The organism is Desulfonatronum zhilinae, from assembly GCF_900182865.1.
GTDB classification, from domain to species: domain Bacteria; phylum Desulfobacterota; class Desulfovibrionia; order Desulfovibrionales; family Desulfonatronaceae; genus Desulfonatronum; species Desulfonatronum lacustre.
In genome coordinates, this window is sequence record NZ_FXUJ01000021.1 from 1 (window position 1) to 57,671 (window position 57,671).

Here is a 57,671-nt window from a genome sequence, read left to right on the forward strand (position 1 = left end):
ATTTCCCCGGTCTGATCGTCCATCACCTCCTTGGCAAAGTCGCGCAGTTCCTGGCGTTCGGTCACGGCCAGGATCTGCTTGGCGCTGTCCACGGCCTCCTGATGGTGAGGGATCATTTCCACGAGAAATTCCAACTCGCTGCCCACTTGATGTTCATGTTCATGCTCCGCCGCATCCGCCGGGCCGTTCGAAGCGGCCATGAACAGCATGCTCAACACCGTAATGGGCATCCAGAACTTCATGAGACTCAGTGCTTTCATCCTCGTTTCTCCTTGTCGTGGTTGAATCTCCATGATGCCAAAACTTGCGGCCTATGCCGAATCGTTCAGGGGCATGACATCCAGAAGACGATCTCCGGATGGTATGTCCGCATTAGTCCGCTGACTATGCTTTAAAGAATGCGAGAAGATCTGCGTTGATCTGGTCCTTGTTGGTGGAGCACATGCCGTGTGGCGCTCCAGGATAGATCTTCAGCGTTGCGCCCTTGATGATCTTGGCCGAGAGCAGGGCAGATGCATCGATCGGTACGATCTGGTCCTCGTCGCCATGCATGATCAGTGTCGGTACGTCGAACTTGTTCAGATCATCCGTGAAGTCCGTCTCGGAAAATGCCTTGATGCAATCGACCACAGCTTTGAAACCGGCCTGCATCCCCTGGAGCCAGAATGCGTCCCGCAGACCTTGCGAGACCTTGGCACCCTCCTTGTCGGCGCCATAGAACGGCGTGGTCAGGTCCTTGAAAAACTGCGAGCGGTCGGCGAGTACGCCGGCACGGATCTTGTCGAACGCCTCCATCGGCAGACCGCCGGGGTTTGCGGCCGTCTTCAGCATCAGCGGGGTCACTGCGCCGATCAGCACAGCCTTGGCGACACGTTTCGTGCCATGGCGGCCGATGTAGCGGGCAACTTCGCCGCCGCCCGTGGAGTGGCCGACATGAATACTATTTGTCAGGTCGAGCGCGGCAACGAGTGTTGCCAAGTCGTCGGCATACGTATCCATGTCGTTGCCATCCCAGGACTGGCCTGATCGGCCATGACCGCGGCGGTCATGGGCAATGCAGCGATAGCCGTTGGAAGCCAGGAACAGCATCTGGTCTTCCCAGGCATCCGCGTTCAGCGGCCAGCCATGACTGAAGACGATGGCCTGCCCTGTCCCCCAGTCCTTGTAATAGATCTGCGTACCGTCTTTCGTCAGAATCGTGCCCATTATTTTGCCTCTTTTTCCTGCTCAGGGGTTGTCGATTTGTCGATTTGTCGATTGCCTGGTTTCAGCGCGATCAAAGCTGCGATTTGATTGGCAGGAGAATCTTTTCGGCGATTTTTTGGCGCAGCGGACGGCGCTCCCAACGCGCAAGGGAAAACGGCTCAGCCTCCAGCAGATCGGCCTCGAACACCGCCGTCATCCGGGTAGCGAAGTCGCTGTTGTAGATATTCAGACTCGCTTCGTCGTTGAGCCGGATCGAACGAATGTCGAAATTGGTTGAACCCACCGAAACAAACTCGGCATCAATGACCAGCAGCTTGGTGTGCAGCATGGTCGGTTGATAGACGTAGATTTCGGCGCCTGCTTGCAGCAGCTCGCCCCAATCGGCCTTGGAAGCGATCTTGACCGTCAGCGCATCCATATGCGGCCCAGGCAGCAGGATGCGAACGCGAACGCCGCGACCGCGGGCAGCAACCAAGGCCTTGATCAACAGCCGGTCGGGCACAAAGTAGGACGCCGCCAAGTCGATAGTCGCCTCGGCCGCCGCGATGGCAAGCAGATACATCAGGTGCATGCTCTCGCTCCCGCTGGCCGGGGAGGCAATAAACACGTGTGCGTCCATCTCGCCCTTCTCCTGCAGGGCAGGAAAGTAGCTCGGGCCATTCAGCACCTGACCAGTGGTCTTGATCCAGTTGTCGTTGAAGGCCGCTTGCAACTGCGCCACTGCGGGGCCTTCGATCAGGAAGTGACTCTCCCGCCAGTGGTTGGGATCGCCACCGTCGCCAGTCCACTGATCCGCGATGCCGACCCCTCCGGTGAACCCGATACGTCCATCGACCACCAGCAGCTTGCGATGGGTGCGGTTGTTCATCCGGCCCAGGTTGTACCAGTTCAGCGGCCGATATCGATGCAACTGCACCCCAGCAGCCTGCATGGAATCCAGCAGCGACTGCTCCATCTTGGTGCTGCCAACCCAGTCGAGAATGACGCTCACCGGCACGCCGGCGCTGGCCCGCTCGGAAAGCGCCTGCGAGAAGGCATCACCAATTTCTCCTGACCAGTAAATGAAGGTCTCGAACGTGATCGAGGTCTGGGCCGAGCGAATGGCCAGCAGCATCGCCGGAAAAATCTCGTTGCCGTTTTGCAGCGCGGTCACCTGATTGCCGCGCACAATCGCCGGGCCCAGCAGGACGGACATCTCGCGCCGAAACTGCGGATCGGAGACAGCGTAGCGATGCTCGACTTTGCGCTCCAGCACCTTCTCGGGTGTCTTGAAGTTCTGCAACACGACCAGCACCAGGCTGGTGGCCAGCACAGTGACTCCGACAACCCAAAGCATTTTATTTCGGTTCCCAGTCATTGCATTGCCTTCCCGGACAAACGACGGAGTTCGCGACAAACACTATTTGTCGTCACCGGGTGGTGAATTGCTGTACCACCACAAGAAAAAGGATGAGAACGCCTGCAAAGCAGACGACAAACACGCCGCGCGGCACGCTCAGCAGGTCGGGGAGCCGCAGTTTGCCGAAGTCGCCCCAGGTCTCAACCGTTCGTTTTGTCCACCCAGAAAGTTCGGCAAACATCCATGAGCCCGCAATAAGTCCGGCCATCCCGAAAAGCGCGTCCCAGCTTCCCTGTCCCAGCGCGGCAGCGGCAGTTCCTGGACAATATCCCACCAGCGCAAATCCCGCGCCGAAAAGGAGCCCTCCGATGATGTTCGCGCCGATGCGTGTCGGCTTGACGTGCAGGTTCACTTTGTCGAAGTGGTGCAACGTGGACACGCCGATCATGCCGACGATAATTGCGGTGAGCATTATCTTCACGACGGTCCAGTCCTGAAGAAGCAATTGGCCGATGAGCACGTTGTATTTCCCAACGCCTCCTTTCTGCAGGAGGAAGCCAAACACCAGACCAAACACCGCACCGGCAATCAACCTGGAAGTCGCGGCTTCACGTGACGTGCGGCTTGTCGTGGACGATTTCATAGTGCCAACCATGGTTCCTCACAGATTGTAGAGCGGCAGGGCCACGGCGACGCCGCCAAGGAAAATGCAAATCACGGCAATCCAGGATGCCACGTTGAGCTGAAGGGTTCCGCTGATGCCGTGGCCGCTGGTGCAACCTCCGGCCAGCCGTGCCCCAAATGCCATCAGCATGCCGCCGGGAAAGGCGACGGCCGCGCGCACCGCGACATTGTCGCCGAAGCGTGCCTCCCAGATGGGCGGCAGCCATTCATTGGCGAACTCGCCGCCCGTCAGGGCGGCAATCGCGCCACCCACGATGGTTGCGACCACGAAGACGAATCCCCAACCCACTTTCGGCGGCTTGTCCTTGAAATAGGTGAGCGAGGCCGTGCGGCGGGGCGCGATGCGTTTGCCGAGAAAGCCCGCGAGCTGCGCGTAGAATGAGGAGGCCCCGATGGGCTTGTCGGAAAAGTAAAATGTCAGCCAGGAAAGCACTCCAATGCCCGCGCCGACAAGATAGGGGGACCAGGCCGGTCCCGGATAATCAAGCGCATCCACGCCTGCCCCCGCATCGGTCGCGGCACATAGGAGAACAAGACTGCCGATCAATAACGCGGCAGGCCTGGAAATCATTGGGACGGGAGAAGGCATGTTCGTGCGCAAGGTTGCTCCATTGTTGTCAGGGTCGAAATCGAATCGAAATCGCAATTGAAATCGCTATGGCAATAGTTTTATGATTTATTTGTTTTTCGACTCGATTGCGATTGCGATTCCGATTTCGACCCTGGGTATTGCATTGGCTATTTATCTTAAATTGAAAGAAAATTCGTATTACTTTTTCTCGCTCTCTCTTTCGACCGGAAATCCCGCATTCTTCCATGCCTGCCAGCTTCCGGGAATGTTGCAGACGTTGCCGAACCCGTGCTGCTGCAAGATGCTCGTGGCGATGCTCGCACGGTAGCCGCTGTCGCAATAGACGGCCGTCGGCTTGTCCTTGTCCAACGCGCCGAGGTGTTCGCGCAATTCACCCAGAAATACATGGCGGGCATTTGGGATATGGCCGTCTTTCCATTCCGCGGGCGCCCTGACGTCGAGAATCTGGAGTTCTTTCCCCGCGGCTTGGACTTCATGCACGGTCTTTTGCCCGACCGATTCCAGCGGCAGGCCGGCGTTGTTCCATGCCTTCATGCCGCCGACGAGGTAGCCGGCGAACTTGGTATAGCCCGTCCGGACAAAATATCGGACGATTGCTTCGAGCGTATCGTCGGACTCCAAAACGAGAAGGATGGGCTGGCCGGGATCCAGCAACCAGCCGGCCCAGATGGAGAGTATGGGCAAACCACCGATGCTGAGCGCTCCCTTGATGTGCCCTCCACCAAAGGCCAGCATCATGCGGGTGTCGATGAGAACGTTGTTGTGGTCCTGGGCGGCTTCCTGAAAAAATTTGGGAGGAAGCCCGCGCACTGGGGGCAGATTGCCGAGCACCATGGGCCCCTTGGTGTTCAGTGTCTTCATCAACGGGTAATAGGTTGGGATGGGCGACGCGCCGGCGAGCGCGTGCTTGATGAAGCTTTCGGCATTGTCGAATTGGAGGAACGCATTGAAGCGCCGTTCATAGCCAATCGTGCTGCGGAGCCGGTCGCCGATGTCCTCGCCGCATGGCGACCCTTGAGCGTGCGTCGGGTAGATAATGACGCCATCATCGAGCTTCAGGTAAAAATCATGCAGCGTATGGAACAATTGTTCGGCCAGCTCTTTTTCCCGACTCCTGCCGAGGAGATCGGGACGCCCGGCGGAACTGACAAAGAGCGAGTCCCCGGTGAGCACCCCCCAGGGGGCTTCCGGATGATCCTTTTCCGAGAGAAGATACGCCATGTGCTCCGGCGAGTGGCCGGGGGTGTGCCGAGCGGTAATCAGGGCGGAACCAAGCTCGAAGACATCTCCATCCGCGACTCCCTCATGTTCGAATCCGTAGCGCGCGCCTCCTTCGTGACTGAGGTATATTTTCGCTGACTCGGCACGCGTACAAAGCTCACGCGCACCACTGACGAAATCGACATGGATGTGCGTTTCAAAAATATGTGTGATCGAGACTTGTTTCTCGCGGGCCAGTTGCAGGTAGCAGTCAACATCCGGACGAGGATCGAACACCGCGGCTGTTCCCTCGGCATCATCACCGAGCAGATATGAAACCTGGGCAATGCCGTCGGTTTGAATGCTTTCAAAGATGAGTGCCATAAGGGGGTCCTGTTTTTCATGTTGATCCACTGAGTCAGGGTCACACTTTCCGCAGTTGCTGGCGGACGGGCGTGAACCGCTTCCCGCCCGTCCGATGCAGCAACCTGGTTCTTCGCGTCCCCAGCATCAGCCGATGTTTTGCAGGGCAAATTCCCAGTTGAGCAGTTTGTCCAGCACGGCTTTGACATAATCGGCGCGGCGGTTCTGATAATCCAGGTAGTAGGCGTGTTCCCACACGTCGATGGTCAACAGCGGCTTCATCCCGTTGGTCAGGGGCACATCCGCGTTGCCGGTCTTGACCACCTTGAGCGTGGTGCCGTCCAACACGAGCCACACCCAGCCGCTGCCGAACTGGGCCGTTGCAGCGTCTGCCAACTCCTTCTTGCATGCATCCAGGGTCCCGAATGCAGCCTCGATCTTTTGCTTCAACTCCGCGGGAGGCTCACCGCCGCCCTTCGGCTTCAGACTGCTCCAGTAAAACGTGTGGTTCCAAGTTTGCGCTGCATTGTTAAAGATTGCCGTCGTCGTCTTGTTTGGCTTGCCGGATGTCGCGACGATGATTTCTTCAAGCGACATGTCCGCGAATTGCGTTCCTGATACAAGTTCGTTCAGTTTGTCGACATATCCCTTGTGATGTTTTCCGTAGTGAAAACTGATGGTATTTGCGGAGATTACCGGATCCAGAGCATTATCCTGATACGGCAAGGACTGCAGGACATGCGACGACGCTGTTTCATTCTTCACATTGGTCATAATTTGGCCCCATTATATATGCTTTCATTTCGCGTTAATGTTATCATTGCCAAAATACTCTGCATTTGGAAAAGTCGATCGGATCAGGTGCATCCACGCAATACGAAAAAAACCAACAAGATTGGGATTGGAATTCCCAAGGCCCATAGCAGAATCCATCCTATCTTGCCTCGTTCATTTTTTTGCAAATTATATTTACTCACAGGACTCCTCCTTCTCTTTCAGTACCCATAACTTTTGAGTATGTTTCCCCAAACAAAACATAACTACTCGGCACATTTTAATGACAAAATATGGAGTGTTCCGGCTTGTCTCGATTATTCGGCATCGCCTGTCTGACTGAGCCAGGATTCGTCCATGGAACCATTGCCGGGTGCCTGAAGTGCCCACTGTTGTTGATTTGGGCAATGCTTCGACGTTACGAAGCCGACGATGGAGTTGTGAGGCCGAAAGATCGAGACAAGCCGGAACACAGTTGAGTAGTTACCAATTTTACCGGAAAAACCTTAAAGCCATGTCTGAAAGGGCATGAACCACGGGTTCAGCGTACTGGCTGCCGCCACGTGAATGTCGCGTACTGGCGCCCAACAGAAATCCCAATCCGACCCCTATCCCCAATGCAATAAGCACTGTCTTCCCTGGATTATCGCTGCCATAGCTCTTGGCCTGCTCATACGTTTCGCTGACCTTCTGACTCGTTTTATCGTAAACATCACCTGCTACCTTCTCCGCGGTCCCCAGAGCCTCGGCGCCGCGGTCCATGAGAGTCTGATCGGCAGCGCTATAGCTGCCTGGATTTCCAAATTCCTGCTTTTTTGGGGTCTCGTACGTCTTCTTTTCGGTATCCATATCACCCTCCTAACTGTTAAAGTGTTAACTGTTCGTTTTGATTACGTCACGATCCGCTCGTGGACTTGCGGTTGAGTCCCGTCCTTTGTGAGCATCAGGACCTGCATCGCTTGCCTCTTCCGTCATGGTTGCATCATTCAGCCATCCGGCTGCGGCCCTCGCGACAATACCTATCAGCGTCAATTTGATAAGACCGGGCCTGGCGGCTTCCGGCCTCAGGCCACCAAACGACTCACACGCTTCCTCGACAAGGGGACCCATGATTTGCTCCAGGGGCGAAGCTCGTTTCGTGAAGACGCTCGAGGCCAGATAGCCGATGCCGGCGGCTACTCCCAAAGACAGGTATGGGGCGTCATTTACATATTCGCGCCAATCCATTTTCTCTTTGATCCGCTCGCCGATCTGTTCGACGGTCTGGGAGATGTTCTCCTTTTCTCTCGCAATATTCCGGCGTATTTCTTCGGAACTCCGTTCGCCATTCAGTATTCCTGTGCTGCCGTGATATTCTTTTTCATCCATACCTTGCCCTCCTTTGCGGTTCGGCGCCACCTTTCTATGTTTTCAGGATCGCTTTCTTCAATTGCTTGTAGCCGATCAAGGCAATGATGCCTCCCAAGAGCGCGAGGGCTGCTCCGGTAACAAGCACTGCCATCACCGGGGCCATATACGAAGTGAGTACGATGATCAGCGCGGCACAAAAAGACAAAAGTGCGGCAAAAATGATGAATGCTCCAGCGACGACGGTGAAGACTCCACCGCATACGGCCGACACCTGTTCACGTACTCCCTGGACCACCAGTTCGATTTCGTCGTGAACCACCGCGGCCAAATTGCCGGCAAGCTGTTCCAAAAGCTCCGTGAACGATTCACGATGCGTGGCAGGGTTCTTGTTTTCCTCTCTTGTGCTCATAGAGTACCCCCACCTTTCTTACCTGCGCCGCAAAACAGCTCCAATAATCAAACCAACGGCTCCAGCTACTAGAAGACTCCGTCCAGGGTGCTGCTTGATACATTCTCTGACTCTGGCTTCCGCATGTTCATAGTCGAATTCCCGAACGTATCCGGCTGACTTTTCCAAAAACTTTGATGCCTGCTTTCCATACTGTGCAGTGCCGGATTGTGCGTCCTGCCCCGTGCTCTTTTCATCCAACATTTCAGCAATGGTTTCCAACTGATCAGCAATACTATTTTTGACGTTTTCAAAGCCGTGCGACCTGCCTGAATTATGTGACATTCCCCTGGTTTCTCCGGCATTGCCAGCTTTACTCTGATCATACTCAAATACACTCATGGTTCACCTCGTATTAAATGTTGCTCTTTTACGGATGACATGGTTCGATCGTCCGTTTTCAGAGGCAAAACTGATGTTGCTCAAAACGCTAGTGAGAGCACGACAACCGCCACAGCCAAACAATTGATTATCTTGCGATGCATTCTCCTTTTTTTGGTTATCCTATCAACACCACTGAATTTGGCTCTGAAACCGGAGGATACCTTTTTGGGCATCCCTGTCTGTAGGGGAATCGCATATTTTGTATGAGGAGAAATCACGGAAGCCGGGAATAATTCCCGAGCGGAGGTTGCGATGGAAGTGGCAAGAGGAGCGTGTGAAACGCTTAGCAGTCCGTTGAAAAACTCCCAATTGCTGCGTCGCTGCAAAAAGTTCAAACTCTCACGTATGAATAAATACGCTTCGACCTTGAACTTTTTTTGCTCCTCTCACTTGGGGTTTTTGAACGGACTGCCGGATAAGGACTTTTTCAACACTCAGTTAATACTGGGGATATCTAGGTAGGTTTTACCGCCAGACCTTCCGGTCCGATGAACTGGATCTGTCTGCGTGGGTAGACGTTGATCAGGCGGCCGGCGAATTTTTCTTTCTTCAGTTCGTCCATGACCCGCACGGTCAGCTCGCTCTTCCATTTGCGGCGTTCACGGGCATTGACCAGATAGCGGATGGTCAGGTCCGTCCAGGATTCATTCATGGAAACGAAGACCTGCGGCTCTTCGGCCACGCCGACCTCCAGGCCGGCTCTTTCCAGGATCTCGGCATAGCGGTGGGCGGGCCTGGACATGTGGGGTCCCAGCAGTTCCCGGGCAACATCGGTCAAAACGCGCATTCCGAGGCCGAGGTCCGATTCGTTGGCCAGGGGCACGGTCAGCTCGTCCCAGACGTAGGGAAAATCGCGGGTCAGGTTGACCACGGTCCCGGCCAGCACCTCGTTGTTGGGAAAGGTAATCAGTCGTCCGGTGGGCTGTTCGGCCTGGACGAATCCTCCTCGGCCCGGAGACCCGATCTCCCAGACCGTGGTCGCAAGATAATCGATCTGGTAGACGTCGCCGAACACCTCCCCGACCGCCACCCGGTCCCCAACGCGGTAATAGCCCTTGAACGAGTTGAGCAGCCAGCCGCTGAAGCTTTCGATGGGCGTCTGCAGCGCCCAGGAAAGAGCCAGACCGATCAGGCCGAGAGAACCGACCAGGGCCCGGATGTCTCCGGCCAGAACACTCAGGGATATCCCCGTAGCGAGTATCCAGATGACGATGCCGAAGAGCGCGACAACGGCATTGGCCTTTTCCCAACGCTTGAGGGTCCTGCGCAGGAGGGGGCGGACGAGCCGGACCAGAATCCAGGCCACGGCGACAACACCCAGGACCACCAGAAACTTGGGCAGATTACCGTAAAGTCCATACCAGAGCGTTTCCAGGGTCCGAGCCGCCTCTTCGGCCGCGGCTTGACCAATGGGTTCAATGGGCTCCGGTTTTTGGTCCACCCGCTCCGAAAGCAAATCTTGATTTGGTTCGGCAGGGATCGTGGAGATGGCTTCCGATGCCGGAGATTGTTCTCCGACATCAACGGCGAGACCGGCTTCCCACGGAGCGATCAACAGAAGGAGAAGACTGGTGATGGCCACCGCAAGCAGCGTGGCCTGCCGGAAAAGCCGCAATCTGCCTCTGGCGCCTGCCATCGGGTCGCCCGGTCGGCGACGACGCATTCGGCCCCGCCTCTGGCGGCGCGGCCGACGGCTGCGGATCACGTTTTCCCGGTTCGAAGTTGCTGGTCTCAGCTGCATCCTTATTGCCCGATTATCAATGTAACAGTCCGTTGAAAAACTCCCAATTGCTGCGTCGCTGCAATAAGTTCAAACTCTCACGTATCAATAAATACGCTTTGACCTTTCATTTTTCTTGCTCCTTGCACTTGGGGTATTTGAACGAACTGCCGACAAAGGACTTTTTCAACACTCAGGTAACCACTGATTGGTTCAAGGTTCGACGTGGGATGTGAAATGCAGGCATTCTTGGCTAATGCCTTTTTCGCTTTGGGCCAGCGGCTCGATGAGTGTGACGAAGACATTCTCCCGGACCCCGATTTCCATGGCTTCACTGACGTCAGAAACAAGGATGTCTATGGATTTTGAATACCTGTGGTTCATCAGGTCGCTGACCATTCTGATGCCGAACCCTTCAACATAGACTCTCTTGCCCAGCCACCCTCGCAGGTCTCGGGATACGGCCACGGTCCATCCGGTTTTGGGGCGCTGCATGATCGCCGTGTTCTCGATATCGTCGTTGCACTCTTCCTTTCTGGCCGTGTAGGCGGATAACCGCAGATAGTGGGTGTTCGCTTTATGATAGGCTTCCAGAATCGCCTTCAAGACCAGAATCTCCTCTTGGGCTTTCTGCAATTCCAGCTTCTGTTCATCAATGTAAATCATCTCTAAAAGAGGATTGACTGCATCCTCGGCAGAATCTCCGGCAACCGCAGATAATGCATTTAGATTCAAAATAATAGAAAGGATTATCACCGGAAAGGCGTAGCGCATCATGACGAACTCCTCCTGCTGATCAAATGTGTCCGGCAGCGCAGCGTTCAAGCGTGGCTATTTCCGAGCCCTGTCTCGTTGCCGGAATCCAGCTCTTGAGTCCATGCATGAGACAATTTGCGGGTCAACCAGTTTGATTCCGTGTCTCCATCCCCACGAAGGACTCTCTTCGATCTCCAAGTTCGGCTGGTTGCCTTTGAAAGCCAAATTCCGGATTTTGTGGATTGAACGGCCTCACATCATGGAATTGGGTCATTATTCTTAATAATATTTCCAACTTTGCAAGAAAAAATTCGGTCAGCAATCGATCTTTTTTTTTCGTAACTTCCAACAAACGACGCATCTGAGTCCAATTTGTTTTAGATTGGCATTAGCATCCTGAAGCAAATGCCGCCAATCGATTCACACGAAGGGTATGCGCTTCACGATCGGCAAGCCAAGACTTTTGCAACCATCATACCGCTGATGACACCAGCCAATGCCCCCAAAGCCACCTTAGCCTTAACTCCGTGGATATCTTGTCCTCTTCAGCCTCTTCATGGTCCCTCTCGTATCGTGGCTCCACATAACAGGCTGTCCAGTTTTTCAGGACACTTCAGGAATTATTCCCGTTGCCTGTGATTTCTCCTGACACAAAACATGCGATTTCCCTACAGACACGGATGCTCAAAAGATTATCCTCCGGTTACGTAGCCTGTGGTGTGTGAGACAACCAAATATAAGGCATAAGGCGAATATCTAAATCGGAGGTTCAACAAGACGTGAAATCAATCGACAGGGAGATCTGGGTCACTTAGGTCAACTATAATAAAGGAGAACGACCATGAAAACTTTATTGGCAAGCATTATTATCGGACTACTGAGTTTGAGTCCCGCATTCGCGCAGGTTGGGAACAATCAGGGCCGAGGTCAGCAATGGCACCAGGATCAAGAGCAAAATCAATTCATGCGAGGTCAACAACGGTGGCAGGGAGACTATGATCGCGACAGTCAGCAGTGGCAGAGAGACCAGGATCGCAATGGTCGGCAGCAGTGGCAGAGGGAACAGGATCGCAATGGTCGGCAACAGTGGCAGAGGGAACAGGATCGCAATGGTCGGCAACAGTGGCAGAGGGACCAGGATCGCGACGGTCGGCAACAGTGGCAGAGAGACCAGGATCGCGATGGTCGGCAGCAGTGGCAGAGAGACCAGGATCGCGACGGTCGGCAACAGTGGCAGAGAGACCAGGATCGCGACGGTCGGCAGCAGTGGCAAAGAGACCAGGATCGCGATGGTCGGCAGCAGTGGCAGAGAGACCAGGATCGCGACGGTCGGCAGCAGTGGCAGAGAGACCAGGATCGCGACGGTCGGCAGCAGTGGCAAAGAGACCAGGATCGCGATGGTCGGCAGCAGTGGCAGAGGGATCAGGATCGCGACGGTCGGCAACAGTGGCAGAGGGACCAGGACCAGTGGGGAGATGACAATCAGCAACAACGTCGACAGTCGAGTGGTGAGACCGACAGAACACCCCGCACGCAGCAAACCCAGAGTGAAAGAGATGAGGATGAAAAGGCTGAAAAATCTTCAGATCGCACTCATCCCAAGGAGAATGGTGAGGGTTTCCCGGTCTCAGGTTTCGACCCCCACAAGGGACAAGGGACTACAAATGGAATGGATCAGGACTCAACTGGTGAAAACGCGACTCAGCAAGGTCGCTAAGTATCTCTTACTTTAACATATAATCTCAAAGGAAAAGGATCATGAAAACACTTATCGTCAGCATTATTATCGGATTGTTGAGCTTGAGTCCCGCATTCGCGGAACAGCATAAAAATGTTTTTATCGATTATCAGCAAGACAAGGATAAGGAATATTCCCATGCCTCCGAAGTAATGGGCAAGGACGTCTATGTGACTCGGGAAAGCGATGTGCCGAAATCCGTCACTGAAGAACCTCAAGGATGGGAGAACATCGGTAGCGTTGATGATTTCATCGTTACTCGCGATGGCGATGTCCAGGCTGTATTGATTGATGTCGGCGGCTTTCTGGGAATGGGAGGTCGCACAGTGGCCGTAGATATGAAGGCCTTGGAAGTCGTGGGAAGAGAAGGTCAGGATGATTTCTATCTTGTCCTCCCTGAAACCTCGAAAGAACAACTTGAAAATGCTCCTGAATATCAGGCTGAAAGGACCATGGGCCAAAGAGGCAGGGACAATCAAAGAGAAATGCGACAAGAAGGTCGCATGGACACGCAACAGAAAGATCGTCAAGTCGTCACTGAATCAGGTCGTTCTCAGCGAGCCACGGAAGTGCAACCTCAAGAAGGATACCAGCGGGTATCATCTGGTCTGATCACCGCGGACGATCTGCAGGGCGCGAGTGTCTATGGCTCAAACAATGAAAGTTTGGCCAATGTAAAGCAAGTATTGATGACACCTGAAGGTAAAGTTGAAAGACTTATCGTGGACGTAGGTGGTTTTCTGGGCATGGGCGCCCGCAGCATAGCTATCGATGTGAATGAAGCCGACATCCACAAGGATGCGAACAATGACGTTCGCGTCTACATTCCCATGAGTGAGCAAGAACTGCGTCAAATGCCGGTGTACAAAAGATAAAATTAACAGGTTGATCTCTTCGACAACCATGAACTGTCCAGGCACGGAGAAATCTGTCGCCTGGACAGTTTATGATTCAACTCTTCCGGTGCGGAAGGAGGCGGGAGAAAAAAGTGATCTGCACCCGACAGCTGACAGTTAGAACAATAGAATTGATAAACCAAATCCGAATCACTGGTTTTGGACTCTTTTTGCATGAAAATCATATCACCTAAATTTTAAAGGAGAAAAAAATGAAAAGCACTCAAATAATCGGCATTGCACTTCTGGTACTCGGCGCCATACTGCTTTTTTTCGGTTTTCAATCATCCCAAGCGGTTGACGATCAGATTATGGAAACCCTCACCGGACGTTTAACCGAATCCACCATGTTCTTGTTAATCGCCGGTGGAGTTTCAATGGCCGTTGGTTTGGGTCTGCTGGTTCTCAAAAGGTGACCGAGGTAAGAGCAAGGGAACTGTGTTCGGGCTGGCCTGCGCGCAGGGCCATTTTGTTCTCTGCAAATCTCTATTTCAGAGCGGTAGATGGCAGTATGTTCAAAGGGAACCTCCAGGGTGGGCCAGCAACATCGAAATCGAAATCGTGATCCAAATCGGAAAGTTACCAGAAATCGATTTCGATCACGATTTCGATTTCGATACCGATTCAGAGCGCCCTTAGTGCGAGAACAAATCTGCCCTGGGCCTGCGCGGGAATGACCTGTTATTCAATGCCGTCCCCAAATCAGTCATCCCCGCGAAGCCGTCCTCGTGCAGACGGGAAGCGGGCGCGTTGCCGCTATCCAGTCCGCTCTTGTTACCGAATATTATCAAGAGTTTCGTTGACTCTCGCGAACCGCCTCCAATAGTTCCCGGTGGTTCATCGAACTTCTTCCGGATATTTCAAGCTTTTTGGCCCTGCCATACAGATCGGACTTGCTGAGCTTTTCGAGAGGGTCTCTGTCTTGTGCTTCCGAGGTCGATTCTTGTGCTGATTCCATTTCCACGCTGCGTTTCAGAAACTGCATCAGGTCGATGATCTTACCAGGCTCTTGGTCATGCTCTTGGCCAGGCTCTTCCGATTCCGTTTCCCGTTCCCTATCCCTTTCCGGCGACACAACCACATCCCGACCTGCCAGGCGCTTGCGCTCGGCCAAGGCAACAAGCTTTGCGGTGGAGATGTCCTTCAACTCATCCAGATCCAATTCATCGGCGGACGCGCTCCGGATTTCTTCCGCCATGCGCTCAACCAGTTCCTTGGGAATCTCCTTGGCAATGATGCCGCCGATGGCCTCCGGCGACCGGATCTCATCGGCAAAACGCAGGGTTTCTGCTATCAGAAGGCCGTTCTCCGCCAGGATAGCCACCAAGTACTCCCGGGAACGCATCACAAAAGTGGCAATGCCCACCTTGCCGGATTTTTCCATGATTTCGGTCAGCAAGCGGTATGTTTTTCGTGAATCGCCCAAGGGTGCCAAAAAATAGGGGCGATCCAAATACTTGGGATCGATCTGTTCCGCGGGCACAAAACGACGCAGATCTATTTCCCGGCTTTTTTGCGGTTGAAGCGATTCGAGTTCGTCATCCGTGACGGTGATGAATTTCCCTTCTTCGACTTCATACCCGCGGATGATCTCTTCCTGTTCAATCAGCCGATTATCCACGGGGCAATAATACTTCCGGGCCAATGGGGTTCCATCGGGTCCGAGCATGCGCAAACGGACCTGCTGCGAACGCCGGGCTGGCAAGAGCGCAACCGGGATGCTGACCAGGCCAAAGGAAACGGTTCCAAACCAGATCGACCGGCGCCGGATTTCATTGTCGTGCTGCTCAGCCACTGTGTTGTTTCCTTATCTGATTCAGACTCTGTTCCAGGGTGTCGGCCAGCGAAGCTATCTTCGAGCGGCGCTGCTTCGGCTTTTCAAATCGGTAGACATTCCCCAGGGCTTTGGTATTCACAAGCTCCATGACCCGGTGCCGATATTCGTCGCGGTATTCGGTCGGCTCGAAATCTCCGGCCAGGGCATTGACCAACTGCTCGGCCATCCGCAACTCCAGAGGCTCAAACCGGCGGCCTTCGGGTCTGGGAATCGCCCGGGCATCAATCACTTCGTCGGCAAAACGCAGCGTGATCAGCTTGAGCAGGCCGTCTTCTTCATGAAGCGAACCGACATACCGTTTCTTGCGCATCGTCCACCGGGCGATGCCTTGTCGTTGCTCTTTCGCCAAGACCTCGGCCAGAGCCTGGTACTGCTCGCCTTTGCCATCCGGTCCGAGAAAATAGGGACGATCATACCATTGATAGTTGACCCGCCCGTGTTCGATGAACCGGGTGATTTCAATATCCCTGGACGGTACGGGAACAAGCGCTTCCAGTTCTTCCGGCGAGATCACCACGATATCACCGGTTTCCACCTCCAGTCCTCGGCGGATTTGTTCCTTGGGGATCGTCTTCCCAGTGCGCGGATCAACCATGCGCTGTTCCACCGGCGTGAGATCCGACGCGTGCAGCAATCGGAAATGGACCTTGCGATCCTCCACTGCGGAAAACAGCTTGACCGGCACGGAAACCCCGCCAAAGCGAATCACTCCTTTCCAGATCGAACGCAGGGCCATGGTCAGTCCCCCTCCTGCTCTTCTTCACACCCACCGTGACAATCCGGGCAGAGCCTTGTTCCCACGGTCTGAATCGTGACACAGAAGGGGCAGACAGGCTGATTGCACGTAACGCACAGGATCTGCGTCTCGTAGCTGTACGGCTGGAGACAGTGCGGACAGGTTTCGGTTTCCGGCCAGTGCTGGACAGCGGAGTCGGTCCGTCGTCCGGTCGACGCTCTTTGATCATCCTTCATTTGTTGATCCTTTCTGAACCCAACTCTTCAATTTCAGAACCCTTAGATGATGGTATTTGGCCTTGATGAACCCCAACCAACCGTCTGAGCTGTAAGATGGGATAAAAATTGCAGTTGAATGTTTATTTCCATGAAAAAAAGACTGCGCATTCACCTTCAAAAGTATCCAATTGATCAACCCATCGACAACATTCAAATCTATCAAACAACATGGCGCTCAAAGAATATCAACGCAAGAGAAATTTCCAGAAATCCCCTGAACCGGAGGGAAAAGAGGATGTTTCTCATGAAAGCCGATTTTTTGTCATCCAAAAGCACGCGGCCAGTCGGCTGCATTACGACCTGCGGCTCGAACTCGATGGAGTGCTGAAAAGCTGGGCCCTGCCCAAAGGTCCGAGCCTTGATCCCGGCCAAAAGAGACTGGCGGTGCATGTGGAGGATCATCCTCTCGAGTATGGGAACTTCGAAGGAACAATCCCCAAGGAAGAGTATGGAGGCGGAACCGTCATGCTCTGGGACAAAGGGACATGGATTCCGGATGGAGATCCGATGGAAGATTACCGCAAAGGACGGATGCATTTTGAAATCCAGGGCGAAAAACTTCGCGGAAAATGGATTTTATTCAAGATGGCTGGAGACAAATCGAGCAATAAGCAAAATTGGCTTTTCGTAAAATCCAAGGATGCGCACGCCGACAAGGATATTGCGGATCGTTTGCTCGATGAGCAGGATCGAAGCGTATCCACCGGAAGATCCATGGAGCAGATCGCGTTACATCGCGACACGGGTGCGGACCAACCAGAAGATTCGCTCCCTCCTCCCCCTTTCCGCCTGAAAAGCGCCCAAAAAGCCTCAATGCCGGAGGTCATCCACCCACAACTGCCGACTCTGGTCGAAACTCCCCCGCTGGACAACCAGTGGCTCCACGAGATCAAGTACGACGGGTATCGGATCATCGCCTTCCTGAAAAACGGCTCGGCTCGGCTGATGAGCCGCAACGGCAAGGATTGGACCTCCAGGCTGCAACCTGTTGCCTATGCCTTAGCAGGATTTCCAGCGCAAACCGCGGTCATTGACGGAGAAGTCGTGATGCAACGCCCGGATGGCACAACAAGTTTTCAGGCCTTGCAGAATTCTTTTCAGGGCCCAACTTCCGGAACACTGCTCTATTACGTCTTCGATCTTCTCTACCGCGATGGATATGACCTCACCCGCTCTCCGCTTTTGGAACGCAAAAACCACTTGGCGCAGTGTCTCGGCAAAATGGATCCCCGGTCGGAGGTCATCCGATTCAGCGACCATATCCAAGGTTCGGGCGGCCTTGTTTACGAGCATGCCTGCCGAATTGCCCTGGAAGGGATCATCTCCAAAGACGGTCTGAGCACCTACCACCAGAAACGCACCCGCGGATGGGTCAAGATCAAATGTCAACACCGCGATGAATTCGTTATCGGCGGCTACACCGAGCCTTCCGGCTCCCGAACCGGTTTTGGCGCCCTGCTCCTGGGGATCTATGACGACAAGCTCCTGGGGAGCTATGACGACAAGGAAGAACTCCGCTATTGCGGCAAGGTGGGCACGGGATTCAGCCGGAAGCAACTTGCGTCATTGAAAAAAAACATGGTCGGCCTGGAACGCAAAACGCCGCCTTTCATCAATCCTCCGAAAGGAGCGGATGCTCGCGGAGTTCACTGGATCAATCCCGAACTGGTCGCGGAAGTCGCCTTCACCGGCTGGACACAGGACGACATTTTACGCCACCCGGCCTTTAAGGGGCTTCGCGAGGACAAGCCCGCAAAGGATGTCCGCCGAAAAACCATGATTTCGACCAAGACCCCGGTAAAGATCCCGGCCCATATCCCGACCAAGTTATCAATGGACACGGCTGAAGCTGAGCAACCCAAACCGACATCCCGCAAGGAAACACCTGAGGTCAATGTGGCGGGAAAAGCCGGTCCTGCTATCAAACATGTTCGCCTGACAAACGAACAGCGCATCTATTATCCAGAACTGGGAACAACTAAGGCTGATCTGGTCCGCTATTATCAACTGGTATCCGATTACATGCTGCCTCATGTGGTGCACCGCCCCCTCTCCCTGCTGCGCTGTCCCAGGGGCAGGGGGCAGGATTGCTTTTATCAGAAACATTTTACTGAATCGCTGCCGGTCTTTGTCCGGGAAATTGAGATTGAGGATAAAAATGGTGCTGAAAAATACATCGTGGTGGATGACATTGAAGGGCTGATCAGCCTGGTCCAGCTGGGAGTGCTCGAATTCCATCCCTGGAATGCTCGGGAAGATCGGATCGATCGCCCGGATCTGATCGTCATGGATCTCGATCCGGCTCCAGGAGTCGCTCTCGCGGATGTGGTCAAGGGCACACGCTTGCTTCATGAATTCTTGACCACCCTTGGCCTTCGGAGCTTTCTGAAGACATCCGGCGGGAAAGGGTTTCATGTGGTCGTTCCCCTGCAACGGCGCTCCGGTTGGGACGTGGTCAAAGGCTTCGCCCGTGCCGTGGCCGTGCAGATGACCCGCATCCATCCGGATCGCTTTGTGGCTACGGTCAGCAAAAAAAAGCGGGCAGGGAAAATTTATATCGACTACTTACGAAACGGGAGGGGTGCGACCAGTGTTGCTCCATATTCAACTCGGGCCAACCACGGGGCCCCGATTTCCATGCCTATGACCTGGGAAGAATTATCTCCGCGAACTGCTCCGGACAAATACCGGATCAACAACATCGAAGAGCGACTCCGGGCATTCAAAGAGTATCCCTGGAAGGATTTTTTCAATACAACTCAATCCATTACCAAGTCGATCCAGAAGCAGGTCGACTCTCCCTGATCGTCTATTGCCGGATCGGTTCAATGCAATTCTGACCTTACCGTTTCATGGATGGTTGTATGTTCGCTCCCCCCGCCTGGTCGAGAAGCTGGATCACCATAACGATGACGGCGACGACAAGAAGAACATGCACCAATCCGCCTGCCGTGTATCCGAATATCAATCCCAACAACCACATGCCCAAAAATAGTCCGAAGATAGCCCAAAGCATGTGTAGCTCCAATGGGTTAAGGGTTCTGGGTGGCTCCGAAATCGGAGTAGTAGGCATTTTGAGCATCCCTGTCTGTAGGGGAATCACACGTTAAGCATGAGGAAAAATCACGGGGAGACGGGAAAATTCCTGAACGGAGGTTGCGAGGGAGTGGAAGACGGAATGTTTGGAGAGCGCTTCTTCCCTGAGTACAGCACGGCCAGACCGTTGCTCAGCCGCTCAAAGGAGGTGTTCGCGAATCCGTTGGCCGTCATGAGATTCTGGACCTGCTCCGGAGCGGGAAAGACCCGGATGGATTCGGACAGATAGTGAAACGGCGCGGCCGTGCCGGTGATCAGCGCCCCGGCCCAGGGCAGAATACGGAAGGAATAGAACTGATAAAGACGTCGCACCCAGGGGGTCGAGGGAATGGAGAACTCCATGGCCATACACGTTCCGCCGGGTGCGAGAACGCGGTGCATCTCCCGCAGCCCCTGCTCCAGAACAACAAAATTGCGGATGCCGTAGCCCACGATGACCGCGTCGAAACTGTCCCGGGCAAATCCCATCCGCTCCGCATCCCCCTGAATCCATACGATGCGGTCCGACACGCCGGCGCGGGCGGCCTTGCGCAGGCCGACCCCCATCATGGCCCTGCTGATATCGCAGACCACCACCATTCCCGCCGATCCAACGGCTTTGGCCGCCGCAACGGCGAAATCGCCGGTGCCCCCGCACAGGTCCAGGACCCTGTCGCCGCCTTGCAGCCCCATCCTGCGCATCGCCCGTCGCCTCCAGAAAAAATGCAGCCCGAAGCTGAGCAGCGCGTCCGCCAGGTCGTAGCGCTTGGCAATGTCCTCGAAATGGCCGAGCACCAGGCGGCGCTTTTCCGCAGGGCGTACTTTTCTGTATCCGTAGGACACGTTTTCAGCCATCCGATTTTCAGCCATCCGACGTTCCTTTCTTTTCAGCCACCCGACGTTCCTTTCGCGACTTGTCAGGAAGATCGCGGTTTCACCCCGCGCTCGATCCAACATCCGATCCCCGGGACACCGGATCCGGATTTCTGCCCCAGTCCACTTCCAGGGCATACCGCATGCAGGTCGCGAAGATGTCGGAGGTGAATTCCGGACAGGAAATGTCATGCCTGGTCAGAATCGCCGCGGCTCGAGAATGTTCAAATATCCGAGCATCGTGCATATAAGAGCCGTAGGCGTGAATGTGGTTCTCGAACAGCAGTTCCAGACCGTTTCGCGGTCTGGTGTCGAAGTCGTCCGGGCATGCAACCTCGATTCCCGTCAGGCCGAAGAACCGCCGGGAGAAATCCACAAGCTCCGCCATGGTGGTGGTCCGGGGATTCACGATGTGGAACACCCCTCCTTCCTGGCGGGCCGCCGCGCGAATGGCCATGAAGGCCCGGACGAAATGGTCCACCGGGATCAGGTTCACCCCGCGTTCGTCCGAACCGGCGATGCGCAGGGGCAGGCGCAGCTCACCGCTCTTCTCCAGGCAAACCCCCATGGCCCGGGCCTTGGCCCCGTCCGCTGACAATATGTCTTTGGCGTACACTTTCTGAAAAAAATGCAGGGTGCGCACCGGATAATACAGGGCGTTGAACAGAAAGGTCCTGCCGGTGACCGCGTCTCCGTAGACAATGGAGGGACGATGCACCGTCAGCACGATTCCGTTGCGGGCGCATCGCTTTGCGGCTGTCCGCTCCGCCCGATACTTGGTTTCCTCATAGACATTGTGGAACGATTCGACCGGCCCGAAGGCTTCCGGGCATGAGCCAGTACGCTTTCCGGCCACATAGGCCGTGCTGATCAATTGCACTGTGCGGCAGCGGCTCCCCTGGAGCAGGTCCAGCAGATGTTCCAGCCCTTGAACATTGGCACGTACCACCTGTTCGCGCTTGTCGGCGGAAAAGGATGTGTCCGAAGCGCAATGGATGGTTTCGTCCACTTCTGAGCGCACATATTGCGCACTCCGCGCATCCAGTCCGAGACCGGGCCGCTCCAGTCGCCCCTCCAGGACCTCCAGCCGGTCGCGCTGGTCATGGGGAAGGCCGAACCAGTCCAGCCGCCGCACCATCCGCTGCGCGGCGCTCAGTTCGCCTCGACCGCGGGCCAGGGCCAGCACGTTGTGCCCGTCGGCCAGCAGGCGCGCGATAATATGGCTGCCGAGAAGGCCCGTGCCCCCGGTGACTAGGATGGTTTGTCGGCGAAGTTGGGAGGACATGCCGTTTCAGGTGTATAAAAACGCTTCCTTGCGCGCGCAGCCCTGGGAAAAAATGTACTTCAACCATTTCACTCCCTTGATCGATGCGCTCAGGTCGTCCAGGTACGGTTCGAACTCGACCATGGCCTTGCGGATTTTTTCGGCCTCCGTCGGGTCCTGGTGATCAATGTAGTAGTCGTATTCCAGGATGCCCCGCTTGCCCATGTCCAGAGGCGTCAGAAAACCGTAATCATTGTCGATGCCGTGGTTGTCGGCGATGCGTTTGAGTTCCGCGCAGATATCCTCGACCAGGTCCACGCGGTTCAGCGGCACGTAGACCAGAAAAGCGAACATATGCTTGTGCCGGGACATCCGGGAGCTGAGGATCCGGAACATGTTCAGCCAGACCATGTCCGTCATTTCCGGCCGGGCATACAGTTTCGTGTAAAAGTCCCGCAAATCCGCGTCCACGGCCAGGGCCGCGGTTTCCGGAGAGGGGCGCAGCACCGCGTCCAGCACGGGCCGCAGTTCCGGACGCGACAATACCTCGTACGGCGGACGATCTCCGCCCATCCCCGCGACCAGCTCCAACCAGTCGTCGTCAGCCAACCGAGGCAGACCGAGCATCAACATCCGGAACAGCTCCGCGTCGATCACGGCTTCACGCATGGATCGCACGGCCTCGCACGCGAACCGGTCCCCCACCACGAACACGGCGTAGCGCAGGCCGAGGGCCTCCGAAAGACCGTGCCGGACCCGGTCCGCGAGATCGGCCGAAGGCGACATGAACGTGGAAAAGTAATGGCCGCCGAGCACGCCGACAGCCAGCCCGATCCGCCGCCGGCTCAGATCCCGGGCGAAAGCCGCGGCCTCTCCGAAATCGGCGAAGGGCACAAGCAGCCCTTCCTCGTCGTCCGTGGTCGGATGCAGGCGCACGACAGCCTGGGTGCAGATGCCCGGCGACGGAGTCAATCGGTGTTCATAACAAAAGGCATTGGGGGCGGACGGCTCGTTGAGCCGAAAAATATCCCCGCCGGCATTCACGAACTCCATGTCCACAAAGGTGTCCGCGTTGACTCCGTAGGCATTGGACCAGGTCGAGAACAGCCCGGTGCAGACAATGTTCCCGCAGACCGTGGCCGCCGGCTCAGCGGTGTTCACCCGGAAACCGTGCCGCACCGCCTCCTGTTGCAGTTCAAACGAGGTCACCCCCGGTTCCACTGAGGCGGTCCAGTTCTCGACGTCGATGGCAATGCCCTTCATCCGCTGCATGTCCATGACCAGGCCGTCACTGAACACGAACCCGAACACGCTCCCGCCGTTGCCCCGCACGGCGTACGGGATGTCGCGCCGGTTCGCGAAGCGAACCAGGGCCGCGACCTCGTCCCGGGTTCCGGGCAAGGTCACGAAGCGCGGCATGCGCATCCCGGCCAGGGGAAAGGGATCGTTGGCGTAGGTCACCAGGATGGCCGGATCATTGGTGGCCCACTGGCGGCCGACAATCTCGCGCAGGCCGTCCAGGTCCGGATCGGATGCGACGTGAAGAGGCTCAAAGCCCTGGGCCAGCCAGTCCCGGACGTGTTCCTTGAGGGCCTTCATCACCTGCACCGGCCGCATTCCGGTCACGAAATGGCACTGCCGGTCGCAGATGCCGCACAAGTTGCAGGAATCGGCAATCTCCACGAGCCCCTGGGTAATCGGAACGAGCCCCTTGGCCAGGGCGTCGTAAATGTCCATCCGCCCCTGGGGAAAGTGACTGACATAATAGTGTGTTGTCCCTGAGGCGCACAATCCGGTCCCCAGATAGTCGATCTTGCACATGGCGTAGTGGCGGCACTGCGCCGCCACCTTCCTGATCTCCTCCGGAAAAGCGAGAGATTTCCGTCGTGGTGACGCGGAGGGGGGCCTTTGAATATTTCCTGAGGTCAATAGAGACGATTTCATGCTCTCCTCCGTGGAAGCAGGGTTGAACTTCCGTTGGGCAAGGGTCCGGTCATGAGGCGCTCACGCACCCTCCCGGACCGTTCTGATGATCGCATCCCTGGAGATGGACTCCCAATCCAGGAGTTCCCGAAGCTTGCCGCTTCGGGGCATCCGGCGAACGGCGAGGATACGCAGGGTGACGGAGAGACCGACCAGGACTTCCGCAACCGCCTCTCCCAGGCCGCCTTGGGCATAGTGGTCTTCAACAGTGACGACAAACCCGGTTTCGCGAGCAGCCGTGCGGATGCTCTTCCGATCCAGGGGCTTGATCGAGTAGCAGTCGATGACCCGGACCAAAACCCCTTGTTCTTCAAGAAGGTCGGCCGCGGCAAGGGCTTCGTGCAGGGTGATCCCGGCAGCGATGATCACGGCCTTGTCTTCGGGATGCTGGATCAGGACCTTGGAGCCGCCGATCGGAAACCGTTCGTCGGGTCCATATAGGACCGGCGTGGCCTGGCGGGTGGTCCGGATATAGGAGATCCCTTCATGGGCGGCCGCCTGCTCCACCAACCGCTCCGTGGACATGGCATCCGAGGGGTAGAGCACCACGCTGTCCAGCACGGTCCGGAACATGGCCAGATCCTCCAACCCCATCTGAGAGGTCCCGTCCTCTCCGATGGAGACCCCGGCATGGGAGCCGCAGAAGACGATCCGCCCTCCCGAATAGCGACTCATGCGAATCTGGTCGAAGGCCCGGGTCAGGAAGGCGGCAAAGGTTGAGACGAACGGGACCTTGCCTCGCAAGGAAAGGCCCAGGGCCGCCCCGACCATGTTCTGTTCGGCAACGTACATCTCAAAGAAGCGTTCGGGGTGCTCCCCGGCAAAGAAATCGGCATAGGTGGAGTTGCTGACTTCGGCATCGAGAACGACCATTCCCGGGACCTGGGTGGAAATCCGAGCGAGGGCGTTTCCATACGCCTTTCTGGTGGCGACGGATTCATTCCTTTCGTACCGGGGGGGAGAAGCCTGAACAAGCCGGCCCTGTTCCGGGAGCAGGTCTTCAGGTTCCTGGATCTCCCCTCTGATGGAGTAATCCACCGCCCCAAGACCGGCCAAGGCGCGCCCCATCTCTTCCAGGGGAACCGGCTTTCCATGCCACCCTTCCTGGTTTTCGAGCAGGGCGACCCCCCTGCCCTTCAATGTCCGGGCGATGATCATGGCCGGCTTGTCACGAACCACCAGCGCATCCCTGTACGCCGCACCAATGGATTCCAAGTCATGGCCGTCTTCGATGGTGATCGTCTGCCATCCAAAAACACCGATCCGTTGCGCATAGGCATCGAGGTCGTGGCCGTACATGGTCTGACCCCTCTGTCCCAACCGGTTCACGTCCAGAATGCCGATCAGGTTGTCCAGCCGGTAGTGGGCGGCAAGCTGGATGGCTTCCCATTGCGACCCTTCGGTCATCTCGCTGTCGCCAAGCAGAACGAAGGTCCTGTAGGGCAACTTGTCGACGAATTTGGCGTTCAGGGCCATGCCCAGGCCGATGGAGAGCCCCTGGCCCAGACTTCCGGTGGACGCCTCGGTATAGGGGAAGGCCGGGGTGGGATGACCTTCGAGCGCACTGCCCATGGTCCGCAGACTGAGAATCTCCTCCTCGCTCACCTTTCCGGCCGCGGCCCAGAGGGCATACAGCAGAGGGGCGGCATGTCCTTTGGAGAAGATCAGCCGGTCGTTGTTCGGGTGTTCAGGAGCGTTCGGGGAGAACCGGAACGTCCCGCCGAAGAGAAGGGAAACCATGAGCTCGGTGGCCGAGAGGGAGGAACTCGGGTGGCCGGAGCCGGCCCGGGTGGTGGAGGTCAGGATCATGGAACGGATATTGCGACTCAGTTGTTCGAGGAGTTCGTACGCCATGGGGTCTCCTTTTGTATCAAGATCTTATGAGTATAGATCCGTACTTGATACCTTATTTGACATCCCTGTCTGTAGGGGAATCACATATTTTGTGTGAGAAGAAATCACGGGAGATGGGAATAATTCCCGGAGTTGCCAGGAGAGCATTCGGGATTATCATGAGGAAAAGTCACGGGAGACGGGAGTAATTCCCGTGTTTGGCATGGTTCTTGATGAATAGATATTGTTTCGAGGACTTGTGTTGCGAGAATCAAGTAAAGTGCCTGTATCGTCTTTTAGTACGGAAGAATGCGTATCCGTTGGCAAGTCAAAATTTTGCCATGTAAATTAAAATATAGTTCCGACGCGTAGCGAAGTTCGGCTTAGAATCTGGATTTTTGCTCCGTGGATCAAACAATAGGTTAACGTATGCAACGCCGCAGTGTACCAGATCAAAATATGAAATGCACTGATTCAGGATATTCAGGAATGAGACAAATACAGATGGCAAATCTATTTTTCCGACAATGGATTCAACGAAGTATGCTGGTTATTCTACTTCTTGCGCTCGGCTGTGGATTCGCACCTGTTTCCGCGAATGCCGATATTCCCAAACTGCCGCGATTTCCATCGATCAGTCCTGATGGTTCAGAGATTGTTTTCAGTGCCGGAGGAGATCTCTGGATCGTTCCGGTACATGGCGGCGTAGCGAACCGGCTGACCGGGCATCGTTTCGACGACCTGCATTCAAGCTGGAGCCCCGACGGTCAATCCCTTGTCTTCACGTCGATGCGAGACGGCTATATGAACCTTTGGCGCATTCAGCGCGACGGCACGGGGACTGTTCAGCTGACCTACAGTGATCGCTTCCTGCGGGCACCGCATTGGTCGATTGATGAAGAAGGCAGGGAGATCGTCACCTTCTCGGGTCTTCTTGAGGCCGATGTCTACCGTGATCAGCGTCCTTACCGGATATCACCGCAAGGCGGGGAACATGAGCTTCTTCATCACGCCTTCGGTTCCGAACCGCGCTTTTCTCCGGATGGTCGACGCGTCGTCTTTACGCGCGGTGGTTATTATCACGACTGGAATCATCGACGGTATCGCGGACCGGATGCAATGAACGTCTGGGTTCTGCATCAATCGGAAGAACGTTTCGAGGCCGTCACGGAATGGGAAGGCGACGACGGGAATGCCAAGTGGGTGGACAACGATACGCTGCTCTTCATGTCTGAACGCCAGCTCGACACCGTCAATCTCTACCGTGTCAACCTGGATGACGACAATCGTGCTCTTCAGCGGATCACGCATTTTCAAGGACGCGGTGTTCAAGATTTTGACGTCTCAAGGGATGGAAGCATGGCCGTTCTTCAGGTCTGGGATCGGCTGTACACCCTGAACCTTGCTGATCCCCAGGCTGAGCCGGAACCGATACATATCCAAACGGGCGATGATGGCCGGGATGACCATATTTTGCGCTGGATCGACCGGGACGTTACCGAGGCCGCACTCAGTCCGGATGGGCAAGTCATGGCCTATGTTGCCTATGGACGAGTCTACATCCGCAATGTGGACGAATACAGTCCCACCCGGGCGGTCATTCCGGATACCCATGCCCGTCACCAGGATATCGCATGGTCTCCGGATGGGCTGCATCTGTATTTTGCAAGCGATGCCGACGGTACGCTCTCGATCTACAAGGCCCAGGTGGAACTGACCCGGAATGAAATCCGTCTCGCCCACCAGCAGCTCCCGACGCGTGGCGAGCTTCTGGCGAAAAGCACCGCTACGCACGTCTCGCGCGGGACCGAAAGTATTTCCGAAAGCACGCATCAGTATTCCGAACATTCCGTGAATTCGGATACGGATGATCCTTTTGGGCCGCTGCCCCCCAACAATCCACTTGACCCACCTCATCCACCTGACCCGCAAGATCCGTCCGAACCAAAACCGACCGGAGAGCCGGCTGATGTCCCTTCCTCTTCCCAGGAAGAGAGCCATGCCACGGAGAAGTCGAAGCACGTGACCGGCCAAGAAGACCCTGCTCGTTGGCACGATGCCGTTCAGTTCCGGGTCTTGCCCGTTGTCGTGGAACAGAGCAACGACCGTGGTGTTTCACCTTCCCCTGATGGTCAGTCCGTCGCATTTCGCCGTGGACGTGGAGATCTGGTTGTGATGGATCTTCTCACAAACGACCTTCGAACGCTTGTGAAGGGCTGGGACAGCGATCTGCATTGGCGCTGGTCGCCGGACGGGCGGTATATCGCTTATGACCAGAACGATCTGAACTTCAGCACAAATATATTCATTATTCCCGCGGATGGTTCCCACCAACCCGTGAACATTACCCGTCATCCACGCAACGATTTCAACCCCCGCTGGTCGGCGGACGGCAGAATATTGACCTTCATCTCCAATCGATCCGGTGACGGTTTCGACCTCTACAGGGTCACTCTCGATCCCGAGATGAATCATTGGACCCGGCGAGAGTTGAACAATTACTATGATCGAGCACGTGTCGCTGCCGGCATGCATCGCCCACTGCCTGTTCGCAAGCCTGGAACGGTACTCTCGCTGAGACAACCCGGATGGCAGACCGCCAAGGGGCTTGAACTGGAAAATGCCTGGCAGCGCGTGGAGCGCGTCACGGCATCTCCCGATCATCAGACAGCCAACGAGATGACCCCTGGCGGCGACCGGTACGTCTTCAATTCCGGCAAGGAAGGACTGATCGCCGTGAATTGGGATGGGAGCGACCGCCGGCGTCTGGGGCCACGGGGAAACGTCCAACACCTCGATGGTGTCGGTAACCGAGTGATCTATATTGCGGATGGGCGTGTCGGCATTGCGCCGCTGGACGGGAAAGCGCACACGCAGGTTGATATCTCTGATCGTATCCGGATCGATCTTCGAAAAGAGTCTTTGCAGAAGTTTCGGGAAGTGGCGCGAGTGATCGAGGAAGGTTTTTACCGGCCGGACATGAAGGGCTTGAACTGGAAGAGGCTTGTCGCTGATTACGAGGAACTCATTGTCCGGACTCGGACCGCAAGTGAATTCAGCGATATCGCCAATCGACTCCTGGGTGAACTGTCCGCTTCGCACATGGGACTCTCCAATCCGGGACCAGGTTCCGCATTACGCGACCCCTCAGGCCGTTTGGGTATCGAATATGCGCGGGTGACTCTGGAGGATGGGAGGAAAGGGTATCTCATCACGAAGATCATTCCCGGAGGACCCTCGGACCGTGGACCTGTCCGTCTGTACCAGGGCGATATAATAACCAAAATTGATATGCAAAGCTTTGACGAACAGGACTCCTTGCTGGAGCGGTTGCGAGGAAAAGTCGAACAGGAAGTCGTTGTCGGCTTCGAGCGATCCATCAGCGGCAAGCGTGTCGCCTCCCAGGCGATCCTGACTCCGATCTCTTTCAACGACTTCGCCGGACTGCGGTACAATGCGTTTCAGGAAGAGAGCCGGCGCAAGGCTTCGGAGCTTTCAGGCGGACGCATCGGCTACATTCATATCGAGGCGATGAATCAGGCATCGTTGGAAAAATTCCAGGCCCATCTGTACGCGGCTGCCGACTCGAAAGACGGCCTGATTATCGATGTTCGCAACAATGGCGGAGGACATACCAGCGACCGCATCCTTACTTCGATCATGACCGCGGAACATGCCTATACGGTCCCCGCTGGAGCCGATCCCCATTTGAACGGCCGCTATCCCCAGGATCGCCTGGACGCGCCACGCTATACCCTGCCGATCAACATGCTGGCCAATGAGAAAAGTTTTTCAAACTCGGAAATCCTGGCCCACGCATTCAAAACGCTGGGACGGGGCACATTGGTGGGAAAACAGACCTATGGAGGGGTCATTTCCACCGGGAGCCACTCTTTGATCGATGGGGCAACGGTCCGCCTGCCCTTTCGTGGGTGGTATCTCCCGGACGGCACCGATATGGAGCAAAACGGCGCAATCCCCGACCTGTTTGTTGATCATACTCCGGCTGACGAGATCGCCGGGCGGGATCGACAACTTGAAGCAGCGGTCATAGATTTGCTTCAAATGACATCACGGCGCCCTTCCCGGAATGCATCATAAATTCGTAACTACTCAGTACATTTAGAGCCCGCTCTTGCTCCGGCAATCGGTACCGGGGTCGGAATCGGAATCGGGATCGGGATCGAAAACGCTGGGATGCGTTCTTAATTTTTCCTGTTTCAATTCCGACCCCGACCCCGATTGCCGGAACAAGAGCGGACGTAAAATGTGCTGAGTAGATACGTTCCATCCTGAGTGAAGCCCGCATTCCGGCACTGGATTCCCGCCTTCGCGGGATTTTTTTTTTACCACGCCGTCCCCCGAATCGGTCGTACCCGCTAGCTGAGTGTTGAAAAAGTCCTTATCCGGCAGTCCGTTCAAAAACCCCAAGTGCAAGGAGCAAAAAAAGTTCAAGGTCGAAGCGTATTTATTCATACGTGAGAGTTTGAACTTTTTGCAGCGACGCAGCAATTGGGAGTTTTTCAACGGACTGCTAAGGCGGGTATCCAGTCGCCCGAGGTTTGCGGCCTCCTGATGCCTGATGCCTAATGCCTAATGCAGGACGCCGCTGAGCAGGTGAGGCGGTTTTTATCCGAAATCATACGCCACCACGTAAGGTCTTGCCATCAATGGAAATGGCAATGGTGCGCCCATCTTCTCCTCCGTGATCAGGAACCCGGATCGAACGATCCCTCTACCGCCTCCTCGCAATCTTCCCGGGAGTTATTCCCGTCGCCTGTGAGATTTCTCCTCACACAAAACATGCGATTCCCCTACAGACAGGAATGCTCAAAAGATTATCCTCTAGTTACGTAGCGAGTGGTGTAGGTAAGGCAACCAAAACAAGGCAATATCCAAAATCGGAGGCTAAGCAAGACGTAAAAAACAATCGGCTTGGAGATCAGTGTCACTTCGATCAACTAAAATAACTTCATAAAGGAGAATGTTTATGAAAACTTTATTGGCAAGCATTATTATCGGATTACTGAGTTCGGGTCTCGCATTTGCCCAGGTTGAAAAGGATACTCAAACTACTCAGACTCAACAAAGAACTGGTGTATATCAGAGCGATACTGATACGCTAAATGATCAAGGTCGAAGTCAGCAATGGCGTCAGGATCAAGATCAATCGATGACGGACGACGAGGGTCGGGAGATTTGGGAGAGAGGCCAGGGGAGAGGCGAGATGCTGGAGCATGAAGAACAGGATAGCGATAGCCAGCCTCTGTGGCAGAGAGATCAGGATCGAGATGGCCGGCAGCAGATGCAGAGAGACCAGGGTACCGAGGGTCAACAGCAGATGCAGAGAGGCCAGGGTCGCGACGGCCAGCAGCAGATGCAGAGAGGTCAGGGTACCCAGGGTACCGACAGTCAGCAGCAGTTGCAGAGAGGCCAGGGTACCCAAGGTACCGACGGTCCGCAGCAGTGGCAGAGAGGCCAAGGTACCGACGGTCAACTGCGCGATGGCCGGCAGCAGTGACAGACTAGTGGACAGACTAGTGGATTGATGGCGGCAACAATGGCGAGATGACAATCAGCAACAAGGTCGTACAAAACCCAGCAGTTTCGGCACGGAAGAGTAGGCGGCTATGTATTTATTGGCATAAAATCTTAAAGGAGAAGCATCATGAAGACACTCATCGTTAGCATCATTATCGGATTACTGAGTTTGAGCCCCGCATTCGCGCAAAGCACCATGGACACGAAACAAAAAGAAACTGATCAGAAACGCTCCGAACAAACGGGTGAGTATCAGACCGTGCCGAAATCTGATCAAGATCAACTAAAGAAAACCGATCAGGATCGTCGCTCTGGGCAGGAAGGCATGTCGCGTGACATGGACAAGAAACAGCGTGACATGGACAAGAAACAGAATGAAACTGATCAGACTCGGCGCCCTGGACAGGCTGGTGAACAAAGCGAGGTCTTGCCGAAATATGATCAAGATCGCCAAGTCACCACTGATCCCGCGCGTCCTCATCGGGCCACAGACGTAGAACCTCAAGAGGGATATCAGCGGGTATCGTCTGATCTTATCACCGCGGACGACCTGCAGAGCGCGAGTGTCTACGGCGCCAACAATGAAAATATCGCTGATGTCAACGAAGTATTGATGACACCTGAAGGTAAAGTTGAACGAATTGTCGTGAACGTAGGCGGTTTTCTCGGCATGGGCGCCCGCAGCATAGCTATCGATGTGAATGAAGCCGACATTCACAAGGATGCTGACAATGACGTTCGCGTCTACATTCCCATGAGTGAGGAAGAACTGCGTAAGATGCCTGAGTACAAAAAATAAAACGAACAGGTTGCTCCCTTGAGACAATCTTTCTGAACTGTCCAGGCACGGAGAAATCCGTCGCCTGGACAGCTTTTTGATTCAATTCTTCCGGCGCGAAAGCCATTCCCCATGAAAACGAGGACAACTTGCGGGCGTATGAGGCATAGTCGTGAAAGCGCAGTTCTTGAAAATATTCGTTCAGATCCATTCCAGCTTGTGGTTCATTCCGGTTGTCATGTCCTGCGTGGCAGTGGCCCTGGCTTTCATAACCACCGCTTCAAACGATCCCATTACGGATTTTTTGGAAAATTCATTGGACTGGACCTTTTCCGGCGGAGCCGAGGGCGCCAGTGCGGTCCTGAAAACCATCGCCGGTTCAATGATCACCATAGCCGGCGTCGTGTTCTCCATAACACTGGTCGCTCTGTCGCTTGTTTCATCCCAGCTCGGCCCCCGGCTGCTCCGGAACTTCATGCGGGATACGGTAACCCAGGTGGTGCTCGGCACCTTTGTCGCCACGTTTCTCTATTGCCTGGTCGTGCTGCGCACGGTGCGCCGTTCGGATTCTCCTGGAGACATAGTATTCGTGCCGCATTTGTCAGTGTCCCTGGGCGTCTTGTTCGCTGTGCTGAGCGTGGGAGTCTTGATCTACTTCATCCATCACGTTTCCGTTTCCATACAGGCCAACAAGGTTGTGGCCCGGGTCGGCGACGAGCTGCTCAAGACCATCGATGATCTTTATCCCCCAAAAACCGCGAGAGACACCCTGAAAACGGAAGATCTGCCCAGTGCGGATTTCATTGAGATGTTCTCCAGGGAGTCTCGTCCTGTTCCCGCAACCAACGACGGGTATCTTCAGTTCATCGACAAGGATGTCCTGATGGAATGGGCCGTAAGGGAGGATGCGGTCATCCGGCTGGAGCAGCAGACAGGACGATATGTTATCGCTGGACGACCACTGGTCCGGATCTGGCCGAGAGACAAAATCACCGACCAACTCCCCAAACAAATCAACCGGGCGATCGCCCTGGACGACGAAAGAACCCCGAGTCAGGACATCGAGTTCGCGGTCCTTGAACTTGTCGAGATTGCGTTGCGGGCGCTTTCCCCCAGTTTGAACGACTCGTTCACGGCAATCGCCTGCATTAATCAGCTGGGATCCGCCCTGTGCCGACTGGCTCAACGCGACATTCCGTCCCCGTATCTCCTTGACGATCAAAAGCAACTGCGGGTCATCGCGCCCACCAGGGGATTTTCAGAGATCGCGGACGCGGCATTCAACCAGATCCGGCAAAATGTCCGCTCCAATGTCCAGGTAACCATCCGCCTGCTGGAAACTCTGGCCACTGTGGCGTACTTCGTTCACCGTCCGGAAGATCGGGCAACGCTTTTGCGACAGGCTGAAATGCTTGTCCGGGGTGCGCGCGAAGGCTTGCCGGAAGAACTGGACCGCTGGGTCGTTGAAGAGCGTTATCAGGCTGTGGTTCGACTTTGCGAACCGCGGCAACAGGACGGAGAATGGGTGTGATCATCAAGAAACAGTATTACTGGGGGTATCTGGTTGTCGGGTTGAGCCTGGTGCTTACCTCTGCGATCTATTTCGGTTCCATGTGGTTCTACGACGACTGGTACGATCACCGCCTGAAGTATCTTGCCAAAATCGGAAGCATGGGCACGACCATGCTGATGTGCTGGGCCCTGGTGCTGGCCGCGCGACTGCCTATCGTGGAGCGGTTGTTCGGAGGGCTGGACAAGGTCTACAAGGCGCACCGCAAAATTGGCGAACTCGCCTTGTACCTCATTGTCCTGCACCCGATATTTTTGGCCCTGAATCCGGAGTTCGACTTTGTTCGCTTTTTCTGGATAGCCCAACTGCCCGGCGAGGCGGAACATTATTATTTTGCCCGGATGAGCGGCCTGATCGCCCTGGCGGCCCTGGTCGCGCTGACGTCGTTGTCGCTCTGGATCTCACTGCCCTACCACCACTGGAAACAGACGCACAATTTCTTCGGCTTGGTGCTGGTGCTGGTGATATTCCACGCAGTCGTGGCTCAGGGCCAGATCATGTCGTATCCGCTGCTTGGGGCCTGGTTCGCCGTGTGGGCCGCGGTCGGGGTGTGCTGCTATTTCTATATCCGGGTGCTCTACCGCTGGTTCGGGCCGCTCCATAACTATCTCGTGGATCATGTCCGAATCCTGGGCGACATCACCGAAGTCCACATGCGCCCCCGGGATCCGAACCGGAAGATGGCCTTCCACCCCGGCCAGTTCCTCTACGTCTCCTTTGATTCGCCGGATCTGCGATCCGAGCCGCATCCTTTCAGCATTTCGTCAGCGCCCCAGGCCGGGAACATCCGGATATCCGTCAAGAAAATGGGCGACTGGACAAAAGAGCTTCCCATCCTGAAGCCGGGTCAGCGGGCCTCCATCTGGGGGCCCTACGGCAAGTTCGGCGAGCACATGACGGAGCATGCGGACAAGGAAACCGTGCTGGTGGCCGGCGGGATCGGGATCACGCCGTTTTTGAGCATGGTGGAGAATGCGGATTTCCGGGCGGGCAAATACAACAAGGCACATCTCTTCTATAGCGTGCAGGTACCGGAAGAAGCCTATTATCACGACGAAATCACGGACCTCGGCGTAAAAGAGGAATACCTGCACTACATCCCCCACTCTTCCGATTCCGAAGGGTATCTCACGCCGGAGGTCATCGCGGACCGGGTGGGCGACCTGAAGTCCAAAGTCTACCTGATCTGCGGGCCGAAGGTGCTGATGGATTCCCTGCGGGATCAGCTCATGAAAGCCGGTGTGCCTTTTGAACAGATCTTCACGGAAGACTTCAGCATCATCTGACCATCGTGTGAAACCACAACTGCCTCAAACGGAGGAACGACATGAGCCAGGAATATCAAAAAACCACAAAGATTTTGGACGGCCAGACCGCCGTGGTCACCGGCGGGAGTTCGGGCATCGGCGCGGGCATTGCCCGTGTTCTGGGCGAGGCCGGTGCAAACGTGGTGGTCAACTACTCCGGCAACCGCGAGGGGGCCGAGGTGGTGGTCGCGGAGATCAGGGATCAGGGCTCCCAGGCCGTTGCGGTTCAGGCCGACGTGAGCAGCGAGTCGGATGTGGAGGCCATGTTTCGTCAAGCCGTGGAAACCTTCGGCACCGTGGACATCTTGATCAGCAACGCCGGAGTGCAGCAGGACGCGGCCTTTACGGAGATGACCCTGGATGAGTGGAACTCGGTCATCAATATCAACCTGACCGGAGCCTTTCTCTGCGCCCGGGCCGCGACCAAGGAGTTTCTGCGCCGGGGCATGGTGCCGGAGCGATCCTCAGCCCTGGGCAAGATCATTTTCATCAGTTCGGTGCATGAGATCATCCCCTGGGCCGGCCGGGTGAACTACGCATCCTCCAAGGGCGGCCTGATGCTGTTCATGAAAAGCATCGCCCAGGAGCTGGGCGCCGAGGGAATTCGCGTGAACAGCATCGCCCCCGGCGCGATCAAAACGCCCATCAATCGCGATTCCTGGGATGACCCGGAAGCCAAGGCCGAACTGTTGAAGCTGATCCCTCGCAATCGGATTGGAGACCCGTCGGATATCGGCAAGGCGGCCTTGTGGCTGGCTTCGGACGAGTCGGACTACGTCCATGGCACGAGCCTACTAGTGGACGGAGGCATGGTATTGTATCCCGGCTTCATCTCCGCCGGCTGAGGTCCCAGTCTTCATTCTTTTTCGCGCAGAGCCTTTCTTGCCAGATCATCCAGGTCTTCATCCGTAACCATTGGCAGATACCGCTTTCGATACAGTTCGTCATGAAAGATACTCAATATGGCAATCAGAGGCGCAGCAATCAGGACACCCAATACGCCAAAAGCCGCAACGGATAAAAGCATCGCAAAAATTACAGCTAATGGATGCAATTTCATTCCATGCGCCATGATAAACGGCTCAAGGAAATTACTTTGCAGGCCCTGAATCACGACATACGCAAGTAAAACCCATACTGGCGTCATTCCTCCAGCTCCGAAAGCGAGCAACAGTGCTGGTATGGCACTCAAAAACGGGCCGAGAAATGGTATGGCACCCATAAGCGCCGCGAAAATTCCGAGAACAAGAGCGTCCAAAAATCCAAAAATTATCCACATAAAGATAAAAACAAGCAGGCCGATCGAAGCCATGTCCAAGAGCATCGTTCCAGCCCACTTCGGTGCAAATTCGGTGATTCGCTGAAGAAGGATTTGGGCTTGATCATGGTTGCGCTTGGGTACAAGTAAAAAAATCGCCCTAAAAATCGGACGTGGATTCATGATTGTAAACAAAACGCCGAAAAAGACGGTCACCAATACGATGAAGATTTGACCGGCATTGAATGCCACCGCGGTAAAGTTACCGAGCAAATCCTGAAACATTCCGGTGATATTGGAACGAAGAGTTTCGCCTTGATCAGAGGATTTTGATACTTCATCGGATTCCTCCTCGCCAGCAGGTTCGACAGTTTCCGGGTCATCCCGTGCAATTTCAGTGGAAACTTCCTCCTGCAACTTCTCTTCGGAAAGTATGGCTTGCTGCTCAAGTCGAATCAGAGGCTTCTGAATACGCTCCCAGTATTCAGGTATCTCCCTCGTGAGATTTTCGACGGATTCCTTCATCGGCCCGAACATTGTCCAGCCCGCCAATACGATGCTTCCGAGAAAGCCAAGCGTGAACAGTCCGGCCGCGAGTCTTCTGTTGCGTGTCACAACCTGTATCCGCAAAATCACTGGATTGATTGCCAGCGCAATGAGCATGGTGAGCACAAAGGACAACAGAATCGGAGACAGCAACCAATAAGCTTTGATAAAAGCATAAATCGCCGCTGCCAGGACTATATAGAAAGAAAGCGAGCGAGGCTTCACTTCAATTGCAGGGTTGCTTTCCATGCATTATTCTCTTCTTCTCCGAAAGATCTCCTTGGAACGGAAACTCCAATCATCCAAGGTTCTGCGCCGCGAAATCCCAGTTGACCAGATTGTCCAGCACTGCCTTGACGTAGTCGGCGCGACGGTTCTGATAATCCAGGTAATAGGCGTGCTCCCACACATCAATGGTCAACAACGGCTTCATTCCGTTGGTCAACGGCAGATCCGCGTTACCGGTCTTGACCACCTTGAGCGTGTCCCCGTCCAGCACGAGCCAAGCCCAGCCACTGCCGAACTGGGCAGTTGCCGCGGCGGCAAGCTCCTGCTTGCAGGCGTCGACACTGCCGTAGGATGCCTCCATTCTCTGTTTGAGTGCCGCGGGTGGTTCGCCTCCGCCCTTTGGCTTCATGCTGTTCCAGTAGAATGTATGGTTCCATATCTGCGCCGCGTTGTTGAAGATCTCCATCTTTTCCGGCCGTCCCGCACTACCGGAAATAATCTCCTCCAATGACGATCCAGCATATTCTGTTTCGGCGATAAGGTTGTTCAGTTTGTCCACATACCCTTTGTGATGTTTCCCATAATGAAAACCGATCGTTTCTGCTGTTATGACCGGCTCCAATGCGTTCTCGGCATAAGGAAGAGGTGGTAATGCAATGGGTGATGCTGCCTGAACAGACCTGGGAAGACCGAGACCACCCATCATGAGCCAGCCCGCGGTGCCCATGGATGCGATAAGAAAAACGCGACGATCAAGCATAGTCTTGATTGTATTTTCTCTGTTCATACCAGCGTCCTTTTGCGATACGTTTTCAATCTTTTCATTTGTCATTGTTTGAACCCTCATATTCAAATTTAGTTTCGTGCCGTGTTTTCAGTGCCACACATCACCATTTGAGACGATTAACAACCGGGATAATTATAATTCTTCCACACCTTCAAGGTCGCTGTTCGCCGGTCCGCTTATGACCCGCCCGTAACGGTCGTAGCTTGAACCGTGACATGGGCAATCCCAGGTCTTCTCCAAGGGATTCCAGCTTACCATGCACCCAAGGTGTGGACACACGGCTGAGCGCTCATGCAGGGTTCCTTGTTCGTCACGGTATACCGCAAGCTTCCGCAGCCCTCGTCGAATGATCGCCCCTTCGCCCTGGGCAATCTCTTCGGTTGAACCCACGTCCCCCCCTGTCAAATAATCCTCGGCGTACTGCACGGCGACATCGATATTCTCCCTGGCATATTCCAGAAAGGCACGGAGAGACTTGCGAGAAGGATCATAGAGCGGTACCCAGGAGCTTTCGCGCCCGACAATTAAGTCCGTGATGAGAATTCCCGCAATGGTGCCATGCGTCATGCCCATTCCTGAATCTCCGGTAGCGATAAAAACGTTTCGCGGGTCGCCTGGATTGCGTCCGATGAAGGCAATGCCGTCAACGGGCTCCATAACCTGACCAGACCAGGCAAACACTATCCTTTCAATCATCGGGAATCGCTCACGTGCCCACGCTTCAAGATTCGCGTGCCGCTGCTCGCCGTCTTCCGCGTGTCCTGCTTTGTGATCCTCACCTCCGACGATCAGAACATCGTACGGGTCACCATCTCCAGAGGAAATACTGTGAATCCTGACGTAGTGGTATGGATCGGCTGTATCCCAGTACAAAGCTCTTGTAACCGAACCGCGTGGAATCCGTGCGCCGATCACATAGGTCTGATAAGGGGCCTGTTTGGTGTGGATGGTGACGATGTTGTTTACCGGAGTGTTCGTGGCGATCACAATCGCAGTAGCGGTCACTACGTATCCATTGCTTGTTTCGACCCGCGCCTGCGCGCCTCCCTCCATGGTACTCGCGTGTGATCCGGTGAAAATTCGCCCGCCGTCGCGTTCAATGGCGCGACTGAGCCCTGCAAGGTACTTCACGGGGTGGAACTGCGCCTGTCGGGGAAAACGCAAACACGACCCGGTGTCGAAAGAATCAATTGGCGCGCGCCCAACCTGCTCAACATCCCTGAGTCCCGCGCGATGCGCGGCCTTCACTTCACGTTCGAGCACGTCTTTTGAGTCCCCGGGTGGAACGAACAGGTAGCCGTCAAGGCGTTCGAAATCACAATCAATTCCCTCTTCCGCAATGATGGCCTCGATGCGGTCAATCGCCGCCGTGTGACTTTGGGCGGCGATCCGAGCCCCCTTTTCGCCATGCAGACGCTCGATCTCAAAATAGCCGTCGTCAATAGCATTGGATAGGTGAGCCGATGTACGCTCCGTCATTCCTCCACCAATTCGCCCGTCATCCAACACAACCACCGATCTGCCCTCGCGCGCGAGGAGATATGCGATGGTCATGCCGGCTATCCCCGCGCCGACAATGCACACATCAGCATGCGTATTCTCGGTGAGAGGGGAATGTTCCGGCACTTCCGCCGTTGCCACCCAAGTCGATATCGTTTGTCGGGAATGACTGTCCATTTTTCCTTACCATTACTTGTTTTTAACTGAGTCCGGCGAAAGCCCATAGGACCTTCGCCGGAGCTTTATCTGAGTGTTGAAAAAGTCCTTATCCGGCAGTCCGTTCAAAAACCCCAAGTGCAAGGAGCAAAAAAAGTTCAAGGTCGAAGCGTATTTATTCATACGTGAGAGTTTGAACTTTTTGCAGCGACGCAGCAATTGGGAGTTTTTCAACGGACTGGTATGGAAACAGTGGTCAGGCCAATATTCGCACCAACTTTTCCCGATCCCACTGACGTGTTTTCGCCGCGGCAACAAATGCGTCCGTGTCGTTGGCATCCACGACGCCGGCATCGTGTTCAACATTCGCTGTTTTCAGCAACTCCGTGCCTCCCTTATCAACGGCGATTGCCTTGAGATGACCGAAGGCATCGCGCACGAAATCGATGGCAGCGCTTTCCACTGACAGTGTTTTTGCGCCGTCTTCGGAGAGAATGACCGCGACAGCATCGAAGAGCACGGAAGGCATGCCCGCCAATTGTCCGTCAGCCGGCAACACCGATCCGTCCGCAAGTTTTGCGCCGCCGACTTTGGGTGCGACGATCTTCACGACGGCTTTCACATCCATCGCGGCTTTTTTAATATTCTTGATAACGGAGCCGTCTGAACCATCCGCGATCAGAACGCCGACGACCCGTCCCTCGAGGGTATCTTTCATCTTGCCGATGAGCTGCAATGCGGGCGAAGGTTCCAACTCCTGAACAGGAGCCGCGGCCTCAGGCGCATCGGGCATCTTTTCCAACGCAAGCCCCTTGGCAACCCGCCCGGCGAGATCTTCCTCGATATGTCGCAAATGCCCGACCATTGCTTCCCGCACATGGACATGTTCGACCTTGGATAGCTCAAACACCAACGCCGAAGCGATGTGCGCCTGCTCATGGGCGGTTTGACTGAGATAGAACTGCCGCGCCTGGCTGTAGTGGTCGGCGAAGCTCTCGGCACGGATGCGACCTTTCACGCCGGTTTCCGTTACCGCGGCGCTGTGAAAGCCCTTGGCCAGCGTTTCGCGTGGTGCGTTTTGAGACAGGGAATTGGGCTCATACGCAACACGGCCCTCCTGCGCCGCCATCTGCATGTGTCCGTCGCGTTGAAGATTGCCGAACGGGCACTTGGGCGCGTTGATCGGAATCTGATGGAAATTGGGTGAGCCCAGGCGCGAAAGCTGCGTGTCGATATAGGAAAACAAACGTCCTTGTAACAGTGGATCGTTGGAGAAATCGATGCCCGGCACGATATTGCCGGGGCAGTAGGCAACCTGTTCGGTTTCAGCGAAAAAGTTCTTCGGCCAGCGATCCAGCACCATCCGGCCGATCACTTTCAGAGGGACAAGCTCTTCAGGAATCAGCTTGGTCGGATCAAGATGATCGAACGGAAAGCTGTCCGATTCCTCCTGGGTGAACAGCTGAACCGCGAACTCCCACTCGGGGAAACCGCCCGCCGCGATGGCGTCGAACATGTCGCGGCGGTGGAAGTCCGGATCAGCGCCGGCAATTTTGACGGCCTCGTCCCAGATGGTGGACTGCAAACCGAGCTTGGGACGCCAGTGAAATTTGACGAAGGTTGATTCGCCTGCATCGTTAATCAATCGGAAACTATGCACCCCGAAGCCCTCGATCATCCGCAGCGAACGCGGGATGGTGCGATCGGACATGATCCACATCACCATATGCATGGATTCCGGCGTGAGGGAAATGTAATCCCAGAAGGTGTCGTGGGCGCTTGCAGCTTGCGGAAAGCCGCGGTCGGGTTCCATTTTTACGGCATGGATGAGGTCGGGGAACTTGATGGCATCCTGGATGAAGAAGACCGGTATGTTGTTGCCGACCAGGTCCCAGTTGCCTTCCTTGGTATAAAACTTGACGGCAAAGCCGCGTACGTCACGCGGGGTGTCTATCGAACCCGAGCCGCCCGCCACGGTCGATATCCGCGTGAACAGGGGTGTCTTCTCTCCTACCTCGGTGAGTATTTTGGCTGTGGTGTACTGTTCCAACGACTCGGTCAGCTCGAAGAACCCATGCACGCCCGTTCCGCGCGCGTGAACGATGCGCTCCGGAATACGCTCGTGATCGAAATGCGTGATTTTTTCGCGAAGGATGAAATCCTCCAAAAGCGTGGGGCCGGTGGGATGGGCTCTGAGCGAGTTTTGATTATCGGATATTGCCACGCCCTGGTTCGTGGTCAGCGCGGGGTGGTCTCCGCCGGCGATCTGGTGCAGTTCGCCGCTGGGAGCCGAACCATTATCCTGAGTGCGCTTTTCAGAACTCCCCGTTGCCTTTCCTTTGCTCATGATCTGTCTCCTTGGCTATTGCCTATACGAAAAGTCCTTATTTTCTCGTTCCCAGGCTGCGCCTGGGAACGAGAATATCCTCTCTATTTCCCCACAACCTTCTTGACGTCCCCAGCCTTGTCCTGGGCTTTCCCTTTCAGATTTTCGCCTTTGCCTTTAGCTTCCAGTTCTTCGTTACCGACTGCACTTCCGGCGGTCTCCTTGATCTTCCCTTTCGCCTGGTGCATCTTGCCTTCTGCTTTGTCTTGCGTGCTTGATTTCATGGTCTGCCTCCTGGTTGATTGTTAGTTGGGTAAATTTTATCTGAATCTCTTCCCGGCCTGTTCAAAGATTTGCTCAAAGCAGTCCATTTTTTGTCCAGAGTCTGTTTGAGTTCTTTCAAGCCTCCATCGCCGGCTATTTGATTCTCCTCCAATTCGTCATACTCCGCGTTCCATTGTTGGAGCATGGATTGAAGTTCCTCTCCATATTTAAATTTTTCACTCATTTGGCCTCACTTATTCGAGTTGTTACCGATATAGATTCAATTCCATTTCCAATGCATCGAGCCTGCGCGAAATGTCCGCTTCTTCCTCGTAGCTCATGGACCTGCCTCCTTCCGTCAGATGCAGGTAATCACGCCGGACGGAGTCCAGCCGGTATTGAACTTCGCGCCCCTCTCCCGCGGGCAAACGTCCGCTGACCCTCCCATCATCAATTGTCCACTGCAGTGCGACAATCCTGTCCCCGGTCCGTGGTCCTTCAATTCTCATTGGCCGGAAAAGCGCCCGGTCAATTTCATTGCCAAGCCTTTCCAGCCGGACATTGAGGCTGTTCCATTCATCCCGGCGGGCCGGCTTGCTTGCCAGTGCCGTGTAATCCGTCCGAACGCCCTTCAGCGTGGTCAGGAACATTTGCGACTGATCAGGGGTGAGCGCGCCGGTTCTCAGTCCGTCTCCAATCTTTTCCTGGATGACGACCATCTTGTTTTCCGCGTTCCGCTCCTTGTCAGGCCATGTTTGAGGCATGGCCGCGCATCCGGAAAACAAAGCGAGTACAGCGACCATGAGTGCCGTCGTAAAGAGTTCGTTCTTCATTTTTGTCTCCTCTCTCCCGCAAGTTTCTCAAGGACTCGCAAGAATATGCGATTCTTCAGTAACGTCTCCGACAACGTCACGACACCGTCCTTTGACTACGAAACTGGAGGATACCTTTTTGGGCATCCCTGTCTGTAGGGGAATCGCATATTTATTGTGAGGAGAAATCACGGAAGACGGGAATAATTCCCGGGAGGAGGTTGCGAGGGGCGACAGGAAAGAGATCTCCGCACATCGTCCGTCAGGGGAAAATCCCGTTGCCTGTGATTTTCCCTTGCGACAATAGGCGATTTCCCCACAGACTCGGTTCAGAAAAAATGTTTTCCTGACGGAGGTTGGAAAAAAGACCCAGCATTCATTCCCTACAAGGCGGGAATGGGTGCGTTCACGTCACCTTGCTCGACGAGAAAACCACAGATGGGGGGGATGCAAAAAGGCGGTTCCCGGTTGAAACGCGCCCGAAAATTTTGATGCTGTACCACGAAAGCGTTGCTTCCGGCTCAGCTGATTCCGAGAAATTAAACCCTATAATCCCAGTAAATCCAAAATTTTAACGCAAGGAGAAAACCATGCGGATTCAAATCAACTCCGACCGCAACATCGAGATTGACGAGGCCCTGCAAACTGAAATCAGCGATGGAGTGGAAAGCGCCCTAGGCCGGCTCAGCGCGCGGATCACGCTGTTGGAAGTCCATTTGAGCGACGAAAACAGCGACAAGAAGGGCGGACATGACGACATGCGCTGTCTGCTGGAAGCCCGTCTCGAGGGTCACCAGCCCATCGCGGTCGCACACCGGGCAGCGAGCCTGAATCTGGCCGTGGACGGCGCCGCGGCTAGATTGACCAAATTGATCAAGCACTCCCAGGAACGACTGCACGAGCAGCAGAGTCAACGCACGGACCCGGACCCGTCAGCGCCGGAACCGGAACCTGAGGATGAGTTGGAACAGTCTGGTGCAAATTCCTGATGACACAATGCGCAAAAAAGTTGGCCGGACACGTCCTGTGTCCGGCCCCTATCGATCTCCGCATAATCATGCTCTTTTGAAATTTTCCACCTTCCGCTCTCTTCACGCCCCATGAACGCCAAGAAAATATTCATTCGCGAGGAAAAATCACGGAGAACGACGAGTATTTTATCCCGGACGTCTGTGATTTTTCCTTGCGATAATGAGCGATCTTCCTACAGACTTGGTTCTCCAAAAAGGTTTTCATGATGCAGGTTGGCGAATGATGGCCCTGCACCCAGCCCTGGTAACGCCCCGAAAAACACATGCCCTAGCAGTCCGTTGAAAAACTCCCAATTGCTGCGTCGCTGCAAAAAGTTCAAACTCTCACGTATGAATAAATACCCTTCGACCTTGAACTTTTTTTGCTCCTTGCACTTGAGGTTTTTGAACGGACTGCCGGATAAGGACTTTTTCAACACTCAGCTAGGAGACTGTTCCCGTGCAAAGAATCGGATGCCGCCGCAGGAAACTGATCACGCGGGCTGTATTGCTCGTTGCGATTTATTGTCTGCTGATCTTTCCGGCCCTGGCACAGGAACCCTCCGGTACAACCGGCGAGCCACGGCAGTCGAACACCCCCGCCGGCGAGGAACTTTCCGCGGCGCCCGTGAAGGTGGACGTCAACCCGGTTGCGAGGGATGAAGAGATATTCAGGCGACTCCAAAGCGTCCTGGAGGCCACCAATTGGTTCACCGACCCACAAGTCCGGGTCGAGGAAGGAGTTGTCTTTCTGCGTGGCCAGGTGGAGTCCGAAGTGCTCAAGAAATGGGCTGGAGATCTGGCCCGCAACACCCAGGACGTGGTCGCCGTGGTCAACAGGATGGAGGTGATCGAGCCGTCGGCATGGGATTTCCGTCCGGCCTGGCACGGTCTGTTGAAATTATGGCACGATGTTGTCCGCTCCTTTCCATTTTTCGTGTTTGGCCTGTTCACCCTGGCATTGTCCGCGGGCGCCGGCATACTGGCGACAAAAACGACGCGGATATTCCTGCGGGGCCGAATTCGGACGAAACTCCTGAAAAACGTCATCGCCCGCGGGGTCGGCGGACTGGTCGTCCTCTGCGGCGCCTACCTGATTCTGAGGGTCTCCGGCCTGACGCAACTGGCATTGACGGTGGTCGGCGGTACGGGGCTGATCGGTCTGGTCATCGGCATCGCATTCAGGGACATCACCGAAAATTTTCTGGCAAGCATCTTTCTCAGCATGCAGCGACCGTTCGAGACCGGCGACTTGGTCGAAATAGCGGGCGAGACCGGGTATGTGCAGCAGTTGAACATGCGCACGACGATCTTGATGACCCTCAGCGGAAACCTCGTCCAGATCCCGAACTCCGGCGTTTACAAGAGCAACCTGCGCAACTTCACGACCACCCCGAACCGACGGGAGGAGTTCATGGTCGGCATCGGCTACGACGACGCCATCAACGCAGCCCAGGAAATTGCCCGGAACGTGCTGGCTGAGCATCCGGCCGTTCTGAACGATCCAGAGCCTTCGGTGCTGGTGGACAGCCTGGGGAGTTCCACGGTGAACCTGCGCATTTTCTTCTGGTTGAACGGTCACACGCACAGTTGGCTCAAGGTGCGCTCCTCAGTGATCCGACTGGTGAAATTCGCATTCCAAAAACACGGCATCTCCATGCCCGACGAGGCCCGGGAAATCGTCTTCCCGCAAGGCGTTCACGTCATCTTGCTCAATGATAAAGACCTGGAAGGGGGGGATGCATTGGTGGAAAAGCGGTTCCCGGTGGAAACGCCGCCCGAAAATCTCGATGCCGTATCCACGAAAGCGGAAGCCGGCCTCTACAGCGAAGCCGTCGTCATCAAGGAGCAGGCCCGGCAGGCCCAACCACTGCGGGAAGGGGAAAATCTCCTGCCAATTGCTCCCGGCACGGCTGATTCCGAGAAATAAAAACTCTATAATACCAGTAAATCCAAATTGTTAAGAAAAGAAGAAAACCATGCGGATTCAAATCAACTCCGACCGCAACATCGAGATTGACGAGGCCCTGCACGCTGAAATCAGCAATGGACTAGAAAAAATTGATCAAGCACTCCCAGGAACGACTGCACGAGCAGCAGAGTCAACGCACGGACCCAGATCCGTCCGCGCCGGAACCGGAACTTGAGGAAGAGTCGGAGCATTCTGGTAAAAATTCATGATGACACAAGGCGCAAAAAAGCTGGCCGGACACGTCCTGTGTCCGGCCCTATCGATCGCCACATCATCATGCTCTTTTGACCATTCCGACTTATTGGATGGCTCATTATGCGTTTCGGACAGGTGCCCTGCCAAGGTCTGATAGCACGGACTTCTGTGCAAAAAATCCGTTTTGTGGAATCACGTACAGTTCTACTTCCCCACGGTTCTTTTCACTTCGCCATTATTTTCTTGCTCAACTCCGCCGTGTTTTTCGGCGTTGCCCACGGCTTCGATATCAGGCTTGTTGCCTGCGTCCCTGACGACTTTTTTGGCCTTTATTTTGGCCGGATGCATCTTGTCTTCAGTCTCATACCTTGTGCTTGATTTCATAGTATTTCCTCCTTGGTTTTCGTTAATATGATCGATCCACGCTGAATCTGCTCTTTCCTGGAGTTATATTCTTCCTCGGTGATTTTGCCTTCGCTGTACTCCAGCTCAAGCTGATCCATCTGCCGTTTGTTCTGGATATTCATATGCTGCTCCCGTTCCAATCGCTCCTACGGCTGCTCCCGTGGCCGCCCCGCCGACAAAAGACAAACCGACCGCAACCGAAAAACGTGAGCGATAAGACAATCAACAATGATCCTATAAGAATTCTCGATTACATTTTACCCCCCGCTTGAATGTTGATGGTTCGTTGGAAAAAATTTACAGATGTCTTCTCTCCCCTCTACCATATGATAGCCTTATGTTTGACCGTGTCTGTAGGGAAAACGCACATTTTCGTAAGGAATAATCCTATGATCACCTTGGTCATTGAAGTTGGTGGTCAATTCAGGGGCATCACGACACCATAGTCTCAAGGTCGGCTATGGCTTTTTCGAGGTCGTCGCTCAGGGTGTTGGCCCGGGCCGTCTTCCAATCGGCCAGGCTCGATTCAAGTTCGTCGCGGATTTCCAAAACAGGGGGCAGATTTTTGTCCAAGATCGCCTTGACCTCGTTTGGCAGGCCGTCGGCGAACCGGCGGATGTCGTCAAGGCGGGCGACCAGTTCCATGACCCCGCGCATCCCGCTGGATGGCACCGGGGCTTGGGATGAAAAAGCCAGTTCAAAGAGTCGGGGCCAGGCCCGACGGACATCATCTTCACTGTACGTTGAGGCCTGCACGCGAATCTGCAATAATTTTCCCATGATTCCTCCCGTTTTTTTGCCAATATTTTTCATTCGTCCCATATTTTTTGGGGGGGGCGATTTCGGGGTGTATTATAAAAATTTTTCTCCCCGCTCTGACACAATAGCATTGCGTTTGATCGTGTCTGTAGGGGAATCACTTGTTTTTATTGGGGAGAAATCACTGGAGTCGGGATTATTTCCCGGATGGGCGAGCGGATGAATGAACACAGCCCCCTTTGTAACTACTCAGTACAGAGTAATGCCTTTGCCGCAGTCGGAGTCGGAATCGGGATCGGGATCGAAAACGCTGGGATGGTTCAGAAAAGGTTGACACTTTTTAGCAGTGGCCCCCCCTTGGAGCGAGGGCGTCTCGATCGATCGTTCCCACGCTCCAGCGTGGGAATGCAGCTCCCGACGCTCCAGCGTCGCGAATTGAAATCCGGCGAGGTGAAACGCTGCTCTTTAGATATCCCCGAGCATTTGGCCAATTTTCATTATGTGGAACTCTCCCGAGTAGCCTTGGCTGATCGGAATTGACTGCTCACGCCGAGCCAAAACAGGGCGCTGGAGCGCCCAGGGCTGCGTTCCCACGCTGGAGCATGGGAACGATCGGTAAAAACCGACCCCGACCCCGATTGCCGGAGCAAGGGCGGACACAAAATGTGCTGAGTAGATACCCCCTTTTTTACTCGGGCCAACTAAGCAGCTCCTTTTACTTTACCTTTTGAAATTTTCGATACACGGATTTTTCGAGTTCCGACAGGGTGAAGACCATCAGGCCGATGCCCAGTGGAACCAGCCAATGGCGAAGTTCCAGGGGGGCAGAACCGAACCAGAGATTCATGAACGGCGCATAAACGAAAATAAGTTGGAAGAGGATCAGGGCTCCTGAAGCGATCAAGGCGACCTTGTTGCTCAGAAGGCGGGAGGGCAGCCACGCGGCTTCTCGAAGAAAGCGGCTGTTGAACAGGTAAAAAAGTTGGCCGGCCACCAACGTGTTCACGCAGACGGTGCGCACGATTGCTACGTCCATGTCCAGGGACATTTCCACATGAAAAACAGCCAGGGTGGCTCCTCCGATAAGGACGGAGACAAAGCCGATCCGCCAAAGAAAGTAGCCGCCCAGAATGGCCGTACCGGGACGACGCGGAGGACGGGACATCAGGTCTGGTTCGGATGGTTCAAAAGCCAAGGCCATGGCCAGGGTGATGGCCGTCACCATGTTCACCCAAAGGATTTGGACCGGCGTCAAAGGGAGCACGGCAAAGCCGGCGACGATGGCGGTGAGAACGACCAACCCTTCAGCTCCGTTGGTCGGGAGAAGAAACAAAATCGCCTTGCGTAGGTTGTCGTAAATGGTCCGGCCTTCTTCCACGGCGTGTTCAATGGTGGCGAAATTGTCGTCCATGAGGACGATCTCCGCGGCCTCCTTGGTTGCCTCGGTGCCCTTGATGCCCATGGCTATGCCGACATCGGCCCGTTTCAGAGCCGGAGCGTCGTTGACTCCGTCCCCGGTCATGGCCACCACTTCCTTTTCGGCTTGCAGGGCCGTGACCAGACGTAACTTGTGCTCCGGGCTGGTGCGGGCAAAAATGTCGTGCTTCACGGCCAGGCGGCGCATTTCCGCATCGCTCGCGGCTTCCAGCTCCGGTCCGGTGATGGCCGCCGTGCCGTTGCCGATCCCCATTTCCTTGCCGATGGCCATGGCCGTGGCCGCATGGTCTCCGGTGATCATCTTCACCCGGATGCCGGCTTCGCGGCAGATCTTGATTGCCGCAATCGCCTCGGGGCGGGGGGGGTCAACAATGCCCACCAAGCCGGCAAAGATCATCTTTTGGTCAACGTCTTCCAAAGACAGGGCCTGGCTTTTTGTCAGTCGCACCGCATCCGGATCTTCACGGGGCAGTTCCCGCCAGGCCGCGGCCAGAATTCGCTGACCCTGGGCGGCCAGTTCTTCCAGCCTGGCTTCCCACATGGCACGGTCCAGGGGCTCGGTGCCGCCGTCAGCGACAAGCTGGAGCGTGCAACGGTCCAACAGACGGTCTGGCGCGCCTTTGAGCAACAGCAGGATTTTTTCCTCAGGACTTTTATCCAGGGTGGCCATGAACTTGGTTTCGGATTCAAAAGGCAGCTCCGCCAGGCGGGTATATGGGGTTGCATCAAATTCAGCCTTGCGGCCCAGAGTGCGCAACGCTCCTTCCGTGGGCTCGCCGTTCAGTTTCCAGCGACCGTCCTCCTCGAAGAGGATTGCGTCATTGCACACGGCCATGATCTCAATAATCCGCAAGAGATCGGAATTGTCTTTGAGTTCGGCGCGTTGTTCGTCCGCCCCTCGGATGTGGCCTTCGGGAACGTAGCCCGTGCCGCTGACGTGGTAGGTTTGGGTCGCGGTCACCACGGCCCGGGCGGTCATCTCGTTGCGGGTCAGGGTGCCGGTCTTGTCCGAACAGATCACCGTTACCGAACCCAGGGTTTCCACGGCGGGCAAGCGGCGGATAATGGCCTTGCGCAGGGCCATGCGCTGCACGCCCAAGGCCAGGGTGATGGACAGGATGGCCGGCAGACCTTCGGGAATGGCGGCCACGGCAAAGCCGATGGCCGCGAAAAAGAGGTCTTCCATGGGCATGTCGTGGAGGAACCACCCGACGGCGAACATCAGGCCGGCCAGGAAGAGAATGACCACGGACAGCACCTTGCCGAAGGAGGCCATCTGGCGTGTCAACGGAGTGGCCAGTTTTTCCACTTCCTGGATCATTTTGTTGATCCGGCCAAGTTGGGTTTGTACTCCCGTGTGGACGACCATGCCCACGCCGCGTCCGGCAGCCACAAGGCACCCGGAATACGCCATGCTTGTGCGATCTCCCAGGGGGGCGTCCTTCGGCACGGGTTCGGTTTGCTTGGCCGCGGCAACGGATTCGCCGGTCAACGCGGATTCCTCGATGCGCAGGTTTGTGGCGTCCAGCAGCCGAATATCCGCTGGAACCTTGTCCCCGGAGCGCAAACGGACGATGTCTCCCGGAACCAGCAACTCCGCTTCAATGTCATGAAAGTCTCCGCCGCGACGGACCTGGGCGTGCAGGGAGAGCATCTTGCGAATGCCGGCCAAGGCCTCTTCGGCCTTGCCCTCCTGGAAAAAACCGATCAACGCGTTGATGACCACCACGCCCAGAATGACGAAGGTGTCTATCCAGTGCCCCAGCACAGCCGTGATGCCGGCCGCGGCCAGCAGGATGTAGATCAGGATGTCATGGAAATGCTTGAAAAAGCGTTTCAGCAATCCATCCGGTTCCGGCTCCGGCAGTTTGTTCGGGCCGAAGCGTTCCAGGCGCTTTTGCGCATCGTCCGGTTCCAACCCGGCAACCTGGCTTTGCGACAGGTCGAGGCACTCTTGGACCGTGAGGGCATGGGGATGGTTGATGATGGTATTGCTCGTGTCTGGTTGTGTGGACATGGTGAGGTTCCCAAAAAAGTGACTCTGGCTGCCTGAGGCGATGCCCTAATACCATTTCTAATTCAAAGCTTCTTTCGGTATCGGCATCGGGGTCGAATTAGGATTATTGGCAAACAAACAGTATCGATCCCGATCTCGACGCCGACCCCGATAACTGCATTTTCTTAAGCGAAAAACGCATTGCCGAAGTAAAATTGAACCAGTTTTTGCAGCTTGTCTACAATTTTTCGCTATCGCAGACACAGGAAGTCCGAAGATCACATGGAAGAAATTTTGTAACTGCTCAACACAATTTGCGTTGGCTTTGCCAAAACGCGATAATCCGGACTTGAACGGCGCCGCGGCCAGATTGACCAAATTGATCAAGCACTCCCGGAAACGCCTGCGCGAGCAGCAGAGTCAACGCACGCACCCGGGCCCGTCCGCACCGGAGCCGGAGCCGGAACCTGAGGACGAGGGTTGGATTGTGTGCGGGATGGTTCAAATCAGGTGACACGTTCCATTCGGAATCGCGGTTTGGTGTAGGGGCGGGCCTACGTGCCCGCCCTGGACGAACGAACGGGGCGACCACACAGGGTCGCCCCTACCTTTCCGCGGCTCAATACCTGAAGATCGCGGCGGCGCCGGTCTTGGTCGGCATACGTTCGGCAGGAACGATAACGACGTGTCCACCCTTCTTCAGGACCAGCTCCCCCAGGTCGTCGAGCAGGTCGTCGACCTGTGGGTGGGACACGTCGTCCTGTTCAACATCGCCCGTCGCGGCGTTGATCCGGCCGGGAAGTACCCGGTCGGCTTCGATCAACAGGGTGCCGACCCGCCCTTCCAGGCCGGCCTTGGCGATGCGTGGCGGATCGTCGCTGCCAAGCCCCTCGGACCATGCCTTGCCGAATTTTTCTACCAGATCGGCCAAAAGCGCCAGATAACGCGGTTCCACAAGCCGCCAGGCGCGCTTGCGAAATTCCTCGACGGACGGCAGGGCATCCGGGTGGATATCGATGCTTTCCGGAATCAGAAACGGATTGCGGCTGAGTTCGTGGAACATATGGTGGTGCTCCGGCAGGGAAGCCAGAATCAGCGGCAGGCCCGACGTCCGCGAGTGGTGTTCAAGGATCGCCTGGTCAACGACCCGGAAGAAACGCAGGGCATCGCTGTCCACTTCGGACTCTTTACTGCCGTGGCCATGGTACATGGCCGGTTTGCCTCCACCTACACCACCGTATGAGGCCACGGTCTGATGCTGCTCGGTCAATTCTTCTCCCAGGGCCTGGGTCAATGTCCGCGGAACGCCCTGAGCCGGCTCGATCTCGTCCAGGGCATCCCGGTTGCCCTCGAAGAGCCGGATCGCATGCCGGTTCACGGCGAGAATCTGAAATCGGTCGGCCGACTGCTGGATGCGCAAAAGCGGCTTGATGTGGAAGCTGTCCGCCACGACGGCCAATTCGGGGGTCGGTCGTTGGAGGTTGTAGACCCGGAAAAAGCCTTTCGCGCCCAGGATGGCCAGCCCGTCAAAGGTGTGGTTCCAGAAGACGGGGTCAGCGGCCAATGCCCAAAACGGTTCCAGCAGTGGCCGGATATCGTCGTCCGGCAACCGTTGCTGAAGCGACTGCTCCAACTCCTTCACAAGGTTTTTGAACCGGATCCGGTCTTGCTTGTTTTCCGGGTGCCCCCGGTGGGTCGGCTGGTAGAGTGAAAGACAGGGAGGGTCGCACTTGTCCCAGATCGCGGGCAAGTCGTTTTTTCCAAATGTGTGCATTGTATCTCCTTTTAAAATCAAGATGAATCGCCAATGCATGCTCTGGGTCGAAATCGTAATCGAAATCGGAGGAATAAATAGATCATAAAACATTGCGATACCGATTTCGATGGCGATTTCGATTTCGACCCAGACAACAGTGCTAGGTTGGCAAAATAGTATCTTTTTTGAAAGTAAAGTGGAATCAGCCGCATGCCAACACCACCTCCACCGCATGCTCTTGGCCGTCATCCACAAGCGCTATGGTCATTTCCTGTTGCGCCACTCCGTCCACAATAACAGTCGCCGCACCGTCCTCGTCATCCTGTTGCTGCCTGACCGAGATCCGGTAGTTGGTTCCCCGAAAGCGGTAGCGGATCGTAAAAATGTCCCACTTTGTGGAGAGGCAGGGTTCGAAAAACAATTTGTTGCCTTCCAGCCTGAAACCCAGCAGGGATTCCATGATCAGGCGGTACATCCAGGCGGCTGATCCCGTGTACCACGTCCACCCTCCCCTACCTGTGTGCGGCTCGACACCGTAAACGTCCGCCGCGACCACGTAGGGCTCGACTTTGTACGTTTTCACTTCCTCAGCGGAATTCCCGTGGTTGATGGGGTTGATCATGGCGAAGAGATCCCAGGCGCGGCGTTTGTCGCCCAACGCGGCAAAGGCCATGGTCGTCCAGATCGCGGCGTGGGTGTACTGTCCGCCGTTCTCGCGCACGCCCGGCACGTAGCCCTTGATATACCCCGGATTCAATGCGGATTTGTCAAATGGCGGATCCAAAAGCTGGATCAGGTCGTCATCCCGGCGCACCAGATATTTGTCCACGGCTTCCATGGCTGCCCTGGAACGTTTTTCGTCGCCAACGCCGGACAGGACCGACCAGCTCTGGGCTATCGAGTCGATCCGGCATTCGGGACTTTCAGCGGAGCCGATGGGGGTGCCGTCGTCGAAATACGCCCGGAGGTACCAATCGCCGTCCCAGCCATGCTCCTCGATGCTTCGGCCAAGCCGCGCGACCTCGTTGCGACATTGTCGGTCAAAGACCAGGTCTCCGCGCAGCCGCGCGATCTCGGCGAACCGGTTCAGCACCTCGCACAGGAAAAACGCCAACCAGACGCTTTCTCCCTTGCCTTCGTGGCCGACCATGTTCATGCCGTCGTTCCAGTCGCCGGATCCGATCAGGGGCAGGCCGTGCTCGCCGAACCTAAGCCCTCTCTGGATCGCGCGCACGCAATGCTCATACAGGCTGGCCGTTTCCTCGGACCTAACCGGAAGATCATAGTAGGATTCCTCGGTGTGACCCACTTGGCGGCCATTGAGGAAATGGATCGTTTCGTCCAGGACCCCGGTGTCGCCGGTGCTTTGGACGTAGCGGCACGTGGCCAGGGGCAGCCAGAGATAATCGTCGGAACATTTGGTCCGCACCCCTCTGCCGGTTGGCGGGTGCCACCAGTGCTGAACATCGCCTTCGGAAAACTGGCGTCCGGCGCAGAGGAGCAGATGCGCGCGCACAAGACCCGGCTCGGCATGGATCAGGGCCATGGAGTCCTGCAACTGGTCACGGAAACCGAATGCGCCTCCGGACTGGTAGTAGCCGCTGCGGCCCCAGAGCCGACAGGCGATGGTCTGGTACAGAAGCCACCCATTGGCCAGGAAATCCACGGATTTGTCGGGGGTTTCCACCTGCACGGCGCCCAGGGTGTGATTCCAGTATTGCCAGACAGCTTCCAGCTCTTTTCGCGCCGCGGTGGAATCACGATAGCGCTTTGCGAGACGTGCGGCGTGGCCATCATCTTGCCCGGCGCCGAGGGTGAACACGATCTCCCGGTCTTCACCGTCGTCCAGATCAAAAACAACATGCATGGCCGCGCAGGGATCCAACGCGGCCCCGACCCTGCCGGAGAGGCGGGACCGGGTCATGGCCGCGGGACGGGCCAGGGTTCCATTGCGACCGATAAATTCGGTCCGATCCGCGGTGACCGTTCTGGTGGCATGATCCACGTTAAAGAAGGCCACCCGCCTACCAAATTCGGTGTTATACGGGTTGTTCGCCAGAATCGCGCCGCTTTCAGGATCGATCTCGGTGCTCACGTGCATCCCGGTCTTGGGACGCACATCACCCAGCACCCACTCGATGAATCCGCTCACCGAGAGCCGTCGCGGACGGCCGCACCGGTTGCGCACCTTGAGCACCGTGAACTTGACCGGCGCATCCTTGGCTACGAACACCCAGACCTCCGAAATGATGCCGCGCTCCGCGTGTTCAAACACCGTGTATCCGAAGCCGTGCCGGGTGACATAGGGAGAAGCACCTTTGGCGGGATGCGGCATGGGGGACCAGAAATGGCCGCGATCCTCGTCACGTAGGTAAAAGGCTTCTCCGCTGGAATCCACCACCGGATCATTGTGCCATGGGGTCAGTCTGAATTCGTGGGCGTTCTCGCTCCAGGTGTAGGCTGGGCCGTTTTCCGAGACAATGGCGCCGAAATGTGGATTGGCCAGCACGTTGACCCACGGCGCGGGTGCGACCTGCTCGCGACTGGTTGAAATGACGTACTCATGACCATCCGGGGTGAATCCCCCGATGCCGTTGAAAAACAGGAGGTCTTCCCGGGGCAGGGCCGCGACGGTGGGCGGCAGGGGGCGAAAGAGACGGGTCGGCGCCAGGGCTGGAATAATCGGTTGATCACGACCAACGCGGTTCAGTTGATCCGCGAGCGTTCCCTGGCTATCGCGAATGACGATCCGGGCCAGGGCCTGAAAGATGATCCGGTCTTCCTCCGAAATCTGATCAGCGTTGCGCACGAACACCTCACCCGGGCGATCCGCCCGCTTGCCATGCACTCCGGCGGCGATAAATCCCATGATCTGATCGTGCAGAACCTGCCGATACCCGCCATGATCTTCATTGATGATCACCATATCCACGGCCAGGCCTTTGAGACGCCAATAGGCATGGGCTTGAACGAGCTGGCGGGCCAGCTCGATGTTCTCCTGATCCTCGATCCACAGCAGAACAATGGGTAAATCACCGGAAATGGAGTAGCCCCAGAGGCTGGATTGTCCCCGAAGATTTTTCATGATCAGGCTGGAATCGGCGCGCAGCCCGGAATTGGCGTAGAGTACCGAGGCCACGAGCCGCCCGTAGAGCTGTGCGTCGGATTCCGTGGCGTTGATCTGTTGCAGAAGGACCTGGCTATGGGTCCATGCCAGCTCGAAAACGCGGTCCACAAGATACCGGTCCCGGTATTTGCCCACCAGCCCCGCGCAGACATCGCGAGTCTCCGCCGCGCCGGTGATTATGTTCACGGTTGCCGATGCTTCCGGTTCCAGAGTGATTTGACAGCGAATGGCCACGATGGGATCCAGAACCGGCCCTTCGCCGCCGGAAAGAGGCGACCGGCTTTTCATGGCTTCGGGAGCGGCCAGCGTGTTCCCGCGACCGACAAACCGCAACCTGTCTGTTTCATAGGACATATCGCCCATGTCCGCATCGTGGACAGCCATGGTGTGAAACATCCATGGCGGTTTCTCGTCGGCAAAGCGAGGCCGCCGGGTCGCCATGATCGCGCACTGGGTCCTGATGATTTCGGTCTGGACGAAGAGATTGCTGAAGGCCGGATGCGCCGCGTCGGACGCCGGCGATGCCAGGACGACTTCCGCATAACTGGTCACTTCGATGGACCTGCGGGTCTTGGATCGGTTGGTAATGGTGATCCGGCGCAGCTCGGTATCATCCTCGGGGGATACGGATATCTCCGTATGGGTGTCGATATCCTCGTCCCGGCGGCGGAACTCGACCTGGCCTTCGGAGAATATGGCTTCGTACCGATCGGACGGCTTGAGCGTCGGCTGGTGCGCCGCGGACCAGAAGACACCGCTGGAAAGGTCCCGGATATAGCAGAAGGCCCCCCAATTATCGCAGGTGCCGTCTTCACGCCACCGGGTCACGGCCAGATCTTTCCAGCGGCTGTACCCGCCACCGGCATTGGTGACCATGACATGATATGTTCCGTTGGACAGGAGTTGCACCTCGGGGATGGACGTATTCGGAGTCATGGAGATGCGCAGCGGCTTCTCCTTCAAGAAAGCCGACATCTTCCGGGACTCGGAAAGATCCGAGATTTGCGAGTGGTATGCCGTGGCCTTGGGCAGCCGCTCCTGAAGCAGCAGCACGGTGGCCTGAAACATGGGATTCGCCTTGAACCGTTTCTGCATGGGTTGGTCCAGCAGCAGATGCGTCAGGGCGAGCAGGCTCATGCCCTGATGGTGGGCCATGTAGGACTGAACCACGGCGTTCGTCCGCCCGCGAGGCAGATGACTTGGAGTATAGTCAATGGCCTCGTAGAAGCCGTACCTGCCTTGAAAACCACGAGACGACAGATCCTCAAGATTGCGGCACGCTGCCTCGGGCGCCACCATGAGCGCCAATGCCGAAGCATAGGGGGTGATGACCAGATCTTCGGCCAGCCCGCGTTGCAGACCGAGACCGGGCACCCCGAAGGCCTTGTACTGATAGTTGAGCTGACTGTCGGTCATATTGTAGCCGGATTCCGAAATTCCCCAGGGCACGCCATGTTGCTTGCCGTAGTCGATCTGCCTGGCCACGGCCGCCTTGCAGCTTTGATCAAGAATTGTCTGATCATAAGTGGGCATCATCACGAGCGGCATCAGATATTCAAACATGGAGCCGCTCCAGGAAAGAAGAACCGATTCTCCGCCGGCAATGGTCTGCATCCGCCCCAGGGCGAACCAGCTTTCCTGGGGAAGTTGACCCTGGGCAATGGCAACGAAACTGCTCAGCCGCGCTTCCGAAGCCAGCAGATCGTAGAAGCTGCCATCCCTGCGCCCCTCGCTGACGTTGTAGCCGATGGCCAGGAGACGGCGCGCGCTGTCGTACAGAAAGGCAAATTCCATGTTCCGGGCTAGTTCCCGGCAATGGTGCGCAAGCTCGTCCAGGCGGACGATTCTTCTCCCGGCACTGAGGCTGGACTTGATGATCAGCCATTTGAGCTTGTCCAGCCGCTGTTTTTGCTCCGGTGTCTCGCTTTCTTGCCGCATTTCCTCGATCAGGGGCAGGACGTCATTATCGAGGCAGGCCAGCCGGCGCAGCGTGGGGATATCCTTGAAAGCGGGAATTTGATCGAGAATCCGCCCCGAAAGCGACGGCTCGGCCCAGGGCGCCAGCTCGTTCAATTCGTCCACCGCATCCCGGCACTGTTGCTCAAGGGACCGCGCCCACCACGCGGCGTTGCTCTCAGGATCGGCTTCGAAGTGCAGGGCAATTTCCTTGGCGGATGTCGCCAGTCGCCCGAGGGACGCCTTCAGGTCCCAAAGGGTCGTTTTTTGCGGGGTCTTGTCCGGCTTGTTCTGTGGCGTGGTGTTCTGTGGCGGGGAAGACCGGATGGACTCCATGTCTTCCATGAACCGCGTCAGCTGCGCGGGTATGCTCCCACTCGCAACATCCATGAGGACCATGGCCGTATCGGCAATTCCGTCGAACAGTCGTTCTCCGGTGAGCTTCTCGTCGGGAAGCGCGAGCAACCCTTCCCGCAAGGTCATCAGGCTCGCCGCCAGGTTCCCGCTGTCCACCGACGAAACGTACATGGGCAGGAGCGGCTTGCGGGTTCGGGTGTCGTACCAGTTGTAGAAGTGGCCGCGATGCCGTGCCAGGCCATCCATTGAACCCAGGGCGTTTTCCGTTCGATCCATGAAACGCCCGACGGTGATGTAGC

46 protein-coding genes (1 of these 46 running past the window's edge) are annotated in these 57,671 nt (G+C 55.9%); 10 read left to right on the forward strand and 36 right to left on the reverse strand.

Features of this window, described 5'->3' with window-relative positions; translation table 11 throughout:
* The 14 genes from AC559A_RS14885 to AC559A_RS14950 all read right to left on the reverse strand — a co-directional run.
* Positions 1-260, reverse strand: a 260-nt coding sequence (locus AC559A_RS14885) for a DUF305 domain-containing protein (protein ID WP_498818507.1), incomplete at its 3' end; no start/stop codon positions are given.
* Between the two features lie 124 nt (positions 261-384).
* Positions 385-1,206 (reverse strand): alpha/beta fold hydrolase, encoded by an 822-nt coding sequence (locus tag AC559A_RS14890; RefSeq protein ID WP_498818508.1) that lies wholly within the window; start codon positions 1,204-1,206, stop codon positions 385-387.
* A 70-nt stretch (positions 1,207-1,276) separates the two neighbouring features.
* Positions 1,277-2,518, reverse strand: coding sequence for a phospholipase D-like domain-containing protein (locus tag AC559A_RS14895; protein ID WP_498818509.1), 1,242 nt, complete (start codon positions 2,516-2,518; stop codon positions 1,277-1,279).
* A 97-nt stretch (positions 2,519-2,615) separates the two neighbouring features.
* Positions 2,616-3,188: a DUF6691 family protein gene (locus AC559A_RS14900; protein ID WP_498818510.1), complete on the reverse strand. Its 573-nt coding sequence runs from the start codon at positions 3,186-3,188 to the stop codon at positions 2,616-2,618.
* A gap of 18 nt (positions 3,189-3,206) precedes the next feature.
* Positions 3,207-3,830: a YeeE/YedE thiosulfate transporter family protein gene (locus tag AC559A_RS14905; RefSeq protein ID WP_498818511.1), complete on the reverse strand. Its 624-nt coding sequence runs from the start codon at positions 3,828-3,830 to the stop codon at positions 3,207-3,209.
* Positions 3,831-3,998: 168 nt separating this feature from the next.
* On the reverse strand, positions 3,999-5,405 hold the full coding sequence (locus AC559A_RS14910; RefSeq protein ID WP_028571718.1) for an MBL fold metallo-hydrolase: 1,407 nt from the start codon (positions 5,403-5,405) through the stop codon (positions 3,999-4,001).
* Positions 5,406-5,531: 126 nt separating this feature from the next.
* A complete protein-coding gene (locus tag AC559A_RS14915; RefSeq protein ID WP_035261421.1) occupies positions 5,532-6,158 on the reverse strand; it encodes a superoxide dismutase in 627 nt (208 codons plus the stop codon).
* A 492-nt stretch (positions 6,159-6,650) separates the two neighbouring features.
* Complete coding sequence (locus tag AC559A_RS14920; RefSeq protein WP_035261424.1) at positions 6,651-7,007, reverse strand: hypothetical protein; 357 nt, start codon at positions 7,005-7,007, stop codon at positions 6,651-6,653.
* A 24-nt stretch (positions 7,008-7,031) separates the two neighbouring features.
* Complete coding sequence (locus tag AC559A_RS14925; protein ID WP_028571720.1) at positions 7,032-7,526, reverse strand: hypothetical protein; 495 nt, start codon at positions 7,524-7,526, stop codon at positions 7,032-7,034.
* 34 nt (positions 7,527-7,560) lie between these two features.
* A complete protein-coding gene (locus tag AC559A_RS14930; protein ID WP_498818512.1) occupies positions 7,561-7,917 on the reverse strand; it encodes a phage holin family protein in 357 nt (118 codons plus the stop codon).
* 18 nt (positions 7,918-7,935) lie between these two features.
* A complete protein-coding gene (locus tag AC559A_RS14935) occupies positions 7,936-8,298 on the reverse strand; it encodes a DUF883 C-terminal domain-containing protein (protein WP_211239032.1) in 363 nt (120 codons plus the stop codon).
* A 496-nt stretch (positions 8,299-8,794) separates the two neighbouring features.
* Entirely contained in the window at positions 8,795-9,976 is a 1,182-nt protein-coding gene (locus AC559A_RS14940) for a mechanosensitive ion channel family protein (RefSeq protein WP_498818513.1), read from the reverse strand.
* A gap of 297 nt (positions 9,977-10,273) precedes the next feature.
* Positions 10,274-10,885 carry a 3D domain-containing protein gene (locus tag AC559A_RS14945; protein WP_498818514.1) on the reverse strand — a complete coding sequence of 204 codons (612 nt, stop codon included), beginning with the start codon at positions 10,883-10,885 and terminating at the stop codon, positions 10,274-10,276.
* Positions 10,886-11,690: 805 nt separating this feature from the next.
* Complete coding sequence (locus tag AC559A_RS14950) at positions 11,691-12,308, reverse strand: hypothetical protein (RefSeq protein WP_498818515.1); 618 nt, start codon at positions 12,306-12,308, stop codon at positions 11,691-11,693.
* Positions 12,309-12,574: 266 nt separating this feature from the next.
* On the opposite strand from AC559A_RS14950, the gene AC559A_RS14955 reads away from it, so the two are divergent.
* Positions 12,575-13,429, forward strand: a complete 855-nt coding sequence (locus AC559A_RS14955) for a PRC-barrel domain-containing protein (protein WP_498818516.1) — start codon at positions 12,575-12,577, stop codon at positions 13,427-13,429.
* Between the two features lie 233 nt (positions 13,430-13,662).
* Positions 13,663-13,866, forward strand: a complete 204-nt coding sequence (locus AC559A_RS14960) for a DUF3185 family protein (RefSeq protein ID WP_028571723.1) — start codon at positions 13,663-13,665, stop codon at positions 13,864-13,866.
* Between the two features lie 371 nt (positions 13,867-14,237).
* On the opposite strand, the gene ku (AC559A_RS14965) is transcribed toward AC559A_RS14960, so the two are convergent.
* Genes ku (AC559A_RS14965) through AC559A_RS14975 form a run of 3 tightly spaced genes read right to left on the reverse strand, consistent with a single transcriptional unit; the run spans position 14,238 to position 16,259 of the window.
* Positions 14,238-15,245: a non-homologous end joining protein Ku gene (gene ku, locus AC559A_RS14965; protein WP_498818517.1), complete on the reverse strand. Its 1,008-nt coding sequence runs from the start codon at positions 15,243-15,245 to the stop codon at positions 14,238-14,240.
* The gene (ku, locus tag AC559A_RS14970; RefSeq protein WP_498818518.1) at positions 15,238-16,023 is read right to left on the reverse strand and encodes a non-homologous end joining protein Ku; all 786 of its coding nucleotides are present in this window, start codon (positions 16,021-16,023) and stop codon (positions 15,238-15,240) included. The genes ku (AC559A_RS14965) and ku (AC559A_RS14970) overlap by 8 nt, the downstream gene beginning before the upstream one ends.
* A gap of 2 nt (positions 16,024-16,025) precedes the next feature.
* Complete coding sequence (locus AC559A_RS14975; RefSeq protein WP_498818519.1) at positions 16,026-16,259, reverse strand: hypothetical protein; 234 nt, start codon at positions 16,257-16,259, stop codon at positions 16,026-16,028.
* A 210-nt stretch (positions 16,260-16,469) separates the two neighbouring features.
* On the opposite strand from AC559A_RS14975, the gene ligD reads away from it, so the two are divergent.
* Positions 16,470-19,106, forward strand: a complete 2,637-nt coding sequence (gene ligD, locus AC559A_RS14980) for a DNA ligase D (protein WP_498818520.1) — start codon at positions 16,470-16,472, stop codon at positions 19,104-19,106.
* A 37-nt stretch (positions 19,107-19,143) separates the two neighbouring features.
* Here the strand turns inward: ligD and AC559A_RS14985 are convergent, their stop codons facing one another.
* The 5 genes from AC559A_RS14985 to AC559A_RS15005 form a co-directional block, all read right to left on the reverse strand.
* A complete protein-coding gene (locus AC559A_RS14985; protein ID WP_498818522.1) occupies positions 19,144-19,317 on the reverse strand; it encodes a lmo0937 family membrane protein in 174 nt (57 codons plus the stop codon).
* A gap of 107 nt (positions 19,318-19,424) precedes the next feature.
* The gene (locus AC559A_RS14990; protein ID WP_498818523.1) at positions 19,425-20,246 is read right to left on the reverse strand and encodes a class I SAM-dependent methyltransferase; all 822 of its coding nucleotides are present in this window, start codon (positions 20,244-20,246) and stop codon (positions 19,425-19,427) included.
* A gap of 64 nt (positions 20,247-20,310) precedes the next feature.
* Positions 20,311-21,534 carry an SDR family oxidoreductase gene (locus AC559A_RS14995; RefSeq protein ID WP_028571727.1) on the reverse strand — a complete coding sequence of 408 codons (1,224 nt, stop codon included), beginning with the start codon at positions 21,532-21,534 and terminating at the stop codon, positions 20,311-20,313.
* Between the two features lie 6 nt (positions 21,535-21,540).
* Positions 21,541-23,361 (reverse strand): FAD-binding oxidoreductase, encoded by a 1,821-nt coding sequence (locus AC559A_RS15000; protein WP_498818524.1) that lies wholly within the window; start codon positions 23,359-23,361, stop codon positions 21,541-21,543.
* A gap of 156 nt (positions 23,362-23,517) precedes the next feature.
* On the reverse strand, positions 23,518-25,350 hold the full coding sequence (locus tag AC559A_RS15005; protein ID WP_498818526.1) for a transketolase: 1,833 nt from the start codon (positions 25,348-25,350) through the stop codon (positions 23,518-23,520).
* 468 nt (positions 25,351-25,818) lie between these two features.
* Between AC559A_RS15005 and AC559A_RS15010 the strand changes: the two genes are divergently transcribed.
* Positions 25,819-29,430, forward strand: a complete 3,612-nt coding sequence (locus AC559A_RS15010) for a S41 family peptidase (protein ID WP_498818527.1) — start codon at positions 25,819-25,821, stop codon at positions 29,428-29,430.
* 1,021 nt (positions 29,431-30,451) lie between these two features.
* Here the strand turns inward: AC559A_RS15010 and AC559A_RS15015 are convergent.
* On the reverse strand, positions 30,452-30,811 hold the full coding sequence (locus AC559A_RS15015) for a hypothetical protein (RefSeq protein ID WP_156932878.1): 360 nt from the start codon (positions 30,809-30,811) through the stop codon (positions 30,452-30,454).
* A 186-nt stretch (positions 30,812-30,997) separates the two neighbouring features.
* On the opposite strand from AC559A_RS15015, the gene AC559A_RS15020 reads away from it, so the two are divergent.
* From AC559A_RS15020 to AC559A_RS15035, 4 genes are all read left to right on the forward strand, one after another.
* A complete protein-coding gene (locus AC559A_RS15020; protein WP_051434428.1) occupies positions 30,998-31,669 on the forward strand; it encodes a PRC-barrel domain-containing protein in 672 nt (223 codons plus the stop codon).
* Positions 31,670-31,820: 151 nt separating this feature from the next.
* The gene (locus AC559A_RS15025; RefSeq protein WP_035261429.1) at positions 31,821-33,179 is read left to right on the forward strand and encodes a DUF2254 domain-containing protein; all 1,359 of its coding nucleotides are present in this window, start codon (positions 31,821-31,823) and stop codon (positions 33,177-33,179) included.
* Positions 33,170-34,504, forward strand: a complete 1,335-nt coding sequence (locus tag AC559A_RS15030) for a ferredoxin reductase family protein (protein WP_498818528.1) — start codon at positions 33,170-33,172, stop codon at positions 34,502-34,504. Before AC559A_RS15025 ends, AC559A_RS15030 begins: the two co-directional genes overlap by 10 nt.
* A gap of 41 nt (positions 34,505-34,545) precedes the next feature.
* The gene (locus tag AC559A_RS15035) at positions 34,546-35,370 is read left to right on the forward strand and encodes a glucose 1-dehydrogenase (RefSeq protein WP_498818529.1); all 825 of its coding nucleotides are present in this window, start codon (positions 34,546-34,548) and stop codon (positions 35,368-35,370) included.
* Positions 35,371-35,381: 11 nt separating this feature from the next.
* Here the strand turns inward: AC559A_RS15035 and AC559A_RS15040 are convergent, their stop codons facing one another.
* The 7 genes from AC559A_RS15040 to AC559A_RS15070 form a co-directional block, all read right to left on the reverse strand.
* The gene (locus AC559A_RS15040) at positions 35,382-36,578 is read right to left on the reverse strand and encodes an AI-2E family transporter (RefSeq protein ID WP_498818530.1); all 1,197 of its coding nucleotides are present in this window, start codon (positions 36,576-36,578) and stop codon (positions 35,382-35,384) included.
* Positions 36,579-36,627: 49 nt separating this feature from the next.
* Positions 36,628-37,263, reverse strand: coding sequence for a superoxide dismutase (locus tag AC559A_RS15045; RefSeq protein WP_498818547.1), 636 nt, complete (start codon positions 37,261-37,263; stop codon positions 36,628-36,630).
* 213 nt (positions 37,264-37,476) lie between these two features.
* Entirely contained in the window at positions 37,477-39,021 is a 1,545-nt protein-coding gene (locus tag AC559A_RS15050; RefSeq protein WP_498818531.1) for an FAD-dependent oxidoreductase, read from the reverse strand.
* 235 nt (positions 39,022-39,256) lie between these two features.
* Entirely contained in the window at positions 39,257-41,347 is a 2,091-nt protein-coding gene (locus AC559A_RS15055) for a catalase (RefSeq protein WP_498818532.1), read from the reverse strand.
* Positions 41,348-41,430: 83 nt separating this feature from the next.
* Positions 41,431-41,610: a CsbD family protein gene (locus AC559A_RS15060; protein ID WP_498818533.1), complete on the reverse strand. Its 180-nt coding sequence runs from the start codon at positions 41,608-41,610 to the stop codon at positions 41,431-41,433.
* A complete protein-coding gene (locus AC559A_RS15065; protein WP_028571744.1) occupies positions 41,607-41,834 on the reverse strand; it encodes a hypothetical protein in 228 nt (75 codons plus the stop codon). Before AC559A_RS15065 ends, AC559A_RS15060 begins: the two co-directional genes overlap by 4 nt.
* Before the next feature lie 22 nt (positions 41,835-41,856).
* Positions 41,857-42,423 (reverse strand): hypothetical protein, encoded by a 567-nt coding sequence (locus AC559A_RS15070; protein ID WP_498818534.1) that lies wholly within the window; start codon positions 42,421-42,423, stop codon positions 41,857-41,859.
* Between the two features lie 569 nt (positions 42,424-42,992).
* Here AC559A_RS15070 and AC559A_RS15075 point away from each other — a divergent pair.
* Complete coding sequence (locus AC559A_RS15075; RefSeq protein ID WP_498818535.1) at positions 42,993-43,391, forward strand: HPF/RaiA family ribosome-associated protein; 399 nt, start codon at positions 42,993-42,995, stop codon at positions 43,389-43,391.
* 481 nt (positions 43,392-43,872) lie between these two features.
* On the forward strand, positions 43,873-45,342 hold the full coding sequence (locus AC559A_RS15080) for a mechanosensitive ion channel domain-containing protein (RefSeq protein WP_498818536.1): 1,470 nt from the start codon (positions 43,873-43,875) through the stop codon (positions 45,340-45,342).
* 441 nt (positions 45,343-45,783) lie between these two features.
* On the opposite strand, the gene AC559A_RS15085 is transcribed toward AC559A_RS15080, so the two are convergent.
* From AC559A_RS15085 to AC559A_RS15110, 6 genes are all read right to left on the reverse strand, one after another.
* Entirely contained in the window at positions 45,784-45,963 is a 180-nt protein-coding gene (locus AC559A_RS15085) for a hypothetical protein (protein WP_028571748.1), read from the reverse strand.
* Positions 45,960-46,106, reverse strand: a complete 147-nt coding sequence (locus tag AC559A_RS15090) for a hypothetical protein (RefSeq protein WP_156932879.1) — start codon at positions 46,104-46,106, stop codon at positions 45,960-45,962. Before AC559A_RS15090 ends, AC559A_RS15085 begins: the two co-directional genes overlap by 4 nt.
* A gap of 310 nt (positions 46,107-46,416) precedes the next feature.
* Positions 46,417-46,764, reverse strand: a complete 348-nt coding sequence (locus AC559A_RS15095) for a hypothetical protein (protein WP_498818537.1) — start codon at positions 46,762-46,764, stop codon at positions 46,417-46,419.
* Between the two features lie 694 nt (positions 46,765-47,458).
* Positions 47,459-50,197, reverse strand: a complete 2,739-nt coding sequence (locus tag AC559A_RS15100) for a cation-transporting P-type ATPase (protein WP_498818538.1) — start codon at positions 50,195-50,197, stop codon at positions 47,459-47,461.
* Positions 50,198-50,795: 598 nt separating this feature from the next.
* Entirely contained in the window at positions 50,796-51,950 is a 1,155-nt protein-coding gene (locus AC559A_RS15105; RefSeq protein WP_498818539.1) for a baeRF3 domain-containing protein, read from the reverse strand.
* Positions 51,951-52,134: 184 nt separating this feature from the next.
* Positions 52,135-57,671, reverse strand: partial view of a glycoside hydrolase family 94 protein gene (locus tag AC559A_RS15110; RefSeq protein WP_498818540.1) — the 3' portion only. Its footprint extends 3,415 nt past the window's final position; the window shows 5,537 of its 8,952 coding nt (coding positions 3,416-8,952); its start codon lies off the right edge, out of view; it ends in the stop codon at positions 52,135-52,137.

What these genes read in the sequence shown, in the direction of transcription:
- AC559A_RS14890 (WP_498818508.1), bottom strand. Translation starts at nt 1,206, where the DNA reads ATGGGCACGATTCTGACGAAAGACGGTACGCAGATCTATTACAAGGAC.
- AC559A_RS14900 (WP_498818510.1), bottom strand. Translation starts at nt 3,188, where the DNA reads ATGAAATCGTCCACGACAAGCCGCACGTCACGTGAAGCCGCGACTTCC.
- AC559A_RS14910 (WP_028571718.1), bottom strand. Translation starts at nt 5,405, where the DNA reads ATGGCACTCATCTTTGAAAGCATTCAAACCGACGGCATTGCCCAGGTT.
- AC559A_RS14915 (WP_035261421.1), bottom strand. Translation starts at nt 6,158, where the DNA reads ATGACCAATGTGAAGAATGAAACAGCGTCGTCGCATGTCCTGCAGTCC.
- AC559A_RS14920 (WP_035261424.1), bottom strand. Translation starts at nt 7,007, where the DNA reads ATGGATACCGAAAAGAAGACGTACGAGACCCCAAAAAAGCAGGAATTT.
- AC559A_RS14925 (WP_028571720.1), bottom strand. Translation starts at nt 7,526, where the DNA reads ATGGATGAAAAAGAATATCACGGCAGCACAGGAATACTGAATGGCGAA.
- AC559A_RS14930 (WP_498818512.1), bottom strand. Translation starts at nt 7,917, where the DNA reads ATGAGCACAAGAGAGGAAAACAAGAACCCTGCCACGCATCGTGAATCG.
- AC559A_RS14935 (WP_211239032.1), bottom strand. Translation starts at nt 8,298, where the DNA reads ATGAGTGTATTTGAGTATGATCAGAGTAAAGCTGGCAATGCCGGAGAA.
- AC559A_RS14940 (WP_498818513.1), bottom strand. Translation starts at nt 9,976, where the DNA reads ATGGCAGGCGCCAGAGGCAGATTGCGGCTTTTCCGGCAGGCCACGCTG.
- AC559A_RS14955 (WP_498818516.1), top strand. Translation starts at nt 12,575, where the DNA reads ATGAAAACACTTATCGTCAGCATTATTATCGGATTGTTGAGCTTGAGT.
- AC559A_RS14960 (WP_028571723.1), top strand. Translation starts at nt 13,663, where the DNA reads ATGAAAAGCACTCAAATAATCGGCATTGCACTTCTGGTACTCGGCGCC.
- ku (WP_498818518.1), bottom strand. Translation starts at nt 16,023, where the DNA reads ATGGCCCTGCGTTCGATCTGGAAAGGAGTGATTCGCTTTGGCGGGGTT.
- AC559A_RS14975 (WP_498818519.1), bottom strand. Translation starts at nt 16,259, where the DNA reads ATGAAGGATGATCAAAGAGCGTCGACCGGACGACGGACCGACTCCGCT.
- ligD (WP_498818520.1), top strand. Translation starts at nt 16,470, where the DNA reads ATGGCGCTCAAAGAATATCAACGCAAGAGAAATTTCCAGAAATCCCCT.
- AC559A_RS14985 (WP_498818522.1), bottom strand. Translation starts at nt 19,317, where the DNA reads ATGCTTTGGGCTATCTTCGGACTATTTTTGGGCATGTGGTTGTTGGGA.
- AC559A_RS14990 (WP_498818523.1), bottom strand. Translation starts at nt 20,246, where the DNA reads ATGGCTGAAAATCGGATGGCTGAAAACGTGTCCTACGGATACAGAAAA.
- AC559A_RS14995 (WP_028571727.1), bottom strand. Translation starts at nt 21,534, where the DNA reads ATGTCCTCCCAACTTCGCCGACAAACCATCCTAGTCACCGGGGGCACG.
- AC559A_RS15005 (WP_498818526.1), bottom strand. Translation starts at nt 25,350, where the DNA reads ATGGCGTACGAACTCCTCGAACAACTGAGTCGCAATATCCGTTCCATG.
- AC559A_RS15010 (WP_498818527.1), top strand. Translation starts at nt 25,819, where the DNA reads ATGAGACAAATACAGATGGCAAATCTATTTTTCCGACAATGGATTCAA.
- AC559A_RS15020 (WP_051434428.1), top strand. Translation starts at nt 30,998, where the DNA reads ATGAAGACACTCATCGTTAGCATCATTATCGGATTACTGAGTTTGAGC.
- AC559A_RS15030 (WP_498818528.1), top strand. Translation starts at nt 33,170, where the DNA reads ATGGGTGTGATCATCAAGAAACAGTATTACTGGGGGTATCTGGTTGTC.
- AC559A_RS15035 (WP_498818529.1), top strand. Translation starts at nt 34,546, where the DNA reads ATGAGCCAGGAATATCAAAAAACCACAAAGATTTTGGACGGCCAGACC.
- AC559A_RS15040 (WP_498818530.1), bottom strand. Translation starts at nt 36,578, where the DNA reads ATGGAAAGCAACCCTGCAATTGAAGTGAAGCCTCGCTCGCTTTCTTTC.
- AC559A_RS15045 (WP_498818547.1), bottom strand. Translation starts at nt 37,263, where the DNA reads ATGATGGGTGGTCTCGGTCTTCCCAGGTCTGTTCAGGCAGCATCACCC.
- AC559A_RS15050 (WP_498818531.1), bottom strand. Translation starts at nt 39,021, where the DNA reads ATGGACAGTCATTCCCGACAAACGATATCGACTTGGGTGGCAACGGCG.
- AC559A_RS15055 (WP_498818532.1), bottom strand. Translation starts at nt 41,347, where the DNA reads ATGAGCAAAGGAAAGGCAACGGGGAGTTCTGAAAAGCGCACTCAGGAT.
- AC559A_RS15060 (WP_498818533.1), bottom strand. Translation starts at nt 41,610, where the DNA reads ATGAAATCAAGCACGCAAGACAAAGCAGAAGGCAAGATGCACCAGGCG.
- AC559A_RS15065 (WP_028571744.1), bottom strand. Translation starts at nt 41,834, where the DNA reads ATGAGTGAAAAATTTAAATATGGAGAGGAACTTCAATCCATGCTCCAA.
- AC559A_RS15070 (WP_498818534.1), bottom strand. Translation starts at nt 42,423, where the DNA reads ATGAAGAACGAACTCTTTACGACGGCACTCATGGTCGCTGTACTCGCT.
- AC559A_RS15075 (WP_498818535.1), top strand. Translation starts at nt 42,993, where the DNA reads ATGCGGATTCAAATCAACTCCGACCGCAACATCGAGATTGACGAGGCC.
- AC559A_RS15085 (WP_028571748.1), bottom strand. Translation starts at nt 45,963, where the DNA reads ATGAAATCAAGCACAAGGTATGAGACTGAAGACAAGATGCATCCGGCC.
- AC559A_RS15090 (WP_156932879.1), bottom strand. Translation starts at nt 46,106, where the DNA reads ATGAATATCCAGAACAAACGGCAGATGGATCAGCTTGAGCTGGAGTAC.
- AC559A_RS15095 (WP_498818537.1), bottom strand. Translation starts at nt 46,764, where the DNA reads ATGGGAAAATTATTGCAGATTCGCGTGCAGGCCTCAACGTACAGTGAA.
- AC559A_RS15100 (WP_498818538.1), bottom strand. Translation starts at nt 50,197, where the DNA reads ATGTCCACACAACCAGACACGAGCAATACCATCATCAACCATCCCCAT.
- AC559A_RS15105 (WP_498818539.1), bottom strand. Translation starts at nt 51,950, where the DNA reads ATGCACACATTTGGAAAAAACGACTTGCCCGCGATCTGGGACAAGTGC.